Source organism: Methylorubrum thiocyanatum (assembly GCA_014138645.1).
Classification (GTDB): Bacteria; Pseudomonadota; Alphaproteobacteria; order Rhizobiales; family Beijerinckiaceae; genus Methylobacterium; species Methylobacterium thiocyanatum.
Window position 1 is genome coordinate 729,577 of record JACJIB010000002.1, and the last position, 57,671, is coordinate 787,247.

Below are 57,671 nucleotides of genomic sequence, written 5' to 3' on the forward strand. Positions count from 1 at the left end.
GCTTGGCCGGAAAGTCGTGCTCGGCCCCGACCTTGTGCACCACGGTCCGGATCCATGGCCCGTTCCGGTGCCAGATCAGCAGGCTCGCCGTCCGTTCCTGCGGCTGACCGTACTTGGCCGTGATCGAGGCCGCAGCCTGTCGTGCGGGCTCGGGCCAGTCCGGCACGATCGGTTCGGCGGCCCCGGCCCCGCCGGCTGCCAGGACGAGCGCGAACGCGAGAGCGAGGCGGCTGCGCGCGGACATGGAACCTCCCTGATTACGCTCAGCCGGATCGGGATCCCGGGCAGCAAACGGATGCTTGCCGTCATGCGGGCGCGTTGCTCCGGCTCTGCGCCGGGTATAGGCCGAGCATACGAGAATAGTTCCAGGGAGACGCACGATGGCGCAGCAGATGTCGCTGGACGTGAACGGGAACGCGACGCGCGTGACCGTGGATGATCCCGAAACGCCGCTTCTTTACGTGCTCCGCGATGATCTCGGCCTGCACGGCCCGCGCTTCGGCTGCGGCCTCGGCCAGTGCGGCTCCTGCACAGTGCATATTGATGGGCAAGCGGTGCGCTCCTGCATCACCCCGGTCTCCGGCCTGAAGCCGGGCGCGAAGATCGTGACTCTCGAAGGCCTCGGCGGACCGGACAAGCTCCACCCCGTGCAAGCGGCCTTCATCGAGGAGCAGGCGGCGCAGTGCGGCTACTGCATCAACGGCATGATCATGCAGTCGGCGGCCCTCCTGAACGAGACACCCAAGCCCGACGAGGCGGCGATCCGGCAGGCGCTGGCACAGAACCTCTGCCGCTGCGGCACCCACCTGCGGATCGTGCGCGCCGTCCGGCGCGCCGCCGGCACACTCTGAGGGAGTCTTCAGCGATGAACGCGCCCACCCTTTCCCGCCGCAGCCTGCTCCTCCAGGGCGGTGCTCTGGTCGTCGGTTTCTCGCTCACGGGTCGCGACGCCCTCGCGCAGCAGGTCTTTGCACCGGTTGCCACCAACGGCTTCTCGAAGCCGGTCGCGCCGGATCAGGTGGACAGCTTCCTGGCGCTGGGCGCCGATGGTCGCGCCACCATTTTCTCCGGCAAGGTCGATCTCGGCACCGGTATCAAGACCGCCTTGGCGCAGATGGCCGCCGAGGAACTCGACCTGCCGCTCGATCGCGTCAGCGTCGTGCAGGGCGATACCGCGCTCACTCCCGACCAGGGACCGACCTACGGCAGCCTCTCGATCCAGAAAGGCGGCGTCGAGATCCGACAGGCGGCCGCGACGGCGCGGGCCCACCTCGTTCGGCTCGCAGGCGAACAGCTCGGTCTGCCCGCCGAGGCACTGGTGAGCGAGAACGGCACCGTGCGGCCGAAGGCCGGCGGACCGGGCCTTACCTATGGCGAACTCGTCAAGGCGGGGCGCTTCGACTTGAAGGTCGATCCCACCGTTACCACCAAGGACCCGGCGACCTTCGCTCTCGTCGGCAAGTCGGTGGCGCGGATCGACATCCCGGAGAAGATCACCGGCCGCTTCACCTACATGCAGGACTATCGCGTGCCCGGCATGGTGCATGCCCGCGTGGTCCGCCCGCCGGCCATCGGCGCGGAACTGCAGAGCGTGGACGAGGCCTCGGTCGCGGACATCCCGGGTCTGATCCGCGTGGTGCGCCAGGGCAACTTCCTCGCGGTCGTTGCCGAGAAGGAGTGGGCGGCCGTCAAGGCGGCCGGGCAGATCAAGGCGACGTGGTCGCGTTGGGAAGGCCTGCCGGAGCAGGACAAGCTCTGGCAGCACGTACGCGCCACCCGGGTGACGAAGGACGACGTCACGAGTAGCACGGGGGACGCCGAGACGGCGCTCGGCCAAGCCGCGCGCGTCCTGGAGGCGAGCTACGACTTCGCCATTCACACCCACGGGTCGATCGGGCCCTCCTGCGCCATCGCGGAGTTCGAGGACGGGCTCCTCACCTGCTGGACCGCCTCGCAGATGACGCACGCGCTGCGCAAGCAACTCGCGGCGATGACCGGCCTGAGGCCGGAGGCGGTGCGCTGCATCTACATCGAGGGGTCGGGCTGTTACGGCCGCAACGGCCACGAGGACGCGGCGGGTGACGCGGCGCTCCTGGCCCGCGCGGTTGGCCGGCCGGTGCGGGTGCAATGGTCGCGCGCGGACGAGCACGGATGGGACCCGAAGGGACCGCCGACGCTGATCGACCTGAAGGCCGGCCTCGACGGCGACGGCAACGTCGCCGCTTGGTCCTCGCAGTTCCACGTGCCCGAGGGCGCGGCTGGGAACGTGCCGCTGGTGGCGGCCGATCTCGCCGGGCTGCCGCACGAGACCACGATGTCGCCGGGCAACATCATCCAGAACTCGGCCCTGCCCTACGCCTTCCCGAACGTGCGCACGGTCTGCCACCGCTTGGCCACGACGCCGTTCCGGCCCTCGTGGATCCGGACGCCGGGCCGGATGCAGAACACCTACGCCAACGAGGCCTTCCTCGACGAATGCGCAGCGGCCGCGGGCGCCGATCCGCTGGAATACCGCCTGCGCGCCCTCAAGGATCCGCGCGGCATCGAGGTGCTGAAGAGGGTGGCGGACATCGCCAAGTGGCAGGTCCGGCCCTCGCCCAAGAACGACGCCTCCGGCGACGTCCTGCGCGGGCGCGGCTTGTCCTACGTGAAGTACGAGTTGAACCGGACCTATGTGGCGGGCGTGGCCGAAGTGGAGGTCGACCGCCGGTCCGGGCAGGTGCGCGTGCCGCGCTTCTTCGTGGTTCAGGATTGCGGCCAGATCATCAACCCGGACGGCGTGCGCAATCAGCTCGACGGCAACGTCATCCAGACCGTGAGCCGCGTCCTGCTGGAAGAGGTCACGTTCGACCGCGGTGCGGTGACGAGTCTCGATTGGGTGAGCTACCCGATCCTGACCTTCCCCGACGTGCCCGAGGTCGTGATCGATCTGATCGATCGACCGACCGAGAAGCCGTGGGGCGCGGGTGAGCCTTCGGCCGCCATCGTACCGGCCGCGATCTCGAACGGGATCTTCGACGCGACCGGCGCGCGTCTGCGCTCGGTGCCGTTCACGCCCGCCAAGGTGAAAGCGGCCCTTCAAGCGACCTGACGCGCCCGCGGCAGCCACGCGCGACCGGACGGCCCGCTGCTCCTCAGGGGCCGCGGGCCGTCGGCTCCCCGCGAATTCCGGCTGTCAGCGGCGCCGATTTTGCGCCTGTCACGACCGCGCTTCCCATCAGTTCGGCGAGACCGCGAAAGTCGAGGAGAGCGCGCAACTAGACAATCCGGCTCAGGCTCCAGATCACGGCTCCGACCCGGTATGGCGCCCCGGACCGGATGCGATCTGGCTCGCCGGATGTCCCGGTTGTCACGATCGGCCTCTCTGTCCTTTGCACCCCTTCGTTCAAACCGCTGAACGCTGTTCAACGGGTGGCTGCGCCCCGGGGCGCGGGGTCCGGGGCTCCCCGCCAAGCACCGGACAGGCTGAAATGCGGGGTCTCGCCATCGGGTTCGACCGCCACCGTGGCGGTGCGGCCCGCGACCAGCCGCGTCTGGTCCGGAACGCCGTCGAGCTTGATCCGCACCGGGATGCGCTGGGCGAGCCGGACCCAGGCGAAGGTCGGGTTGACGCTCGCGAGCAGGTTCGAACCCGCGGTCCGCTCCCGGTCCTCGATGCCGCCCGCGAAGCTCTCAACGTGACCGGACAGCGTCTCCTTCTCGCCCATCAAGCGGATGCTGGCCCTGTCGCCCACATGGATGCGCGGCAGCTTGGTTTCTTCGAAGTAGCCCTCCACCCGCAGGGTGTCGCTGTCGATGAGCGCCATGACGCCGTGGCCGGTCGAGACGTAGGTGCCGGGCCGCAGCCCCATATTGGTGATGCGACCGTTGACCGAGGCCTTCACGGCGGAGCGGTCGAGATTGAGCTTGGCGAGATCGCGGTCGGCCATCGCTTGGCCGTAGGCCGCCTTGGCCTCGAGGTCGGCCGCCTGCGCCGCCTCGACCCGTTGCTGGGACGCCGCGGCGTCGCTGAGCTTCAGGTAACGGGCGTAGTCCGCCGCGGCCTGCACGGCGCTCGCCTTCTTGCCCTCGACCACCGCCTCGGCCTGCCGCAGGGCCAGCGCGAAGCGGTCGGGGTCGATGCGGAACAGGACATCGCCTTGCTTGACCACTTGGTTGTCCGTGATCAGCACTTCGGTGACGAGGCCGGAGACGTCGGGGGCCACCTGAACCACGTCGGCCCGCACCCGCCCGTCCCGGGTCCAGGGGGCCTCCATGTAGTAATCCCACAGGGCCAGCCCGACGACGATGGCGGCGGCGACCATCCCAAGGGTGACGAGGAGGCGGAACGAGAGGGCGAGAAGCCGAGACATGGGTCAATCCGGAAGGTCTGGGGCGTGGCCGGGCGTGCCCGTCGATCAGGAGGTCAACGGCACCGCGACCGAGACGACGGCGCCCAGCAGCACGACGTAGAGGGCAAGATCGAACAGGGGACGATGCCAGACGAGGCGGTAGAACCCGGCCCAGGCCAGCACCCGCCGCAGCGGCAGGCTGATGGCGAAGGCGAGCAGCATCCAGGCCGCCAGACTCGGCACGAAGACGCCGTAGAGGTCGAGTTCACCCGTCATGGTTCACCCGTCATGGTTCACCCGTCATGCCGCGAGTTCCGGATGCGTGGTCGAAGGCAGGTTCGGACGGTAGGGCGGCGCATCGGGGAAGAGGCCGCGCCGGATGCCGACGAGCCCCATCAGCGCCGCACGCCGGAAGCCTGCCGCGCATCGAGGGACACGGCGCCGAGCGCATCGTCGATGGTATCGAGCAGTGCGCGGGCAGGCGTCGCCGCCTCGGCCCCGAAGTGCCGCGACAGGGCGGCGAGAAGCGTCTCGACGGCCTCCCGGGCAGGCTTCGAGAGGTGTCGACGGTCGCGCCGCAACTCCACGACGTTGATGCCGATGCGCACTTCGGCCAACAGGTCCGCGGTCCACTCCGCGTCCTCGCGCGGCAGAGCGGCCAGCCGTGGCGCGATCAGACCGACCCGGTCGAGCATCAGGGCCGCGAGTTCGAGGCCGTTCTGCGCAACCTGGCGCTCGGCCGCGCGGGCGAGGCTGCGGCGGTTGATGGCCCGCAGGCGCCGGGCCGACCAGCCGGCGCCGACCGAGCGGACGAGGCGCGTGACGATGGCGGCCACCCACATCCCGACGATGACCGCGACGGATGAGTTGGCGAAAGCGGCGAAGTCGCCCGTGTAGCTGCCCTGGAGAGCGATCATGGCCGAGCCGTTGACCGCCGCTCCCATCGCCAGGGGCGCCGTCTTCGGCTGCGCCATGAAGACGCCGCAGACTAGGAGGGCCGGGGCCAGCGCGAGAACCAGCATCTCGAAGGTGGTCGCCAGCGGCAGGACTGCGAACAGGTAGGTGCCCGCCCCGAGGGCGCCGAGAATGGCCGAGTTGGCGAAGCTGACGATGAACGGCGCGGGATCGTCCTGCGCGGCAAAGAAGCTGCAGCCGACCGCCGCCATCATCGGGGCGGCCGAGCCGTGGGGCCATCCGGTCGCGATCCAGATCGCGCAGGTGACGAGGATGGTCAGGAACACGCCCACGGCCGAAAGCAGCGCCATGCCATGGTCACGGTGGCGTATCGTGCGCGCCGCGGCGGTGTAGCGGAAGGTCATGGCCTCGGTGACCGGCGTCCCGTCGGCAATGTGCCGCTGCAGGATGCGGGCGTCCTGGCGTAGATCGATGAAGTCGCGCAGGCGTGCCAGCAGGCTCGCCAGCACCAGGGCATCCCAGGATGCACGCTCGCCGAGGGCGGGCTCGAGCGCGTCGGCGGCGGCTTTCAAGCGGTCGGCCTGCGCCTGGTCGGTGGTTCCGGATGCAAGCCATCCGGCCATGTCGTCGAGGAGAGAGCGCAGACGCTGCGGCAGGGGGCCCATCCGCTCCAGCGTGTCGATCCGGTCCGAGACGGCGGAGGCGATGGGCAGGAACATCAGCATGTGCTGGCGCAACGTCGCCATCGCCTCGGCCGAGCGTTCCGCCCCGGTCATGTCGTAGCGCAAGGGCGTCGCCAACGCGTCGAACGCGACGGCGTCCGACGCCAGCTTCAGCCGTGTCGCCTGCGTATCCTTACCCGTGCGGGCGCGGCCGAGAACGTTGATGACCCAGCCCCGGGCGTCGCGCAGCCAGAGGTCGAGCCGGGCGGTGATCACGGGCGCCACCGATTGCGGCAGCACGATCGTGTTCACGAGGCTGGCGCAGAGGATGCCGAGGGTGATTTCCTCGGCCCGGGCCACGGCGGTGTCGAACATCGTTCCGGGGTCGCCGACGGCGGGGAAGCCGATCAGGGCCGCCGTGTAGCCGCCGAGCATCATCAGGTAGCTGCGGGGCGTGCGATCGAGCAGCGAGAAGTACAGGCACGCCGCCACCCAGAGCGCGATGGCCAGGGTGAGAAGTTCCGGAGCGTTCACGAGGTTCGGCACGAGGGCCACCGTCACCACGGCGCCGAGCAGGGTGCCGAGCACCCGGTAGAGCGCCTTCGAGCGCGTGGCACCGGCGAGCACCTGGCTGGTGATGTAGACCGTGCCGAGCGCCCAGTAGGGGTTCGGCAGGTCGATCCAGAACGCCAGGAACAGGGCCAGCATCGCCGCCGCGAAGGTCTTGAGCGCGAACGCCCAGTCACGCCAGCCCGGCAGGCTCATTCCGCGGCCTCGCCGTGCGCGATCCTATCCCCGGAAAGACCGGTCTCGGACGGGCCGCCCACTCGGTCCTGGATGGCCCGGAACACCCGAAGGCTCGCCTCCAGGTCGGACGCGCTCACCTTCGAGAACACCGCCTTTCGCAATCGGTCGAGGTCGGCTTCGATCCGCGCGACCTGGGAGCGTCCGGTGTCGGTGAGGCTCAGGACCTTGGCACGGCGATCGGTCGGGTCCTCCTTGCGCGTGACGAGGCCGGCCGCTTCGAGCTGGTCGAGGAGGCGCACGAGCGACGGACCCTCGATCCCGACCGCTTCCGCCAACGCGTTCTGGCGCGGTTCACCGCCCAGGCGACCGATCAGCACCAGGGGCAACGCTTTCGCCTCGGAGACACCGTGCGCATCCGTGGTGGCGTTGGCGAGCCGCCTCCATTGGCGGCCCGAGAGCAGGAGCGCGTGGGTGTAGGTCAGCCAAAGCTGGCTCGAGCCCTCCGCTGCCATCCGACTGCTTCCCTCTGGGCCGGGCTGAGGCAAATGCCTCGTACCGAATAGATTGATAGCAGACTATCGATTGGTTTGCATCCATTCAAGCCGGACAGGATCCTTGGACGGCCGGACGCGACTGCGCCGACCGAGCGGCACCCGTCCTGGCGTCGAGCGGCGTTCATCGGTGAGCGAGCGCCATCACGGCGGCCGCGGCGTCCGCTGTGAAGAGATAGACCTCGCGCACCGGGTCCATCGCCATTGGCTCGGGGCGCGTCGCCGGTGCTTCTAGGGCGGTGCGCGTCGCGTCGGCAGGGCCGAGCCGGCAATGCTCAGGTTCGGCACCTGATCAGCGCCAGAACCCCTGTGCAGAGACGCCTAGGCGCGTCGGCGCAGGAGGCTTCGCAGTATCCCACCGTAGGCCACCAGTGCCGCTCCGAGCCCGAGTCCGAACAGGAGGGCGACAGGCAGCACGACCTTCGGCGACGGCGGCCAGGACCGGCCGAGCGGCGGGGTCGCAGCGGAGATGATACGCATGTTGGTGGTGTCGAGCCGCTCCTGCTCGCCGGTCTCCCGCGAGCGCTTGAGGAAGGACTCATAGATCGTGCGCTGGGTCTCGACGTTGCGTTCGAGGTCACGAAGCACGATCAGATCGCGGTTGTTGCGCTCGGTCTCCCGCTTCAGGCCGTCGATGTCGCGACGGATGGTTTTCTCGTAGGTCGAGGCCCGGTCGTATTCCTTGATCGTCGACTCGATGATCCGTCCCTTCTCGTGCGCGATTGCGGCCTCGAGTTCACGCACCTGCGCGCCCTGCTCGGTCACGGCGGGGTGCCGCGGGCCGAACTTCTTGCCGATCTCGGACTGCGCGCGCAGCAGATCGACCAGTTGCTGGCGCAGCGCCCGCATCTCCGGTGATTGGAGCATTTCCGGCAATGCGGTGCCGATGCGGCCGCGCATGTCGCGCGCCTGTTCGGCCTGCTTCGCAAGCGCTGCGGTGCGCAGGGCTGCGGCGGATAACTGGGCGTTCAATTCGCTGAGGCGCTGGTCGCCGAGCAGCAGGCCCTGCGCCTTGACGAGGTTATGCTTCTCCCGAAAAGCGGCGGCTTTCTTCTCGGCTTCCAGAAGTGTGCCGCGAAGGGTGGCGAGCCGGGCTGCCAGCGCATCCGAGGCGCGACCGGCGGCCTTGGCGCGGGCGGCCGTCTCCTCGGTGAAGAAGGTATCAGCAATCGTGTTGGCGATCAGGGCGGACTTCTGACCGCTCTTGGATTTCACGACGACCTCGATCACGAAGGTCCGCTCCGGCCGCCGAACCGTCATCTTGCGCCGGAGCGCCTCGATCGCCTGCAGTTCCGGATTGGCGGGTCCTTCACTGGGCGCGAGGCCCAGCGCGCGCTTGACCGTTTCGCTCAGACTGCCCGGTTGCGGCGGAGCCGGCGCAAATTCGGGGTCGTCCTGCAGATTGAGACGGCTGACGACGCGGCTCAGCACGCTGTCGGAGGCAATGACCTTGACTTGGCTCTCGACGATCGAGACGCCGCTGTCGGCGAGCTGATTGCTCGGGTTGACGCCGTTCTCGATCACTTTGAGATCGACCGGATCGACGAGGATCTCGGTTTGCGAGGTGTAGATCGGCGGGATGAGCCCGAGCGCGAGGATGGCCGCGACCAGCGCCGCAATCCCCGATGCGATCACCCAGACGAGCCCCGAGCGGATCCGGTCGACAGCCTGTCCCAGATCCCCGAAGCCCGTTCCTCCGACGTCCAGCGGTGCCTCGATCCGGGTCTCAGCCCGCGGTTGATGTGCGAAACTGTACATTACGCCACATCCACTTCCATTCCGGTATTCCGTGCCGACTCGTCCGACCTTGGCACGACCCGGTCCCGGATCGGGACAAAGAGATCTCCTGCCCGTCCGGCCGACGGCTTCGGGGCAACCAGGATGCCAAGCCGTTCCGGACGGCGGACAGGGTGAGTTGCGAGCCTCAAACCCGGAGCCCGATCTGAGAGGATGAGCGGCGGGACGGGACGGCATCGGCCAGGATGCGGCTCGCGATGCGCGCGTCGGGACGGACCCGTCGGCGGAGCAATCCGAACCAGAAGCAGACGGCGTAGAGATTCCAGGCCGACACGGCGTAGGCCGCGTACCGGATCGAACGCCATTTCAGTCCCATCGCCACGAACGGGAAGGCGACGAGCGTCGCCAAAGCGACCGGCAACAGCCAGCCATGAATGAGAAACGGAGTGGCGAGGATCGTCAGCCACCACAGGTGCACGATCAGGCACAGGGTGAAGCCGTTGTTGTTACGGAACATTAAGGGAAAATGCGCCCGTCCGACCGATGCTCGGAAGACTTCGCCGGCCGCGAAGGCGGTCTTGTTCCTGAAGCGACGAAGGAGCAGGCGGAAATCACCGCCGGAATGGCCGTAATGATCGATCGCCGGTCGGTCGATCCGCGTCAGCGACCAGCCCGCCGCATGCAGCCGGGCTCCGAGATCGAGTTCCTCGCCCCCATGCAGGTTGCGATCGGTGAAGTAGCCCACGGCCTCGATCGCCTCGCGCCGATAGAGGCCGCCGCAATCGAGACGGCTCACCGAACCGGCCCGACGGTCCGGTTCGTCTCGGGCCTGCCGCGCCTCGAACTCGACGTTGCTGGTATCCTGTTCGAGGATCAGGCCGCCGACGCCGGCGACGCGCGGTTCGCGGGCCATGACCGCGAGCGCCGCTTCGAGGAAACCGCGGTGCAGGCGCATGTCCCCGTCGATGATGCAGACGAAATCACCCCGGCTGTGCTGATAGCCGAGCTGCGCACCGATGCCGCAGGATCGTTCGGATGGCTGCTCCAGGGTGACGACGCGGATCGGATAGCGGCACGCGATCTCCACGGTTCGGTCGGTGGATGCGCTGTCGGCCAGGATCACTTCGCCGTCGTAACCTTCGAGGGCCGCCAGCGCGCTCTCGATGGCGCCGGCGATGTTGCGCTCTTCGTTGAGCGCCTTGATGATGATGCTGAGGGCGAGCGGTTCGGACACGATCGGATCACCTGTCGTCGCAACGGGACTGCGCCGGAATGAGGCACGGCGCCGCGGATCGAGGGGTCAGTGCACCCCCGGCGCCACACCGTTAGTCCCGTTTTGAGACGCGCTGAGCCAAGCGCATGCCCGAGCGAACGGCATCGCGCAGCCACGGCACAGTCTTCGCCCGTCCGCGAAGGTGCCAATAGGCCATAAACATCCGGCCGCGGAGCGAGTGCGGCGCGATCACCTCATGCAGGGGCAGGCTATGGTCCGACCAGTCTGTCTTGTAGCCCTCGTCGCCCACGGTCAAATCGAAGATTGCGACATCGTCACGCGCGATACACATCTCGACCGCACTCTCCATCAAGAGCCGCGCGACGGAGAACTTGGCCCAATCTTGGTGATAGGCGGCGACGATGACGGCGAAGCGTCCGCGGAACACTGTTCCCCAGATGCCGGCGACGAGTTCCGACCCGACCCACAATCCGACGGGGACGACTCCTCCCTCCTCGAACGGCAGGCCCGCCAGGGTCGTGTAGAAGGCAAGCCGCTCCGGTGCCGCGAACGTGTCCATCTGGCCGGTGTCGCGCTGCCATTGCGACTTCTGCTCGATCACGAAGCGCGTCAGGGCGACCCGCTCCGCCGGATCCTGCGCGACGGCGAACCGGACCGCGCCCTCCTTGGCCAGCCGACGGCGACGCTGGCTGTTCTTGTTGAAGAAGCTCGGGCTTCGGGTCGTGAAGTCCTTGAAGGTCGGGGGCAAGTTCGCGCCGTAGGCATCGATGACGTGCCGCGAACCCGCCAGTCCGGCGAACGGATTGGCGATCCCGTCGAAGACGAGAGGCATTCGCCGCAGGCGGACGAAATCGACCGGCGGCAACACGTCGAGGATCGCCGCCCAGAGCCGCTCGGCATCCCGGGGGCCGGGCGAGAACCCCGCGCCAAGGATCGGCATGTTGTAGTCGGTGAGATCTCCGCCCAGGAACTCGAGACTGCGTCCGTAGGCGTTCCGGCGTATCGCCAGCGGAAGCAGCATCAGCGTCTGTCCGGCCTCGCTCGAGACATGGACGATCTGATCGCTGAGCGGCTCCGACGTACCGGCCGTCCTGCGCCACGTGGCCAGCCACTCGAAGCATTGAAACACGGTGCAGGCGCCCGTTGCGGCGGTCTCGCGCCAGACGCTCTCGGCGGCGTCGACGCTCGGAAACACCGTCACCGTGGCGCCCGCCAGGGCCGGGTCGGACCAGGCGCCGGGGGCGCGCGCAAGTTGGACCGCCGGAAACGCGCTCCGGCAGCCGTTCTTCAAATCACGGTCATCCGCATCCGGGATTAGCGCGGCGCCCGATTTCGCTGTATGTCCAGAAATCTGCATGAATGAAGGATTTTGCTCGCCGGGCGGACGTTGTAACAATCACGAGGTCGAATTTAGGCGTATCACTCCCGCGTTAATCCTTCTTTTCGGCATGCGACCCGATTCATGTCGATATCGTAATCATTCGGACAGCGATCTGTGCATGACGACCCCGCCCGCTCCGATGGCCCAGCCCGTCCTGGCGTTCCGGGTGGACGACGGAAACCGAACGGGTCGATGCGGGCTGCGGTGAAGGCCGGCCTGACGCTCGCGGTCCACCGCAGCGGCCTCGCCTCGGCTCTGTCGCGGCGCTACGGCGGTGCGGGCACGATCTTCATGCTCCACAGCGTGGTGGAGAACGGGGCGTTCTATCCAGACCGCGGATTGCGCTGCCCGACAGCGCAGCTCGACGCCATCCTGACGATGCTTCGCCGTCGCGGCATCGCGCTGGTGAGCCTCGACGAGGCCGTATCGCGACTGCGCGACCCCAGGCCCGGACGCTTCGCCTCTTTCACCTTCGACGACGGCTTCGACGACAACCTTTCCCGCGCCCTTCCGGTCATGGAGCGCCACGGCGCGCCCTTCACGGTCTATGTCGCGACCGGCATGATCACGGGCGATCTGGACGCATGGTGGCTCGGCCTCGCGGCTTTGATCCGCTCTCGGGACGTGATCGCGCTGCCGGACGGCACGACCTTCGCCTGCAACGACGCGCCCTCCAAAGTCGCAGCCTTCGATGCGATCGAACGCGCGATCCATCGGCGCTACGAACTGCTTCCCGCAATCCGGGACATGATCGCCGCAGCCGGCCTCGACCTGCCGGGTCTGGTGCGGACCGAAGGGCTCACCCTCGAACGCTTGCGCCGCCTCGCCGAGCATCCCCTCGCGACGATCGGCGCCCATGGCACGACCCATATCAATCTCGCCCGGGCACCCGAGGATGTGGCGCGGGAAGAAATGGCGGCGAACCGCGCCTTCCTCGAAGCGGCGATCGGCCGACCGGTGCGCCACTTCGCCTATCCGTTCGGAAATGCCCGCGCCTGCGGATCCCGCGAGGAGCGTCTCGCTGAAGCCGTCGGCTTCGAGACAGCGGTAACCACGCGCCACGGTGCGGTGTTTCCAGACCACCTCCACCACCTGTATGCCCTGCCGCGGGAATCGCTGTCCGTTCACGACACGCCGCACACGGTCGCGTGCAAGCTCAGCGGCTTCTATCGTGCTGTGTACAGCAGGCTTGGAGCTCCGGTCTCACATATGGGCAGCGACGCGGCGGGAGATCGGCCCTGATGCTTCGAATGGGACCGTCGCGCCGGTCCGCCGCGCGGCTGCTCATGGCTGCGCTGTGTCTGCCGCTGGCAACGCCGACCGTCGTCGCGACGGTCGCTGCCGCAGGGACGGTCCCGTTCCGACGCGGCATCGGCATCACGCACACGCTGGCCTGGGCCAATGTCGAGGGCGGACCTGAGTCCCGCTTCCGCTTTCCGCCTTTCTCCGGCCCGGATCGAGCGATGACGGCCGCCGAGATGCGCAATCTGCGGGAGGCCGGTTTGGATTTCGTGCGTCTCGGCGTCGATCCGGGTCCGTTCCTGCAATTCACCGGGCGCCAGCGCGACTGGATGGACCGGACGCTGAGCGACAGCGTGAAGCGCTTCCTCGATGCCGATCTCGGCGTCATCGTCGACATCCATCCCAGCGACCTTGCTCCCGACTACGTCGCCGACCGGCTGACCGAGGGGGTACGGGCGCCCCGCTTCCGCGCCTATCTGGAACTGGTCGCGCAGATGGCCGAACGGCTCGCGGCCCTGAGGTCGGATCGGGTCGCCCTCGAACTGTTCAACGAGCCGAGCCAAGCACCGGAGGTGTGGCAGCCGATGCTGGAAGCGGCCTACGCGGCGGCCCGGAAGCGAGCCCCGCGGCTGCCGCTCGTTCTCGGCGGCGGCGGGCAGAACGGCCTCGAAGGCCTGCTCAAGATGGATCTGCGGCCGTTCCTGCACGATCCCGCCGTGATCTACACCTTTCACGACTACGAGCCCTATCAATACACCCATCAGGGCGCTGCCGAGCATGCCGCAGCCGATCTCGTCGACGTCCCGTATCCCGCCTCGGCCCGCCCGCTGAGCGATACGCTCGCAGCGAGCCGCCGGGCCATCGCCGCCTCCGATCGCACGCCCGCGCAGAGAGCGGAGGCCGAGGCGGAAGCGACGCGGCATATCGATCACTACGCCCGCTTCGGTTTCGACCGGGCGGCCCTTAGCCGAAGCTTCGACGACATCGCGGATTGGGCACGCCGACACGGAATTGCACCGGGACGGATCCTGCTCGGCGAGTTCGGCGCACGGTTGACGCCCTTCAGTGGCGGAGCGGTGCAGCGGGCGGAGCGTCGGCGATACCTGCGCGACATGCGCGAGGTCGCCGAAGCGCACGGCTTCGCGTGGTCCGTCTTCGCCTACCGCGGATTGGGCGGGTTCGCCCTGGCGCGAAACGAGACGGGACCGGACCTCGATCCCCTCGTGACGGACGCGCTCGGCCTGCGGATGCCGGGCGAACAACGGAAGACCCGGTGATGCTGACGGTGTCCGAGGCTGCCACCCGGGAATCCGTGACAGCGGAAGTCGTCCCGTTCGAGCAGGCAGCGCCGCACGCCGATGCATGGCGCGATCTGGCCGGCCGCGCGCTGGAACCCAACGTCTTCTACGGCCCGGAGATGACCCTTGCCGGCCTGCGCCACCTTCCGGAGGGCCGGGGCGGACGGGTCGTCATGGCGTGGCGGGGCGCGGGCGCCACGCGACGGCTCGTCGGGATCCTGCCGGTCGTCGGGGTCGGGCGCCGCCACGGCGTGCCGCTGCCGGTCCGGCAGGCGGCGGGCTTCTACGGGACCGTCAGCACGCCTTTGATCGACGGCCAGGAGGCGGAGGAGACGCTGGCGGCAATGCTGGCCGCGCTCGGACGAGCCGGCATCTGCGGGCTGCTCCTTCCCTACCTCTACACCGACGGGCCGGTCGCCGCAGCCCTGAACCGTCTTGCCGGCGGGATCGGCCTGGAGCAGCGCCGCCTCTCCGGCTTCGAGCGCGCCTTCCTGCGCAGCCCCCTCGACGGGGCCACCTATCTCCGCGGCGCCCTCGAGACCCGGCGACGCAAGGAGGCGGAGCGGCAGCGTCGGCGGCTGGCCGAGACCGGCGCCCTCGCCTTCCGGGTCGCCCGTGGACCGGAGGCGGCTGCCGCCCTCGAGGCCTTCCTCGCCCTCGAAGCGGCCGGCTGGAAGGGCCGTGAGGGGACCGATCTGCGCAGCGCGCCGGGCGCGGCCCTCTTCGTGCGCGAGGCGACCGCGGCCCTCGCCCGGGCCGATGCGATCCGCGTCGCGCTGCTGACCCTCGACGAGCGGGTCATCGCCGCCGGCCTCGTGGCCGTCGCGGGCGACCGGGCCTTCTACATGAAGACGTGCTACGACGAGAGCCTGGGGCGGTTCTCGCCGGGTCTTCTGCTGACCCTCGACCTGACGGCGCACCTGCTCGACGACCCGGCCATCGAAGGCGCCGACTCGATTGCCATCGCGGATCATCCGATGATCGATCGGGTGTGGACGGCGCGCGTCGCCGTCTCCAATCTGCTGCTCCAGACAACGCGAGACCGGGCCCTCTCCTTCCGCTTGCTGCGCGGTGCGGAGGATTTGCGCGAGCTTCTACGCGTCCGCAGCCGCCCTTTGCGGGATCGGTTCGAGGCCTGGCGGGCCGCGCGTAAGGTTAAGGCCAAATAAGCAGTCTTCCGGCGCTGGATCGATCGCCTTCGCGGGCTACGATCCACTATTGTTGCGAACCACACGAGGCTGAGGAGGTCGGTGAAGTCATGGCCAGTCTGATCAGCGTTTCCGCGCAGGACCGCGAAACGTTTCCGTCGGTCCCGTTCGGGATCAAGCACGCGCTGGCCGACGATCCGCTGCTGTCGCTCGACCGCCTCATCGACCTCGCGGCGCGCTTGCCGCGCCACAGCATCGAGTTCAACGGCGGCAACGTCGCGATCGATCAGAATCCCGATACGGTGCCGCTGGTCGAGATGGAGCCCACGGAGATCGTCCGGCGCATCCGCGAAGCGAATGCCTGGATGGTGCTCAAGCGCGTCGAACAGGTCCCGGCTTACGCCGACCTGCTGAAGGGCATCCTCGACGGCGTTGCGCGTGATATCGGCCATGCCGACGCGGCGGATGCCGGCTTCACCAACATCGAGGGCTTCATCTTCGTGTCGTCGCCCAACGCCACGACGCCGTTCCACGTCGATCCGGAAGACAACTTCTTCGTCCAGATCCATGGCGAGAAGTACTTCCACATCATCGACAACCGCGATGGCAGCATCGTCCCCGATGCGGTGATGGAATTCCGCCCCGGGGCTCACCGCAACCTGACCTACAAGCCGGAATTCGAGGATCGGGCCCGGGTGTTCACGATGAATGCCGGGGACGGATGTTTCGTGCCCTATCACTGGCCGCATTGGGTCCGGACCGGTTCGAGCTACTCCATCTCGATGGCGGTCACGTGGAAATCCACCGCGGTGAAGCGCTCCAACCGCCTGCTCGCCGTGAATGCCATGCTGCGGCGCTATGGCCTGCCGCAACCGGCGCCCGGCCGCCGTCCCACCTTCGATGCGGTCAAGATCGCGGCGATCACCGCCCTGCGTGCCCCGGTGGAGGAACTGCGCCGGCTGCGCAGCCGCGGGCTCTCAGCGGCCGAGTAAGCGGGCACGAACGCATCGCCCCTCCGCTTCGCTGGCGGGGCGGGACCTGTGCCGGGGACGCTGCGGAATGCTCCACACACCGTTTACGGTCCGCGCGCATTGCTCGAGAGCGGCCGCGGCGGCGGCCTTGCGCTGCGCGTGCAATCGGGTCCGGGTGATGGAATGACGACAGTGCCTGCCGAGACCGCCCCGGCGAAAGAGGCCATGGCGGCGGCCGTCGACCGGCCGGACCTGCGTACGGGGGGCGTCATCGCCCGCCTGCTCGGCGGGGCCGGGATCGGCACCTACCTGCGCGTCGTCCTGTTCGGGTCTGGCGCCCGGATGTTCGGACTCGCCTCGCAGTTCGTTGTCCTGATCATGCTCGGCCGTGTGCTGTCGAAGACCGGTTTCGGCGAGATGATGATCGCCTTCGGCATCTATCGGCTCATCGGCACCGCGCTCGGCGTCGGCGGCTCGCTCGTTCTGCTCTATCACGTCTCGCGCCGCCCCGATGATCGGGCGGCGGAGGTGCGCCTGCATCGCTCCACCGCCCTCCTCGCGGGTACGATATCCGCCCTCATCGCGCTCGTCGGCGCGCTGGCCTCGGGATGGATCGCCGAGCTGCTCGACAAGCCCGGCCTCGCGCACTGGCTGGTGCTTCTCGCACCGTTCGCCGTGTTCAGCACGCTCCTCGTGGTGGCGACGGGCGCGCTGGAGGGGCGTTCCCGCGTCTCGGAATCGATCTTGATCGGTGAGGTCGCGCCATCGGCGGCACGGATCGTCCTGCTTCCAGCTGTAGCCCTCCTGGCGCTGCCCGAGAGTGCGGTGGCCCATGTCCTGACCGTGTCCGTGCTCGTGCCCTGGCTCTGGGCGTCGCGTCGGATCTGGTCGGGCGATGTCGCGGGACAGCGCCGCTGGACCCGCTGGGACGTCCAGTACGCCGCCAAGTTCGTCGGAGCGACGCTGTTCGCCAACCAGCTCGGGGCCATCGACCTCGTGGTGGCCGGTGCGCTTTTCCCGTCGAACGTGGTTGCCGACTATGCCGTCGCCTCGCGGATCGCTGCCCTCTACAGCTTCTTCCAGATCGTGCTGCTGAAGCGCTTCGCACCGCGTGCCGGCCAGCTTCTCGAGACCGGGGACGTGGCGGCCCTGCGCCGTGATACGGATCTGTGTCGCTCACTCACGATCGGGTTCACCGCGCTGACCATCGCCGGGATTCTCGTCGGTGCCCCGTTCGTCCTGCCCCTGTTCGGCGGCTTCGGAGGTGCGATGGGCTTTCTCGTCTGGCTCGCCCTGCCCTCCTTCGTCAGCGCGTTCTACGCGACGTCCGACCGCCTGCTGATCATCGCCGGAAAGGCCAACGTGCTTCTGGCGCTCACGGTGTCGTCGTTCCTCGTGCTGGCGACCACGCCTTTCGCCACCGCGTCCTGGCTCGGCCCGGTCGCGATCCCGGCCGCGATGATCCTGTCGGCGCTGGCCCTCAATCCCATCATCGCCGTGCGCGTGCGCGCCCTGTTCGGCATCGCGACGATCCGGTTCAGGGATGTGGGTGCCTTCGGCCTGGCCGGGCTCGCGGCCGGCTATCATGCCTATGCCGGCTCACTCGTCTCGACGCTCGCCGTCTGCGCGACCTTCGCCGGCCTGGGGGCGGCCTATATCGCGGGGGTCGGCCGTCGCGGTCTGCGGGAGATCGCCGCCGGAGGCTGAGCCGGGACGGAGCTCGGGCTGTCGAGCCGTCCTCAGACGGAGCGGGGGCTGTGCACGGTGCGATAGACCTGGAGCGTCCGCCGGGCGATCGCGCGCCAGTCGTGGCGCTCGGCGACCCGGGCGCGGTCCGCGGCCGTGACCGTTTCCGTCTCGTGGCCCGGCGCGATCGCGGCAACGCGCGCGGACAATCCCGCCACATCGCCGGGCGTGACGAAGATCGTACCCGGGGGCGCGATCTCGTGATGGGCGGGGATATCGCTCAGGATCAGCGGACACCCGTAGCTCATCGCTTCGAGGACGGCGATCGGTTGCGCCTCGTGGCTCGACACCATGGCGAAGGCACCGGCGTGGCTGAACAGTTCCGCGAGGGCGTCGCCGCTCTGGTAGCCGAGCATCACGACCTCCGCCGAGGCCGCCGCCGCTTCCGCCACGGCGCGGGCATACTCCGTTCCGTGATCGGCTCCGCCGACGAGGGCGAGGCGCCACGGCTCGCCGCCCGCCGGCTCGAACCCGTCATCGCCTCCGCCCTCGGCCGACACCAGGACCGGGGCCGCCGGTTGCGCTTGCCGCGTCAGAGCCGCGATCAGATCGAGCTGGCGCTTGACCGGATCGATCCTTGCCACGGACAGCACGTAGCGGCCCGGACTCAACCCGTAGGCCGTCAGCGTGCCGGTGCTCGACAAGATGCGCGGCGTCGCGATGCCGTTGGGAATGACCTCGATCGCAACGCCGTAGCGTCGGCGCATCGCCTCGGCGAGGAAGGTCGAGACGGTGATGCGTCCGTGCGCCCATCTCATGGCGACCTGTTCGCCGAGGCGCAACAGAATGCGGGCGCCAGCGCCCCACTTCTCGTGCTCGTAATTCGGGCTGTGATGCGTGACGACGACCCGGAGGCCGAGCAGCCGCGCGAGCGGGGTGAACAGGGCGGGGCCGATCCCGTGAATGTGCAGGATGTCGGGACGGCTCACGCCGGCGCGGAGCACGCCGAGCAGCGAATGGAGAAACGTCTCGATGCCGCTGCGGCGCGGCGACCAGAGGCGTGTGAGACGGATCCCGCGCCACATCCGGGGCGAAGCCGCGTCGACATAGGCGGAGCGGACGATGACCTCGACCTCGCAGCCGAGTTCGGCGAGGCGCAGTGCGAGGTTCTCCACATGGCTCTCGACACCGCCCTGCACGTTCGGCACGCCGCGAAGGCCGAGCATCGTCACCCGGAGCGGCGCCGAGGCTCCCTCGCCGCCTCCCTGAATTGCGGGATCGGCGCTCATTGGAGGCGACCGCCCGTCAGCGTCCGGTAGAGGTCGAGCAGGCGACCGCGGTAGGTCGCGGCGGTGAAGTCACGCTCGACCCAGGCGCGCCCGGCCGCTCCCATCGCCGCAAGCCGGGCATCCGGCAGAGCCGCGAAACGCCCGAGCGCCTCGGCCAGAGCCTCGACGTCGCCGGAGGGAAAGAGGGCACCGGTCTCGTCCTCGCGCACGAGTTCCGGGATGCCGGCGATGGCGGCACCGATCACCGGCCGCCCGGCTGCATAAGCCTCCAGCACGGCGAGCGGGGCGTTCTCGTTGCACTCGGAGGGCGCCACCACGGCGCGCGCGCCTTGAAGCACCGCCGGCAGGTCGGCCTTGTCGACATGGCCGAGGAAGCGGACATCGGCTCCGACCGCGTCGGCGACCGCGCGCAGGCGCGCTTCGTCGGGGCCGCGTCCGGCCAATGTCAGCGGCTGCCGGGCAAGAGCGGCCGCGCGCACCAGGGACTCGACCCCCTTCAGATTGTCGAGCCGACCGCAATAGACGAAGCGCGACCCGATCGGGTCGTCGGGCGAGAAGCGCTTCTCATCGACGAAGTTGGGGACGTGCACGAAGCGGTCGCGCGGCCAGCCCCACTCGACAAGGGTCTCGAGCACGAAGCGACTCGGCACGGCAAAGCGCGTCACGGTGTCGGCATAGAGCCCGAGCCAGCGGTGCACGTAGCTCTCGACCATGATGAGGCCCGACAATGGCAGCGAGCCCTTGATGCAGCGATGCACCGCGACGTTGTACAGCCGTCCCCCCTTGCAGCTGTCGCAGGGGCGGCCATCCCGCATCATCGTGTAGGCCGGGCAACCGAGCTTGAGATCGTGAACCGTCAGCACCGTCGGAATGCCGCGCTCGCTCAGCAGCGACAGGACCGAGGGCGACAGGTGGTGGTAGAGGTTGTGCGCGTGGGCGACCGTGGGCGGCTTCGCGTCGATGAGGCGGCCGAGCTTCGCGCGGGATTGACGCGAGTAGATGACCCGCTGTGCGCTCAGGATTTTCCGTCCGAGCCCGTAATCATTGCCGAACTCGATCTCGTCGGGGAAGTATTCGTCGTAGGCTGTGGGCAGGTTGTTCGGGTGCTTCATCGCGAAGGGCACCACATCCCAGCCGACTGCTTCGAACAGACGATTCTGCTCGAGAAACAAAACTTCAGCCCCGCCGCGGGCGTAGAAGTAGTTGTTGATCGACAGGAGGCGGTTCTGTGTCGCAGCGGTCATCGCTTCAGTCTCGACAGGGTCTGTAGACGCAGGCCGAAGATCGCCACGGTCATCATGAACCACTGTGTCCGGCCCACGGCGAACAGCAGGGATTCGAACGATGAGAGGCAGAGACCGAAAAACCAGACCCGCATGAAGAACAGCTGAAGATCGGCATCCACGTCGCGGGCGCGGACGAGATCCGAGAGGGGCTGGAGGACGACCCAGCAGAGGGTCGCGAACAGGCCGACCCAGCCGGTCATCACGCTGACATTGAGGAAGCCGTTATGGGCGTCCGAGGCACGCATGGCCCAGGTTTCGATCGAACTCCAGTTGTAGACCAGCGCGCTCGTCCCCCAGAAGGCCTGGAAGCCATGTCCGAAGAGTGGCCGTGCAACGGTGTTCTCGAGCGCGAAGCTCCAGATGCCGTCGCGTCCGGTGAAGGTCGGGTCGGAAAGGATCGAGGAGACGACGGACCGGATCGCGGGGACGGTCACCGATCCGATGGTGATGACGCACAGGAAGACAGGCAGGGCCAGGAGCACGCCCGACCGCATCCAGACACTGCGGAACCGGAGGGCCAGGACCGGGATCAGCAAGAATGCGGGGAGCAGATTGGTCGGCGACTTTGAGTGGCTGAAAAACAGGAACACGGCGGACAGCAGCACGAGCGACCAACCCGCGACGGGGTTCCAGAGCCGCGCCGCGAACAGGCCGATGAAGATGAAGATCGCCATGTCGCCGCCGGCATCGTTCTTGTGGCGGAACGTGCCGCGCCAGTCGCCGGCGAGGCCGGGCTCGGCGAAGTCGGTCGCTTGGTGGATGGACAGGTGCGGCAGGAAGAGGACGCCGAAGTAGCAGAACGCCACGACGATGAGAGCGCCGATGGTCAGGAGCCGCGCGAAATGGCGCAGGTCGCGCGGCAGCATCAGGAAGGCGCAGGCCTGGAACAGGGTGATGACCGCAAGGACGAGGCGGCGGATGGCCAGATCGGCGTTGTCCGAAAGAACCGCGGAGATCGCGAACCAGACCAGCGTCACGATCAGAGCCGGACTCGCGGCTCCACGGAGGGCTTGAAGGCTGCCGGTCTGGACTAGGAACATCGCGAGCGCGGCAGTCAGTCCGAGGCTCGCGACCATGGTGGCCAGGGAGCCGCCCGTGTTCACGTCGAGCACATCACTGCGACCGAGATCCACGAACGGCGTGACCGTCAGCCACAACAGAAGGAAGGTGACGAGAAACAGCGTGTCACGCAGCGAGCCGCTGTCCCATCGACCGGCGCTTGCCGCTGCGACCGGCGGGTTGGCGACGTGCGAACCGATGGTCGTGGGGCGCAGGACACGGCTCCCGTCCCTGCCCTCGCCTTCATGGTTAATCATGCGCACTCAGACACGGACCCGTCAGAACCCATTATTCCGCTACATGCCTTTTCGCCCACTGCTATGTATAACTCGGCAAGCACATTGTCGAGCGGTCACCTGCGAATTGATTGTTTTAGTTAATATTAATCATTGGCCATCTCAATCTATGACAATGATTGTTTGATATATTCCATAGTTGTTCGGCGCCATCTGATCAGCAATCGGGCGCCGACCTCAGTCTCCAGCCACCTCGCCGCTGGCCAGAACTGACCGCGGTCCCGTTCAGGGCCGTCGACCGGTTGTCAGAGTCGCAAGGCTGACGTCATCTTGGCGGCGATGCGCAGCCCCATTCCCCTTCCCGCCGTCAGGACCTTCGAAGCGGCGGCTCGCCGGCGCTCGTTCAAGGACGCGGCAAGCGAACTCAACCTCACGGCAAGCGCCGTCAGCCACGCGATTCGCAAGCTCGAAGCCGCCCTCGGCGTCATCCTGTTCACGCGCGATGGCAGCGGCATCAGTTTGACGGCGGCCGGCGAGGCGCTGCTCGATCATGTCAGCCGCGCCTTCGAGGAGATGAACCGCGGTTTCGATCTCGTGGCGACGCGCACGCCGCATCTCCTGCGCCTGCACTGCGCACCGAGCTTCGCCGCGCAGTGGTTGGTGCCGCGGCTGGCTCGCTTCCTGGCGGATCATCCGGACTTCGAGGTGCGGCTCGCCGCCGGAATGGACTACGCCCGCTTCATCACCGACGAGTTCGACGCCGACATCATCTACGGACCGCCGCGCGGGCAAGGTCTCATTGTCGTCCCGCTCAGGTCGGAGACGGTGACGCCGCTCTGCGCGCCGAGCCTCGCCGCCGACATCCGCGAACCCGCCGACCTGCTGAGCCGGATGCTCATCCAGAGCGACAACAAGCTCGTGCGCTGGCCGCACTGGTTCGAGCGCAACGGCTTGCACGCTCCCGCGCCCGCCCGGCTGCGCTTCGACCGCAGTTTCCTGGCGATCGCCGCTGCGGTCGATGGGCTCGGCATCGCCCTGGAATCGACGTTGCTGGCCGAGCGGGAGCTGGCCGAGGGGCGCTTGGTCGCGCCGCTCGTCGGGCGGGCGGTCGATGTCACCTACACCGGCCACCAACTCGTCCTGCCGGCCTCGACGCGCCGCCGTCTCCCGCTGGTGATCTTCGCACGCTGGCTGGCGAAGGAACTCGATATCGGCCTGCCCCCGGAGATCGCGTGATCCCGAACCGACATCAGGCACCGCCGATCCCGGTCAGAGCGGACGGCAGATGAATGAAATTCATCGGAGGCTGAAAAGTACGCGTTTGCTGCATTTTCCCTCGTAAACTACCGTCGCTCCCAAGAGATGAGAGGAAACAAACTGCAGCTCGATTGGCAACGCAGCCACTCGACTGATCTTCGCCACCAGGCGCCGTAGTTCGGCGAGCCGGCGGAGGGTGGATCTCCCATCTCGGAACGGGCCGGGTGCCAGGACGGCGGTCCGCACCGGCGCGCAGGGAGACAATCATGCTTTTGAAAGACAGAGTCTGCGTGATCACGGGGGCGGCCTCAGCCCGCGGCATCGGCCGGGCTACCGCACACGCCTTCGCCGCGCAGGGCGGCCGGGTGGTCGTCCTCGACCTTGATGCCGGCCAAGCTGAGGCTGCGGCGCGCGACATCGGTCCTGCTCATTTCGGGTTCGCTTGCGACGTCACGGACAAGGCCGCCTGTCGGGCCGCCGCCGAGGAGGTGGTCGGGCAAGCCGGTCGGATCGACGTCCTCGTCAACAATGCCGGGATCACCCAGCCCCTGAAGCTGATGGAGATCGACGCGGCCCATTACGAGGCCGTCACCGACGTGAACCTGCGCGGCACCCTCTACATGAGTCAGGCGGTGGTCCCGACGATGCGGGCGCAGCGCGCCGGCTCGATCGTGTGCCTGTCATCCGTCTCGGCGCAGCGCGGCGGCGGCATCTTCGGCGGTCCGCATTACAGTGCCGCCAAGGCCGGCGTACTCGGCCTCGCCAAGGCGATGGCGCGCGAACTCGGCTCGGACGGCATCCGCGTGAACTCGGTCACGCCCGGCCTGATCCAGACCGACATCACCGGCGGGAAGCTGACCGAGGAACTCCGCGCTGAGATCATCAAGGGCATTCCCCTGGGCCGCCTGGGCGTCGCGGACGACGTCGCCAATGCGTGCCTGTTCCTGGCGAGCGACCTGTCGGCCTACCTCACCGGCACGGTCATCGACGTCAACGGCGGCATGCTGATCCACTGAGAGCAAGGAGCACAGCCATGGACACCGTCCTCGACGGGCAGCCCCGCGAGCGCTCGAACGTCTCGCTCGCCGACCGCGCTCACAACATCCGCCGCCACGCCCTGCTGATGGGCGAGGTCCAGGGACAGGGCTACATCGCGCAGGCGCTCGGTATCGCCGACGTGCTGGCGGTCAGCTACTTCCACGCCTTGACCTTCCGTCCGGACGATCCGGAATGGGAGGGGCGCGACCGCTTCCTTCTCTCGATCGGCCATTACGCCATCGCCCTCTACGCCGCCCTGATCGAGGCCGGCGTCATCCCCGAGGACGAGCTGACGAGCTACGGCTCCGACGACAGCCGCCTGCCGATGTCCGGCATGGCCGCCTACACACCGGGCATGGAGATCACCGGAGGCTCGCTCGGCCACGGGCTCGGCATCGCCGTCGGCATGGCGCTCGGCCTGAAGCGGAAGTCTTCGAGCAGCTTCGTCTACAACATGTTCTCCGACGGTGAGCTCGACGAGGGCTCGACCTGGGAAGCGGCGATGTCGGCCGCCTCCTTCGGTCTCGACAACCTGATCGGCATCGTCGACGTCAACGGCATGCAGGCCGACGGGCCTTCTCGCGGTGTCCTGAACTTCGAGCCGCTGGCGCCGAAGTTCGAGGCCTTCGGCTGGTTCGTCCAGCGCGTGGACGGCAACGACCTCGACGCGCTGGTTGGGGCCTTCGATGCGGCCCGCACCCATGCGTGCGCCTGCCCGCGCATCGTGATCTGCGACACGAAGATGGCCAAGGGTGTGCCGTTCCTCGAGGCGCGGGAGCGAAACCACTTCCTGCGGGTCGAGGCGGACGAATGGCGCAGAGCCCTGGCGGTTCTGGACGAAGGGAGGCTCCAGTGAGACGTTCGAAGTACGAGAAGCCGGCCCCGCGCGCGTCCGGGGGAGCCAAGACCTCGGCGATGATCGCCTCGCTGGCCGCGCCCGGCCAGCGCACGAAGCCGGCACCCTTCGGCAACGCCCTTCTCGAACTCGCCAAGACGCGCCCCGACGTCGTCGGTCTATCGGCGGACCTCGCCAAGTACACCGACCTGCACATCTTCGCGCAGGCTCATCCCGACCGGTTCTACCAGATGGGAATGGCCGAGCAGCTTCTGATGAGCGCGGCGGCGGGGCTCGCCCGCGAAGGCTTCACGCCCATCGCTACGACTTACGCGGTGTTCGCGGCGCGGCGCGCCTACGACTTCATCTGCCTCGCGATCGCCGAGGAGAACCTCAACGTCAAGATCGCCTGCGCCCTGCCGGGTCTGACGACGGGCTACGGCCCGAGCCATCAAGCCACCGAGGATCTCGCGATCTTCCGGGGCATGCCGAACCTGACGATCCTCGACCCCTGCGATGCGCATGAATTGGAGCAGATCGTGCCGGCCATGGTCGAGCACCAGGGTCCGGTCTACCTGAGGCTGCTGCGCGGCAACGTGCCTCTCGTGTTGGACGAGTACGGCTACACCTTCGAGTGGGGCAAGGCCAAGACGATCCATGACGGGGGCGACGTTCTGATCGTCTCGACCGGACTGATGACCATGCGGGCCCTCGAGGTCGCCCAGGAACTCCGCGACGACCGGATCGACGTGGCGGTGCTGCACGTGCCGACCATCAAGCCGCTCGATGAGGAGACCATCCTGCGCGAGGTCGGCCGCGGCGGCCGGCTCGTCGTGGTGGCCGAGAACCACTCCGTGGTCGGCGGCCTCGGCGAGGCGGTGGCGGGCCTCCTCCTGCGCACCGGCACGGTGCCGCCGGGCTACCGTCAGATCGGCCTGCCCGACGAATTCCTCGACGCGGGCGCCCTGCCGACCCTGCACGAGCGCTACGGCATCTCCACCCAGGCGATGGCCCGCAGCATCCGCGGCTGGCTCTGAAACCGGCGCCTTCCCCCGGGGTAAGCCCCGGGCATCCTCCGACAATTCGGGAGCCGGTCGCGGCTCCCCGTACCCGGCGAGACCGGACGACGATCCCGAGAGACCGGTGAACGGCGGGGATCCGACGGTCGACGCCGGACACCAGGGAGTGACACGTGCCAGAGGCTTCTCTCAGCCGCCGCCGCCTGCTGGCGGGCGCGGCCGCCCTTCCCCTGTTCGGCATCCTGACCCGGCGTGCCTCGGCCGCCGAATTCGTCTACAAGCTGGCCACGGGCCAGGACCCGAACCATCCCGTCAACATCCGCGCCCAGCAGGCGATCGAGCGCATCCGCGAGGCGAGCGGCGGGCGCCTCGAGATCCGCCTGTTCCCGGCCAACCAGCTCGGGGCCGACACGGACCTGCTCGCCCAGGTGCGCAGCGGCGCCGTCGAGTTCCTGAACCTGTCCTCGTCGGTGCTGGCGACCTTCCTGCCCGTGGCAAGCCTTCCGAATGTCGGCTTTGTCTTCAAGGATTACGACAGCGTCTGGGCCGCCATGGACGGCCCCCTCGGCACCTACGTCCGCGCCGAGATCGGCCGGACGCCGATCATCACGGTGTCGAAGGCCTGGGACAACGGCTTCCGCCACGTCACCTCCTCGACCCGTGAGATCCGCAGCTACGACGACATCCGCGGCTTCAAGATCCGCGTGCCGCAAGCGCCGATGCAGACCTCGCTGTTCCGGGCGCTCGACGCGGGCGCCACACCGATCAATTTCAACGAACTCTACTCGGCCCTGCAGACCAGAGTGGTCGAGGGCCAGGAGAACCCGCTGCCGATCTTGGCGACGACGCGGCTCTACGAGGTCCAGAAGACCTGCAGCCTGACCGGTCATATCTGGGATGCCTACTGGATCCTCGGCAACAAGCGCGCTTGGGCCCGCCTGCCGGAGGATCTGCGCGCGATCGTCTCGCGCGAACTCGACCGCTCCGCGGAGGACGAGCGGGCCGACATCGTGGCCCTCAACGCGAACCTGCGCACGACGCTCGCGGGCAAGGGCCTGCGTTTCATCGATCCCGACCGCGACTCGTTCCGCGAGGCGCTGGCTCGGGCCTCGTTCTACCGCGACTGGAAGGCGAAGCTCGGCGATGCGGCCTGGAGCCGCCTCGAAGAGTTCGCCGGACAGCTCGCCTGAGGAGGCCGACATGCAACTCGATCTGCCCGTGCACGCGGCGGCCCTGCCGGCCCCTGGCGACCGTACTCAGTTCCAGACCTTCGAGCGGGTCTTCGACCGAATGGTCGACATCCCGGCGGCGATCCTCGTCGTGTTGGAGATCCTCGTCCTCCTGAGCGGCGTCGTCAGCCGCTACGTCCTGCACCAGCCCCTGGTCTGGTCGGATGAACTCGCCACGATCCTGTTCCTGTGGCTGGCCATGCTGGGGACGGTCATCGCCTTCCGCCGTGGCGAGCACATGCGCATGACCGCGTTCGTCGGCATGGCCTCGCCCCGCGGCCGGGCCTTCATGGACACGCTGGCCATCGTGGCCGGCCTCGTCTTCGTCGGCCTGCTCCTCGAGCCCGCGTTCGAGTTCGCGAGCGAGGAATCCTGGGTGCATACCCCGGCCCTCAACCTCGCCAACACCTGGCGCGCGGCTGCCCTGCCGGTCGGGTTCGCGCTGATGCTGGTGACCGCCGTGCTGCGGCTCATGCGCGAGAGCGACTGGCGCATGACCGGCGCCGCTCTGGCGCTCGGCGCGGCTGTCGCGGCTGTCCTCGCCCTCCTGTCGCCGGTGCTGACGGCGATGGGCAACTTCAATCTCTTGGTGTTCTTTCTCCTCGGCGTCGGCTCGCTGGTTTTCGCGGGCGTGCCGATCGCCTTCGCCTTCGGCCTCTCGACCTACGCCTACCTGATGACCACCACGCACGCCCCCGCCATGGTCGTGGTCGGGCGCATGGACGAGGGCATGGGCCACCTCATCCTGCTCGCCGTGCCGCTGTTCATCTTCCTCGGCCTCCTGATCGAGATGACCGGCATGGCCCGCGCCATGGTCGGCTTCCTTGCAAGCCTGCTCGGGCATGTGCGCGGCGGACTGCATTACGTCCTGATCGGCGCGATGTATCTCGTCTCTGGCATCTCGGGTTCGAAGGCGGCCGACATGGCCGCGGTCGCACCCGTGCTGTTTCCCGAAATGAAGGCGCGTGGCGCCAAGGAGGGCGATCTCGTCGCGTTGCTCTCCGCGACGGGCGCGCAGACGGAGACGATCCCGCCCTCGATCGTGCTCATCACCATCGGCTCGGTCACGGGGGTCTCGATCACCGCCCTGTTCACCGGCGGCCTGCTGCCGGGCTTCGTCCTCGGCGCGACGCTCTGCGCCCTGGTCTGGTGGCGCTACCGCGGAGAGGATCTTGCCCATGTCGCATGGCCGGGCCGAAAGGCGATCCTGCGCGCGCTCCTGGTGGCGGTCCCCGCCCTCGCCCTACCCTTCGTCATTCGTGTTGCAGTGGTCGAAGGTGTGGCGACGGCCACCGAAGTCTCGACGATCGGAATCGTCTACGCGGTGCTGGCGGGACTCCTCGTCTACCGGCAGTTCGACTGGCGCCGCCTCCTACCCATGCTGGTGACGACAGCGACGCTGTCGGGTGCGATCCTCCTGATCATCGGCGCGGCGACTGCCATGGCCTGGGCGCTCACGCAATCCGGCTTCTCGCAAGCGCTCGCCGCGGCGATGAAGGACCTGCCCGGCGGCGCGCTCGGTTTCCTCGTCGTCTCCGCCCTCGCCTTCATCGTGCTGGGCTCGGTGCTGGAGGGCATCCCCGCAATCGTTCTGTTCGGGCCGTTGCTGTTCCCGATCGCCCGGGCGGTGGGCGTGCACGAGGTCCACTATGCGATGGTCGTGATCCTCGCCATGGGCATCGGCCTGTTCGCGCCGCCCTTCGGCGTCGGCTACTACGCCGCCTGCGCCATCAGCCGGATCAATCCCGATGTCGGCATGCGGCCCATCGTCGGTTACATGGCGGCCCTGATGATCGGCCTTGCCGCGATCATCCTGGTGCCCTGGTTCTCGATCGGCTTCCTCTAAAGGAAGAAGGCGCGTCCCGGTCCCAGCGGGACCGGGGCGGCGCGCCTCAGAACGCCCCGGCCCGAGCCGTCCGCTCGATCAGATCGCGCTGCTGGGTGTAGCGCATCTCGCCTGCGCGCCGCAGCGCCGCGACGATCCGCTCCGCCAGCCCTGCACGCGCAGCTTCCTCTCGTGAGGTTCGATGATGCTTGCTCAAACCGGTGACGGCCATGGCACCCGATCTCCTGTGAGCCTCCGCCGGCCCGCCTTTGTTGCACCGCAATATGCGCCCGGATCGCGAGCCTTTCGAGTGTGAAGGCTCAAGGGCAGACATGCAGTCAACTCATGCAGCTCGACTAATCTTCATTAAGACAGGCCTTCGCGCGGCATCTTCCGCCCAATGCATGGCTGCCCCATTCGGCAACGGCAGCACAGGAAAGATAAGTCAACAGAAATCACCCATATAAATTGTCAGTATAGACGTTCGTCGAGATAATCCCGCCGATCAGAGATCAATACAGATAAATTCGCCGCCCCGAATTTCGATTGGTGTCAGCCCCACGGCACCATTGTTTCCTAGGAAAGGGACGCGCAGCGCGTCCCCTCTCCACTGCTCTGCTTCGTTGACGTCCATCATTGAGGGGGACAGCAATGGTACGCATCAAGGATCTGCTGCTCGGCTCAGCAGCCGGTTTGGCCATGATCGGCGCGGCCCAGGCCGCCGACCTGCCCGCCGGCAAGGCCGTGCCGATCGAGTACGTGCGCGTCTGCACGGCCTACGGCGCTGGCTTCTTCACCATCCCCGGCACCGACACCTGCATCCGCCTCTCCGGCCGCGCCCGCTTCGAGGCGGGCTATTTCGGCAGCGACAGCCGCACCATACCCGGCGGCGGCGACATCTCCGGCTTCATCGGCCTGCTGCGCGTCAACATGGATGCCCGGACCCAGACCGGCTACGGCACCCTGCGCGCCTTCCTGCGCCTCGACGCCGGAAGCCGCACCGGCAACAACCGGATCGTCTCGGGCACCGGCAACCGCAGCGCGGCCAGCTTCCCGGGGCTGGGCCAGGACCAGCTCGGCCGCATGCAAAACCTGATCGCCGTCGATAAGGCCTTCGTGCAGTTCGCCGGCATGACCGCCGGTCGCGCCTCCTCGTTCTTCGACTTCTACGCCCACGACTACGAGATCATCGCCGCCTCGCTCGGTTCGAACGTCCCCTCGACCAACCTGCTGGCCTACACCCACACCTTCGGCACCGGCTTCTCCACCACCCTCTCGATGGAGGACCCGAACTTCCGCAAGAACCCGCTCTACTCCGATGCGGTCAACGCGACCGGTCTGGTTCCCGGTCAGGCCGGTCTGAACAACGTCTTCACGACCGCCCCGACGCCGATCATCCTCGGCACCAACGCCGCCGGCAACGCCACCGCGATCGCCTTCATCGATGCCGTCCAGCGCTCGCGCCTGCCCGACTTCGTCGGTTCGCTGCGCTACGACGCGCCCTGGGGCTCGGTACAGCTCTCCGCCGCGGTCAAGGACATTAACACGGGCGGGTTCATCGCCGGCTCGGCGGTCTCCAGCCTGCTGCCGACGCCGGTCGCACCCGAGGCCGCCGCCGCCCTGCTCGCCGCCCGCGGCATCGAGGCGGGGGCGCAGACGGCCTATGGTTGGGCGGTGCAGGGCGGGCTCAAGGTCAACCTGCCCTGGATCGCACCGGGCGACGGCCTTTACTTGCAGGGCGCCTACGGCGAGGGCGCCAACATGTACACCGGCATCAACCGCTTCACCGGCAGTTACATCAGCAACGGCAACGTCTATGCCGGCAACCCCTTCAATCAGTTCCTGCCCGATGCCGTCGTCGATCCACTCAGCGGCCGGCTGCAGCGCGCCACCAGCTTCACGGTGGTGGCCTCCTACCTGCACTACTGGTCGCCGGAATGGCGCTCGGCCTTCTACGGCAGCTACGGCGAGATCGGCTTCGGGAAGGGGGTTCGCTACAACACGGGCCTCGCCAACGCGCTTGTCGGTGCCGGCCCGACGGTCGCGCCACCCTCGCCGCTGACCAACCCGCTCGGCTACGCCCTGAGCCCTGCCCTGCGAGACAGCGGCCAGATCGTGGCGGGCGCGAGCCTGATCTGGTCGCCGGTCAAGGACCTCGATATCGGCATTGAGGGCCAGTACACGCGCACCGCCGTCGCGAGCGGGCGCGTCGCCGACAGCGACAAGGGCGTGTTCGTGGCCGGCGTGCCGACCCGGACCGTGTCGTCCGAGGAGCTCTATCAGGCCCGCTTCCGCGTTCAGCGCGATTTCTGAGTCTGGCCTTCGAGGCAGCCGCCCGGTCATGCGCCGCGGCTGCGTCCATCACGCGATCCGGTTCGCTGCCAGGGCGTGTCTCAGGCGGAGGCCGCAGGGCGGCGGGCGGACGGTGCGCCGGTCGAGGCGGCCATCTCCTGGCCCTGCCCGTGACGTCCGAGGCTGTACACTCCACCGCACTCTTCAGCCTGCTTGTGAAGGCGTCCTCCGGCGCGCCGCAGGCTGAGAGTCGATTCGTGACGGGGAAACTCGTGCCCCGCATCGCCTGCCGGAAGCCGACGGAGGGTGGAAGGTGCTGTCCGCATGCACAATCATACGTGGCGCGCGAATGCGTTCGAACAACTTTCCGTCGTTTCGCGCGTTGCGGTTCGGGGGGCCCTGAATGGAGACAGGGCATGAATGGTCACGCCGACACCCGTATCACCGAGCGCAACCGAGCCCGCGGGGCGCGCATGAAGGCGGCGATCTTCGTCCAGTCGGGGCGCATCGTCTTGGATGAGAAGCCGGTCCCTGAGATCGGGCCGCTCGATGCCCTCATCCGCATCACCACGACGACGATCTGCGGCACCGACATCCACATCCTCAAGGGCGAATACCCGGTGGCGCGCGGCCTGACCATCGGTCACGAGCCGGTCGGGATTATCGAGCGGCTCGGCAGCGCGGTCCGAGGGTTCCAAGAGGGCCAGCGGGTGGTGGCCGGCGCGATCACGCCCTCCGGGCACAGCAATGCCTGTCTCTGCGGATGCCTCTCGCAGGACGGCCCGGACACGAAGTACGGCTTCAAGCCCATGGGCGGCTGGCGCTTCGGCAACACCATCGACGGCTCACAGGCCGAATACCTGCTCGTACCCGATGCCATGACGAACCTCGCCCCTGTTCCGGACGACCTGAGCGACGAGCAGGTCCTCATGTGTCCTGACATCATGTCGACCGGCTTCTCCAGTGCCGAGAGCGGGGGCGTGCGGATCGGCGACACGGTCGCCGTCTTCGCCCAAGGACCGATCGGCCTCTGCGCCACGGCAGGCGCGCGGCTGATGGGGGCCACGCGGATTATCGCCGTCGAATGCGTACCTGAGCGCCAGCAGGTCGCCCGCAGCATGGGTGCGGACGAGATCGTGGATTTCTCGAAGGAAGATCCGGTCGCTGCGATCCTGCGGATCACGGACGGCCGAGGCGTCGACGTGGCGATTGAGGCGCTGGGGCGTCAATCGACCTTCGAAGCGGCCCTGCGGGTGCTGCGCCCGGGCGGAGCGCTCGCCTCACTCGGCGTCTATTCGGAGGATCTGCGGATCCCGCTCGGCCCCTTCGTAGCGGGTCTCGGCAACCACACCATCGTCACCACGCTCTGCCCCGGCGGCAAGGAGCGCATGCGGCGCCTGATGTCGGTCGTCGCCTCCGGCCGCATCGATGCCCGCGTGCTGGTCACACACCGCTTCAGGCTGGAGGCGATCGAGGAAGCCTACGATCTCTTCGCCCACCAACGCGATGGCGTCTTGAAGGTCGCGGTCATGCCCTGATCCGCCGCTTAGGGTGGCCGAGATGGCCGGGGGTCAATGCCAGTCACGCCCCGCTGCCGCATCCCTGCCCTCCCTCGCGTGCCGTCTGGCAATCGACACGGGCGAAGGCTGGGCCTTGGCTTGGCAACGCGCGTGACTCACGTATGGAGCTCTCACCGGTGTTGCGGGAGCGGTTCCCCGCTACCCCCTCGGACGCGGCCAATTCGGTGTGTGCGGATCGGGTGCATGGTCGGAGCAGGCTAGGGCTGCGCCGCAGAGCGACAGCATGGCGCGCAGATCCTCGACGCAGGCATCCGCCTCCGCCAGCGTGAGCAGCCCGCCGCGCCAGTACGCGGTCCCGGACGTTGCCACGGCGACAACCGCAAACCGACCGTCCGGGCAGTCGACGATTCTGTATGTCACCGGACGCGTCATCACCTCGACCATGCAATCGTTCAGGACGCTCCCAAACGCCGCCGCGGAATGGATCGATCCTTCGAGTCGACGAGTTACATGTTCACTGTACGGCGAGGCGGTCTGTTTTCAGGCACGCCTGTGCCGCTCGCTCTGACAGAGGACGTGGGTTGATCGACATGTTGATTGCAGGCGGACTCGGTCCGGTTCGCTCGGATCGGAACAGAGAGGCAGGCGCTGCCAAACTGCCCTTGGCCGTGCAGAAGCATCTCGGAGCGCAGTTGCAGACGACCTATTTCGAGATCGGTGCGTGGAATGCCCCGCAGCATCTGCTCGATCTCACCCGGGCTCTCGAGGGAACGCTCGCGGTCCTGGCCGGGGAGCGCGACACGGCTTTCCGCAAGGGACTGACGGCGGCACTCCCCAGCCTGCATGTCTACGCGCAGTCGCTTGCGGGAAGCCCGGCCCGGGCCGATGACCTCGTGCAGGAGACGGTGCTGAAAGCCTGGGCCAATCAGGGTCGCTTCGTCCCTGGCACCAATCTGAAGGCGTGGCTGTTCACCATCCTCCGCAACCACTTCTACACCGAGTTGCGCAAGCACAGGCGTGAAGTCGAGGACGTGGACGGCGTCATGGCGGGCCGCCAGGTCGCCCTGGCGGCACAGGAGCACGGATCGGACCTTCAGGTCGTCATGTCCCACATTGCGCAACTGCCCGCGCCCCAACGCGAGGCGCTGCTTCTCGTCGGTGCGCAGGGCATGACTTACGAAGCGGCTGCGGAGGTCATGGGCTGTCAAATCGGGACGGTGAAGAGCCGCGTGAGCCGTGCCCGCTCCTACTTGATCGAGCGGCTGGGGACACCGTCCACCAACGTGCCGATCTGAACCTCTTTCTTCATCGAATTCGATCGAGTGAAGTGCGGCAGCGATGCAGCTCTGCCGCGAGCACCGGATGAAGTCGTCCGCACGCCGAGGTGGTGCCCGATATAGGCTGCATCAATGCTGCCCAAGCCGGTGATCGACCGGCCGGATACAGTGAAGTTCATAGCTTGAACTGCATGAAGCGGCGACGCATGACAGGGGCGGACCTTCCGTCCTTAGCCCCGCTCCCCCTTCGTGCTCATGCCTCGCCACGCGTCGTATCGGATCATCGAACGCCCTGATGGCCGGTTCGACATCGCCGTCACATTGGCCGGGGGCGGCACGCATGTCCGAGAAGGATTGGCGAGTCCCGCCGATGTGGAAACCGCTCTGGCAACGCTCCGCGACGTGCTGACGGCCTGCGGCGCCGTCCTCGTCGAGGCGGAGGCGCTCAGCCTCGCTGCGGAATAGAGACCGCCAGCCGACATCCTGCGCCGCCGACGGCTGGATCTTGGCCTCTGAGCGTGCCCGGTCAGTCGCCGAACAGAATCTCGAAGGTCAGCGGATCGTAGAAGCGCATCAGGCTTTTTACGAAATCTTTCGCATCGACCCCGAGGGCCTCGGCCCAGATCCGGTACCGGTCCGGAGGGACACGGCCCCGCCCGGTCTCCAGTTGCGAGATGAAAGTGTAGTATTCCGCCCCGACCTCAGCAGCCAACTGCCTCTGCGAGAGGCCGCGCTTCTCTCGAAGCTCCTTCAGAAAACGGCCGCCTTCGCGGCGCAATTCCTGCACCTCCTCGGAGCCGAGACGTTGCTGGTGGACATACAAATGGAAGGCTCCCGCCAGCGCTCGAACGCGTCAGCGCCGAATGGTACAGTAATCCCTATATGTCGCTCCACGGGCCGACGTCCAGTTCTCGGCGCGCCTGATTTTCGGCGGCCTCGGCGCCGCTTCTTGGAATACAATAAGCCTGCGCTAAGATTTATGGGTCGGCACGCGATGACGCGGGCCGGGGAAGCAGGCGGCATGCGGCGGCACCGGTTCGATTTTCCTGACGGCGGGCCTCAGGCAGCGGATTCGGTCCTTCCGAAGCCGTTCCGGCAATGGGCGGAATGTGGCCGGCATCCGCAGGTGGGGTGCCCGGACGCAGGATCCGGCTCAGGCGTGCTGGCGCGCCGGGTGGTGCCATGAGCGACCCTCTCGCCGGGTCCGTCCTGAAGGATGGGCTGCGTTCGATCCGTCCCGTCCTGGTGACGGTGTTCGTCTTCGCCTTCTTCACGAACCTGCTCCTGTTCGCCGGCCCGCTCTACATGCTGCAGGTCTACGACCGCGTTCTTCTGAGTCGGAACGAAGCGACGCTGTTCGGGGTCACCGCGATCGCGGCCTTCGCGCTGGCGGTCTATGCCGCTCTCGAGATGCTGCGTTCGCGCCTGCTGGTGCGGGGCGGGATGATCTTCGATCGGAAGGTGGCCGGACCGGTCTTCGAGATCGTTCACAGGGCCGCTCTGCTCAAGCCGCGGGCCGGGCACGAAGCAGCCCTGCGCGACGTCGATGTCCTGCGCGAATTCCTGACGGGCGGGGCCATTCTGGCGTTCTGCGACCTGCCCTGGGCCTCGCTGTTCCTGATCGCGTGCTTCATCCTCCATCCGTGGTTCGGCTGGATGGCCTTGCTCGGGGGCGGCACACTCCTGGGGCTGACGCTCCTCACCGATCTCACGACGCGGCGGCCTCTCGACGTGGCGAGCCAAGCCGCACGAGAGGCGGGCGAGCAGGCCCGCGCGACCGTCCGCGGGGGCGAGGTCCTGCGAGCCATGGGCATGCTGGGCGCCTTGCGGTCCCGTTGGCGCCGGCATCACGACGAGGCGATCCTGCTGCAAGCCCGGGCGAGCGACCGCGCCGGCCTCATTGCCGCGGCGACGAAGTTCACGCGCATGGTCCTGCAGACGATGGTCCTCGGTGTCGGCGCCTACCTCGCCATCCATGGCGAGATCTCGGCCGGCTCGATGATCGCGGCCTCGATCATCATGGGGCGGACGCTGGCGCCCATCGAGGCGGTCGTCGGACACTGGAAGAGCTTCACGGCGGCGCGGAGCAGCCACGCCCGGCTGACGGACATCGTCGCGCGCATCGGACTCGAGCCGGAGCGCGTGATGCTGCCGCGCCCGCGCGGCCTGATCGAGACCGAGAATCTGGTCGTCGCAGCGCCGGGCTCGTCGCGAACGATCCTCCACGACGTCAGCGTGCGGCTGGAGCCCGGCAGCGTCGTCGGGATCATCGGTCCGAGTGCGGCCGGGAAATCGACGCTGGTCCGCGCGATCACGGGTGTCTGGCCGATCGTTTCCGGCGCAGTGCGCATCGACGGAGCCGACCTCCGGCACTGGGATCCTCAGGCGCTCGGACGGCATCTCGGATATCTGCCGCAGGATGTCGAATTGTTCGATGGCACGGTGGCGCAGAACATCGCGCGCTTCGACGTTCAGGACGACGCCGCCATCGTCTCGGTTGCGCAACGCGCGGGCTGCCACGACCTGATCCAGGCCCTGCCCGACGGCTACAATACCCGGATCGGCACGGGCGGGCACGGTCTCTCCGGCGGCCAGCGTCAGCGCATCGCCCTGGCGCGCGCGATGTACGGGGATCCGAGCCTGGTCGTCCTCGACGAGCCGAATGCCAGTCTCGACCAAGCCGGCGAAGCCGCGCTGATGCGGGCGGTGGCGGACCTTCGAGAGCGTGGGACGACCGTCGTCATCGTCACGCACAAGGTGAGCCTGCTGGCGGGCGCCGACCTGATCCTGATGCTGGATGGCGGAACGCTGCGGGCCTCGGGCCCGGCGGACCAGATCCTCGCCCACCTCTCCGGTCCCCGTCCGGTCCCGGCGCTGGTCGCGACCGCCGGCCGGACCGTGCCCGAGACCGAGAGGGTGTCCGAAATCCAGCGCAGCGCGGGCTGAGCCATGAGCACGCCGTCTGCCCCGCTTCCGATCCCGTCGCCCGCCGCTCCCCCGACGTCACGGGCTCGGGGCAGCGAGGATAGCGCCGTCGCTCCGATCGCGTGGCAGCGCTACGCGATCGCCGGCTACGCCCTCATCGTGGCCGCCTTCGGTGTCGCTGGTGCATGGGCAGCCACCGTACGCCTGGATCGCGCCGTCATCAGCACCGGCGTCATCGTCGCGGAAAGCAGCCGCAAAGTCGTCCAGCACTTCGAGGGCGGCATGGTCCAGGCGGTGCTGGTGCGGGATGGACAGACGGTCCGCGCGGGCGACGTCCTCCTGCGGATCGATCCCGTCCAGTCCCAGGCGAGCGCGGACCTGTTCCGCAATCAACTCGACGCCGCTCTCGTTCTGGAGGCGCGGCTGCGCGCGGAGCAGGCGCAGTCCGACGACCTGCAATTGCCCGCCGACCTCGCCGCGCGGCGCGACGAGCCCGCCCTCGCGCGCATGATCAGCGATCAGGCCGGGCAGTTGGTGGAACGGCGGACGACGCTCAAGGGTCAACTCGCCCTCATCGAGGCCAAGGTCACCCAGCTGCGGACGGAGATCTCCGGCCTCGCCGTCGAGAAATCCTCGGTCGAGCAGCAGGTCGGCTTCATCCGGCAGGAACTGGAGGGCCTGCGCAGCCTGCACGAGCGGAATCTGATCCCCCTGTCACGCCTTCTCGTGATGGAGCGGGAGCGCACCCGGCTGGAGGGCGTGATCGGACGCTCGGTGGCCGAAAGAGCCAAGGCCGAGAACGCCATCAGCGAGGCCGGGCTGCAGATCACCCAATTGAAGCAGAAGCTTCAGGAGACGGTCACCGGCCAGCTTCTCGAGACGCGGCAGAGAATCGGCGAACTGCGCGAAAAGCTCGTCGTCGCGCAGGACGTGTTCCGACGCCACGAGATCCGCGCCTCTCACGACGGCGTCATCCAGGCGCTCAAGGTCGTCGCGATCGGGCAGGTCGTCCGCTCGGGCGAGCCGCTGATGGAGATCGTTCCGACCGCGGACCGGCTGGTGGTCAACGTACAATTCTCGCCCAACGACCTCGAAGCCGTCCATGCCGGCATGCGGGCGGAGATCAAGTTTCCGACCTTCCAGGCGCGCCGGACGCCCGCCGTCTTCGGAACGCTCACGGTCGTGTCGCGGGACCGTCTCGTGGACGAGGGCACGAAGCAGGCCTACTTCGCCGGTACCGTCGAGATCGACGAGCACCATCTTCCGGCCGACGTCAGGCACCGCCTTCTCGCCGGATTGCCGGCCGAGGTGGTGGTCTCGGCCGGGGAGCGCACGGCCCTCGAATATCTGTTCGCTCCCTTCTTCGACGCGATGGGACGCGCCTTCCATGAACGCTAGCGCCGCGCCCGGACGCTCCGCCATGCGAGGCGACGTCATCGGTCGAAGGACGCCACGCGCCGACAGGGTGAGATGACGATGAGCACGGTCATTCCCTTCTTCCGTCCGGCGTCGGCGCGACAGGGCAACTGGTCGCAGCAGGAACTGGCCGAGTTCTACCGCGTCGAGGCGGCCCTCCTCCGGGCCGGCTTCAGCATCGCGAGCGAGCAAGGCCTCAGCGACGAGGGGGAGCCGTGGTTCGTCTTCTGCCGGGCGGACGGCGACGCGATCATCCATTTCGCCAAGATCGACGGCAGCTACCTCATCGCCTCGGAGGCCCTCGACCGACCGGTGCGCGGGACGGATTTCCGTACTCTGATCGATCAGATCGCTCGCTTGCATCCGCATCTGCTCCCGATCCCGGCGGCTGGCACGGCGACGACGCTGGTCGTTCATCCGGCCGCGCTGCTGGCAGCTCTGGTGGCCGCGATCGCCTTGAGCCTGTCGTCCGAGGATGCCCATGCCGGGCCGCTCGTGGCCGGCGGCGAAGGCCTATCCGCGCCCTCCGCGTCCCAGGAAGGCGGCCCCGCTCAGGGCCAGCCGCAATCGAAGGCCGGCGGCGGATCCGGTGATCGGGAGACCGATCGCAAGCAGATGGAAGCCATCATCCTCTCCGCGATGATCTTCGCAGCCGAGGCCATGGCCGTCGATCACCGCGCCGTGGGCGCGGAGCTTAATCTCGATTTGGCGGACGGGGCGGGCAACGCCCTGAGCCCCGTCGCGCAGGGGGATGCGGCCCAGGCGTCGGGCACCGCGTCCGGCTCCGGCCGTGGCGGCGTGTCGGCTCAGCCGGCCGTTCTGACGGCGCAGGGCAGCGGCACGAATCCCGATGCTCGTCCCCAGCCGGCTTCCGAGACGTTTCCAACAGCGAGCCGGGTCGATCCGACCGCTGTGGCGCGGACCGAATTCGGGAGTGAGGCGCCGAAGTCTCCGGCCTCACAGAACCAGCCGCTGGCGCCGGGCTTTGGCAGCGATGTCCTGCTGACCGGCGCATCGGTCGAGGCGTCCGCCGTTAAATCCAGCGCCCAACCGACGTCGACATCGGGACGCAGCGAGAGCGCTGCGCCCGCAGCGGATGTGCCGGGGCCGGACTCGGGTGATCAGCACGCCGGTTCCGCAGCGATCGCCGAGCCCCCCTCCCCCGCCCGTCCTGGACAGGCCCTATCCTCCGACGCCGGAAGCGGGTCTGCGCGTCCGGCCTGGGTCCAAGACATGGTGCAGGCCGTGACGAGCCGGGTCCCGTCCCCCGAAGCCTCGTCGCGCGATGCCGAGGATCGGGGCGATGGCCGACCGGCCGAGGCTGCGCCCGGAAACGGCCTCAAGGTGGATGCGGCGGGTCCCGGCAACGGTCGCGTCGATGGCGCGGGCCGGGATCGAGAATCCTCCGTCGAGACGGCCGCCGAGACCCATCAGCCAGGTGATCAAATTGCCCCCGATCACGGCCAGGCCGGCGGCGCTCAAGGACGAGGGGTTCCAGCCGAGACGGCGACCGCGAACACTCCGCCGGCCGAGCAGGCCCGGCCCGGTCAGGGTTCCGTCGATCGCGCCGATCAGGACCGCGGCGCGCCAGCGATGACGGCCGTCGAACCGAGCCCGAACGCCGAGCAGGTTGCCCCCCATCCGAGTCAATCCAGCGCCCGAGGTTCGGATCAGGCCGCGTCGGGTGAGGCCTCCCATGACACGCAGGCCGAGCAAACCGGTCCCATCGACGGCCAAGTGAACAGTGTTGCTCCGGACCAAGCTTCATCGCCCGAGGCGGCGAGCGGGTACAGTCCGCAGACCGCACCAGCCGGCGGTGGCGAGGGCCGCCCCAGCGGCGTTGATCGGGACGAAGCCGCGCCGACACAGGCCGAAGCTGCGCATGGCCCATCGGTCGAACCGGGCCACCATGCCAGCGGTAACGCCGGTACCGTTGCTCCGGAGCGGGGCCCGCAGGCCGAAGCTGCGACCGGAAGCAAGCCACCGATCGAGCCGACCGGCGGTGGCAACGACAACGCCAGCGTTGTCGCTCGGCAAGAAGCCGCGGCTGCTCAGACCGAAAATGGCAATCCCTCACCCGCCGAGCAAACCGGTAACGACAGCAGGCCCGCCGCTGTCGTCGCTCGGGAGCAGCCGCCACAGGCTCAGGATGCGGTGGGAAACAATCCGCGCTCCGTGCAGTCCGGTCCGAGTGAAAGCCGTGCCGATGGTTCTGGTCCGGGAAGCGCGCGGGCCGAAGCCGTGAATGGCGAGCGGCCCGAGGCTCAACAGGCTGGTGGCGCCAGCAATCAAGAGAATGCTGACGATCAAGGTTCGCTGCCGCAGACCGGGGCGGTGCCCGGAAACGATCCGCAGATCGAGCCGACAGGCGCCGAGAACGGCCAGAGCCAGGGCAGTCACGCGCAGCCAGAGACTGTCGCGCTGCGCGAGCCGAGCTCAGGCGGACCCGCCATCGGCCGCGATCGGTCTTCGAGCGATGCCAACGCGCGGGGAACAACGGTTCAGGCCGAGGCCGCTCGTCCCGAGACGGGGCCGTCGACCGATCACGGCGATGGGCACAGCCCGGCCTCTGCCGAGCGGAACGACCAACGGGTGCCCGAAGCGCACGGTCCCGGCGCGACCGACACTGTCTCAAGTCGCGGGAGGCCAGACACTCCCGGCGAAGCACGATCCGACGCGGCATCGACCACGAAGGCCGATCCGGCACTGGATCCTGATTCCGCCCCCCACGGATCGAACAAGCTCAGCGTGACCGAGCTCCCTGGTGGCGGGCGCGAACCGACCGACCGGGCGGCCCCGGAGCATGCCGCGGCGTCCGAACAGACACCGGTGGCAGCCGATGGGCGCGCTCAGAATCCGACTTCGTCGCCCTCCGAACATGGACGCGGCAATGCGATCGGGCAGAGCGCCGATCACGCCTCGAACGCGGCAGCCTCGGAGCCGTCCAACGGGGACGTGTCCGGCACGAAGGACCACGGATCTGTGCCGAGCGACGCCGCCGTGGCGTCGTCATCGAACGATCATGTCGAGGGCACCGGGCCACAGGCGTCGCATGCTCAAGACGAGTTAGCGTCGCATGGGCCCAATCCCGCTGCGGAGGCTGCCATTCCTGCGTCCGTTGCCCATGACCCGATCTTGCAGGATCGGGGAAGCGATCGGGCAGTGGCGGAGAACCCCGTCGGACACGGCGCTTCACCGGGGTCGGACGCTTTGACTACGTCTGCGAAGGGTGAGCACACCCAAGCCGAGCCTGACGGACCACATGACAGCGCGGGACCTGTCGTCGATCACCCGATCCCGGCGGCGGTTCACGGCGTGGACAAGAATGGCCAGTCCGTTCCGTCGGCAGATCCAAATCCGACGTCGCCCTCCGCACCGGTTTCGCAGGACGAGATCGCAACGGCTCATCCCGATCGAGCCCCCGTCGATGACGGACCTTCGGTCAGCGGCCGCGCCGATCGGGAGGCGCCCGGACATGCGGCCCAGCCGGTCAGGGCTGACCCGCCGACCGAGCCCGCTTTGCATCTCGAAGCCGATCGAGCGGACGGGCCTTCACCGATCAGCCCCTCCAGCTCCGCGGCGTCCCATGGGACGTCCGGTCAAGCGAAGCCGGGCCGGCCGAGCCCCCCGCCCGCGGCGATCGACGCGGAGGGCAATCTCGTGTTCCACACGGACGCCCATCAGGATCCGGTGCCACCGGCCCTTCCGCAAGGGCCGGATGAGGCAACGCCCCATCACGCGGTCGGTCTGATCGGGGTCTCGGATCAGGCGCATCCGGTGCACGACCTCTACCATCACACCTAGAACCGTATCCGGCCTGCTCGCCGCAGGCCGGCGTCTCCAGCCTCTCGTTCCGACGCGGGGTCGTGCGGACGCACCGGCGGCCACTCCGTCGGAAGACGTGCGAGAGCATCTGCCGACGCGGTCGGCCCGCGACCCCGCTCAGCCGAGTCCGAGGCTTCGCCGGAGCAGGCCGCCGACGGCCGGTGCAAACCGGGCGGCGCGGGCGATGGTATCCCGCGGGGTCGAGTAGAGCGCGACGACCAGAGCCCGGTACTGTTCCGGTGACGGATCGAGCGAAAGGCCGGCGGAGTCCGAGACCGCGTCGATCGCGCCGATGCCCGGAAGGTGCAGGACGAGCGGCACGCCCGGTGCGGAGCCCGGCTCGCCGTCTCCGGCCAGCGTCGCCCGGCCGGGCGAGAGGGTTGCGATCCGGCAGGCGCGGGTAATGCCGCCGGCTTCGATCCGTGCGTCGGCGTCGTAACGGAACGCGAGATCGGCGCGCGGATGCTCGAAGCAGACGAGGAAGCAGATGAAGGTCAGCACCATCGCCACCCCGGCCCAGACGAGGTTGAAGTAGTCGATATCCGAGATCTCAGCCGGTGCGGTCGGAGCGATGAAGGCCCAGACGATGCTGAAGGCCGAGAGCAGGGAGAGGCCTCCGAAGGCCGACGCCATGCGCCAGCGAACCCGCATCTGGGAGCGGTCACCGCCCTTCTCCGTGACCTTGAACGGTCGGCCGAAGGGGCGGACTGCCGCCTGGATCAGCGTCATGGTGACGGCGAGCGCGCTGATCGCGTGGGTCACCTCCATGAAGATCGGCAGCGTGCGCGAGCGCGAGACCCAGCCGCTATAGGCCCACAGGGCGAAGAGCGGCGGTGCGCCGTAGCGCAGGAAGGACAGCACGTCGGCCTCGAAGGCCGGCAGGCCGGCGATCCAGTACACCGCCGGGGCCAGCAGCATCAGCACGATGTAGGGCTTGCAGGCCCAGTTCAGCACGCCGTGCAGGAAATGGATCCGCTGGATCAGGGTATAGCCCGGCCCGCGCAGCGGTCCGTCGGCGAGCAGCGCGATCTGGATCGTCCCGAGGCACCAGCGCGTGCGTTGCGTGATGTATTCCGGGAGTCCCTCGGCCGAGAGGCCCATGCTCAACCGCTCGTTCAGCCAATGGGTCTCGTAGCCGCGGCGCGACATGCCGAGCGACAGGTTGAGGTCCTCGCAGATCGCCGCGTCAGGAAAGCCGCCGATCTCGCCGAGCCGGTCGCGGCGCACGATGAACGAGGTGCCGACACAGAACGCTGCTTTCCAGGCGTCCTTTGCCGGCTGGAACACGTCGAAGAAGATGCGCTGGTCGTCGACCCAGCTGTCGGATGCCGCGAGATTGTGCTGGATCGGATCGGCGTTGAAGAAGAATTGCGGCGATTGCACCACGCCCGCCTTCGGATCATCGAACAGCCCGACCATGCGCTTGAGGATGTCCGGCTGCGGCGCGAAATCCGCATCGAGCACGAGGATCAGCGGCGCGTCGGTCCGCTCGGCGGTGTGGCGCAGTGCGTTGTTGAGGTTGCCGGCCTTGGCCCCCTTGTTGTCCGGGCGCGTGATGTAGCGGGCGCCCACCTCCTCGCAATAGTCGCGCAGCCACGCGCGGCGGGTGTCGTCGCAGACCCAGACGGTCTTGGGGCCGTAATCGATGGCGAGCGAGGGCAGGATCGACTTCTCCACGACATCGCGCGGCTCGTTGTAGGTGCAGATGAAGATATCGACAGCCGGCCAGTCGCCGCTCGCCTCGCGGCGCGCCTGGGCTGCGTCGGCCTCCCCGGAGCGGTCCTTGAACCGCAACAGGATCACCACCGAGAGCAGGGTATAGACCACCGCCACCATCTCGGAGGCGAAGAACAGGTAGGACCAGAGGGCTCCGGCCTCGGGGGTCAGCGGCGGCAGCGTGTCGCTCCAGCGCCAGCGTGCATAGGTGGCGATGAGCGCGGCCGTCAGCGCGCCGAACAGAAGGCGATCGAAGGCGCGCTCCGGACGCAGCAGGCCGGCAAGGGCGAAAAGCCCGAGCGCGATGCCGAAGGAGAGGGCGAGCACGGAGCTCGCGTCGCCCGGAGAGGGAAACATCATCGGACGCGGCCTCCTGTGAACGGGTTGTGGCCAAGCGCGGCCAGCGCGGCCCATGCCGTCGCGCCGAGATGCGGACGGCGGAAGTAGAAGAAGTCGTCCTGCGTACTCGTCGGACCGATCCGCAGACCGGTGGTCAGCCGGGCCTCGCGGCTCGCGTAGAGCCAGCCCGAGGGCGCGCGCTGGCCCGCGAGGGTCTGCAGCAGAGCCTCCGCTGCGGCCTCGTCCCGGACGGAGCGGTAGGTCAGCGCCGCCTGCGCGGTCCCCTCGACCCAGAGACCATCGCGGTCGTCGTTGAAGTCGAACCCGCCCGGCACGCCCAGCCGCGCAGTCGCGCAGCTGAGGGCGCGCCGCCATGCATCCGGAGGGTCGGCGACCCCGAGCAGCGGCCAGAGCTGCGTATCGAGAGCGATCGCCTCGACGCCGCGCATGCGGCCCTCGGCATCGGTTCCCATCCGGAAGCAGCCGGCCCCCTCGTCGAAAGCGGCGTCGAGGAACGCTCGCGCCGAACCGGCCATGGCGCGGTCATCCGCCTTGCCGAGCCGCATCCCGAGCGCGACGATGTCGAGATTGTGCTCCGTCGAGGCCCAGCCCAGCGGAGCCTGATCCGGATCGTAGCCGTCGAGCCCGCCGGTGAAGCCGGGCGCGTCGTGGCGGGCCGTCCGCGTCCGAATCCAGGCCGCGAGCCGGGAGGCTGCCTCCTCGAAACGCGGGTCCTGCGTCGCGTCGCGCAGATTGAGCAGCGCCAGCCCGACCCATGCGACGTTGCCCGTCGCCGTGCCGTCCTGATAGCGGTCCTCGGACCAGCGGTTGTTCGCAGTATCCCACCAGCCCGGAAGCAGGACGGGGCGCTCGCGCACGGGACCGGCGCGGTATGCGTTCCGGATTCGCCCGTCCTCGAAGGTGCGGTCGCTCTCGATCGCCGCGAGGAAGGCCTCGCCGATCTGACGCGCCCGCCGCAGGTCGCCACAGCCCGCGAGCGCCGTGGCCGCGAGAGCGTTGTCGTAGGAGAAGGCGGTGCTGCGCAGCGGCAGGGGAACCGACTTCTCGTTCGGCCCGGGCTCGTAGCTCGCGAGGAACACGGGGTCCCCGTCGGGCGCCGTCCTCTCGACGGCGCCGGACAGGGCGCGGCACAGCTCTCGGCCGAGATCATCCGCCCGGGCAGGGGCCGATAATCCCACCATCAGAGCGAGCGCGGCGGCGACCGCCCTCAGCTGCGTGCCTCCTGGGCCGTGCGACCGGTCTGCTTCGGAGCCTCGCTCTGGAACAAGCGCGGCCGAGCTGGTGGGAGTGGCGGCATCGAGATGCGGCGCTCGGGCGTGACATCGGCGGGCTGCGGCCCCATGCGCAAGGGCGGAACCGGGGCCATGCGATCGGTCGCGGGTGTCTCACTGGACACCACGGGCGCATCGGCCGTCCCCTCCGGGGAGAGAGCGGGCGCAACGGCCGCCGATTGGGTCGCGGACCGCTCCCCGCCGACGGCTGCGCTGGCCGGGGGCTTTCCCGTCTCCGGTCGCACCGGGACGTCGTGACCGGCCTTCGAAGGGCCAACGACATCCGCCCCGGCGGCAACGACCTGTTTCAGAACATCGCTCGCCGAGGAGACCATGGACCGGGTGTGATCGGCCACGGTTTGCGCGAGATCGGGTGCGGCGGCCGCGACCTTCGTCACGAGGCCGCCCGCGCCGTCGCCGAGATCGCGCCAGACGACGGAGGTCGACGGCACCCAACCGGATTCCCGCGTGACCGTCACCCAGCGCCCGACGCCGCACGCCGCCTCGACGGGGCTGTCGGATGCCGCGGCGCCAGCCGGGAACGGCTCGGGCTTGACCAGGACGTAGAGCTCGCGCCGCTCGGTCTGCGGGAATGGCACCGCGTAGGTTGCGTCGACCGTGTCGCTGGTCTTGGGCAGGATCTCGGTCACGATGCCTCGGCGAGGCCCGACGGATCCACCGGAGATGGTCACCGCGCTTCCCACCTGCAGGTTCTGGCCCTGGCGGTAGGAGAAGATGGCGACGACGAAGCTGCGCTCGCAATCCACGACGGAGGCGAGACTGTCGCCGGCGCCGACATGCCGCCCGGTCGTCGCGTTGACGTTGTAGACGACACCCTTGGCCGACGCCTTGATCTCGGAGGTCGTCAACCGGTCGAGGCGCTGGTTCTCCCGCGTCAGCAAAGCCTGCTGATCGACCATCGCGGCCTTCAGCTCCTTCTCCTCGATGGCGAGGCGCTGCGTGTCATAGGTGATCGAGAGCTGCTTCTGCGACAGGTCGGCGAGGCTGCGCAGTTCGTCGCCCAGGAACAGGCCGCGCGCCAGTCCATCGAGCTGGACCGTCTTCTGATTGAGCTTGGCTTCCGCTGCCTTCTTCTCCTGAATCGCGGCGTTGAAGGCTTGCGTCGTCGACTTCACCATGTCGGGGCTCGCCACGTCGCGGGCGACCATGCCGACCTGACGCTCCATGAGCACCCGCTTCTCCTCGCCCGACGCGTTGGCCGAGGCGATCTTGGCTCTGAGCTCCTCCACCTGCGCGCGGAGAACCTGGGTCATCTGTGCGGACTGATCCCGGATCGCTCGTTCGAGAGCCGCGAGATAGGCCTCGTTCGAGGTTCGCTTGTTCTCGGCGGCCAGCGCGCGCTCCCGCAATTCGGAAACCCGCCCGGCAAGCTGGATCGCCGTGGCGCGGTCCAGGCGGTCGTTGGTGATCTGGGCCACCAGCGAACCGCGATCGACGCTGTCCCCGGCCGCGACCGGGATCGCCCCGATATCGCCCGCGATCGGAGCCGTGAGCAGGGTGACCGGGGCGTTGACCACCGCGCGATCGGATTGGTCCGCCACCAGGGGCGGAAGAACTGAGGTACCGATCAGGATCGCCAGAACCGAGGCAAGACCGACGCTCGACAAGCGGACGAGCCGGCCATGGCGGTGCTCGGGCGCAGACGTGAGGGTAGGCTGTGACAAGAGGCCGACTCCAGGCGCGTGGAATGGGTCGCTCTGCGGGCGGCAAGCGTTCGGATCACCGGCCGTGCGACGCCCCAGGAATTGCTGCGGCGCCAAAAGGGTTGCGAAAATTTTTCGTTAAATTCGAATTGAACGCAGCCATGCAAGAATATATTCTGGATATAGACAGCTCTTACTCATCGTAAACGTGTATCCAATTCACGGTTGCGGTGCACACGACTGACGGAAATGTGGCAGAAATGTAGTCACATTCGCTCAGCTTCTTGTCATCCGGGCGCTGGGTGCGAAGATTGTTTGCCTGTTGAGACCCTGCGGCGCTTTGCGCGCAGTGAAGTCGGTGCCATCGCGAGGTCCGTAGCCGCCCAGACGGCAGCAAGCGTACCGAGTGCCGCCAGTCCGTCACGCGCTCCGGCGTCGGCTGGGTCGACCGCGTGAACTTGAGCGTCGGCGTCGGCACTGCGGTCCGGCGCTCGGTCACGCTGCACAGCCTACCGCCGGCCATGCCGAACCTGGCGTCGGCCTATCGGAGAGACCGCTACAACCTGCTGCGCGACGACATCGTCACGATCGAATCGGATACCTGCGCGATCGCGGACGTGATCCGGGGCTGAGCCGAGCCGGAGCGGTGGGCGGACCTGAACGGTCCGGACCGCGGAGCAGCGGCGTGGTCATTGGGAGGAGACTCGCGGTCGTCCGTGACGCCATCTTCCGCCCGGTCGGGGCGTTGCATAACCGACGCCCCCTCGACCGGGCGCGCGGCAACGGGGGGATCGAGTGCTAGGCCGGGGGGCAAAGTAAGCGGCGATCAAGGCGGAGGCCGCCGGTCGGGATGCCGTTATGCGCCAAGCTCGGTTCGAGCCCACGCCCTCGGGCAATCCGTTTCCCCCCGCGAATGGGGAGGAGCATCGAAATGCCGAGCCCGCTGGCAAGGTTCCGCGCGAGAGCGGCTAGACCGGCGGCGGCACAGCCGTACTGGTCTCAGGCAGGTTCGCGTTCGCGGACGCGATCGGTCGGGTGGAAGGCGACGCGGCACCCCACCTCGCGATCGGCGCAATCGACGCTGACGCCCGTCGGCTTACAAGGCCGGGGAAAGCTTCTTCAAGGTCAATCTTCGGATCCAGACATCGCGGACAAAACGTTCTTCGAATGCCGAGCGTTCCGTTCGAGCAAGTACGTTGCTCAAAGGGTTCGGATGCGCCTCTTTTTCATTGCTCGTACATACCATCTCCTGCGCTGACAGACGCCGCGGAACGGTTTGTGTCGTCAGAACGTCTCTCGTGACCTGTCCTCGCGCCACGCGGCGCACGGGTTCGAGAGCATGCTCGCCACCACTCACCTCGCCCTCATCAACGTCTTCACCGGCGACATCCAGGGAGGCCTCGGTCCGTTCCTGGGCACCTGGCTCGCTCAGACCGGAGGCTGGTCGCCCGCGCGTGTCGGGTTCGTCACGACCCTGGTGGGGGTCGGCGCCCTGCTCCTGAGCGGGCCTGCCGGAGCCGTTGTCGATCGGATCGGGCGACCCCGCTTGCTCATCGCCGCCGCCTGCGCCGCCATTCTCGCGGGCACGTTGCTCATCCTGCCCGCCAAGTCCTTCCCGGCCGTGTTCGCCGCACAAATGGTCGCCGCCGCCGGCGGCGTGCTGCTGTTGCCGGCTATCACCGAACTCACTCTCGGCATCGTCGGCAAGGACCGCTTTCCCAAGCAACAGGGCCGTAATCAGGCCTACAACCATCTTGGCATCCTGATCGCGGCCGGCCTGATCAGTTTCGGGACCGCTTATTTCGGGGCGGCCGTCGCCTTCTGGGTGCTCGGGGCGATGGCGGTGCTGGCGATCATTGCCACGCTGACGACGCCGGGCCACTGCTACAACGGGCGCCGCGCCGTCGGCTGGAAGGAAGACGACCCGGACGACAGGCCGGAGCGCGCGACGACCCGCAGCGTGCTCTCGAACCGTAAGCTGATGGTGCTGGCGGTGGCGCTCGCCCTGTTCAACCTCGGCAACGGCGGGATGTTGACCCTGCTCGGCCAGAAGCTCGTCGCCGCCGGGAGCGACGCAACGGCCTGGACCGCCCGCTACGTCATGGTGGCGCAATTGGTGATGATTCCGGTGGCGCTGTTCGCGGGCTCGCTCGCCGACAAGCGCGGTCGTCGCAAGCTCCTCTTGGTCGCACTGGCGGTGCTGCCCGTGCGCGCAGCCCTGTCCGCCTTCATCGACGACCCAGTGTGGCTGATCTCGGCCGAGATCCTCGATGGAGTGGCCTCCGGCATCGTCGGCGTGGCCGTACCGGTGGTGGTGGCCGATCTCACCTGGGGCTCAGGCCGAACCCAGACGGCGCTTGGCACTGTCAACGCGGTTCAGGGCATCGGCGGCGCGCTCTCAGCTTGGTACGGCGGCCTCGCCCAGTCCGTTCTCGGCTGGAATGGCTCGTTTCTGGCGCTCGGGGCACCGGCCCTGATCGCGCTCGCCCTCGTCATCTGGCTTGATGCAACCTCGGAGCCCGGCCGTCGAACCCAGCGGCGCGAGCGCCTCGCCGCCAGCTTGAAGCCCGCCTGACGGGTCGTGTGAATGTCGGTCCATCATCGAACGCCAGCCTCGGCATTCTAGGTCGCGTGGACAGTTACCGGAGCCATAGGACCGTGGCGGCGATGGTGACGACGGCACTGTGGCCGATATGCGCGCACGGCTGGCGGAGGCGTCGGACTTCGACCTCGTGTTCGTCGTGGCCGGCGTCGCCACGCAGGCTGGCACGCCCGCGGCCCTGCTGCCGCGGGACCTCGTCGGCGCGGTGTTCCAGACCAATGCGGTGAGTCCGGTTCGATTCGCCGAGGCCTTTCATCGCCGCGTGGCGCCGGGCGGGCTGATCGTGCTGATGAGCTCGAAGCTTGGCTCAGTGTCGCTGAACCGGGGCGGCGGATGGAGCAGCTACCGGGCGAGCAAGGCGAAGCTCAACACCCTCGCGCGCTCCTTCGCCGGCCAGCACAAGGGAGCGGATTGGGGTGTCGTGCTCATGCATCCCGGCTGGGTGCGCACCGATCTCGGCGGGCGACGCGCCACCCTCGATGTCGAGACGAGCGCGCGCGGCATGGTCGGCGTGCTGGAAGCCCGACTCGGGCAGCGCGGCTGCGTCTTCCTCGACCATGCCGGAGAGACGGTGCCGTGGTGAGGCGGCCGGAATGCGGGTGCGGGATCGGCTGCGGCATCGGCGACCGCGAACCCACAAGGCGCCCGTCCCGTTGACGGCGCATGAGCGAATCCGACCCGACTGCCGCCTCCCCCGACACCGCCGAGGTGATCGCCGCCCGCCGCCGCGAGATGGCGGTGGAGCACCTTCTGTTCGGGGCCCTGCGCCACCTTGCCGGCCGCCATCCCGGCATGCTCGACGAACTCGAGGACAGCCTTCCGCATCTCTGGGATCGCTCGGAGGGCACGGCGCGCGACGACGAGGCGGTGCGCGAGATCGCCCGGCGCTTCATCAAGAGCCTGCGGGCCGAGTCCTGACGCGCTGGCGTCAGGCGCGGGTCCAGGCCGCGTGGACCGACCCGCGGGCGGTGTCGGGCTTGGATGCGCCGATGAAGATCACGACCGGGCCGTGGGCGTCGCGCCGGGGATCGTAGAAGTCGAGCAGGTCCGGCGCGATGGCTTGGAAGAAGCGGGGGCGCAGGCCGTCCCGCCGAAGCAGGTGGTCGATCACAACCTGGTCGCCGTGGACCGCATTGGGCACCGGGCCGCAGGAGCCGGGGGTCATCCAGCGCGCGGGCTCGGCGGCGAAGCCCGCATAGAGCCCGGCGAGCGCATCGCCGTCCCAGCGCAGCAGCGCGCTGGAGACGCGGCCCCTGTGGAAGTAGTCCTCCATCGCTGCAAGGCCCGGTTCGGCCAGAGCGTCGGCGGGGCCGTTGAAGACGGTGTCGAGGTCGCACAACAGCGCAGTGCCCTCGTACAAGCCGGGGCGGAACGCCTCCATCTTCGCCCACCAGGCCGGCCAATCGTGGCGCAGGGGGACGGCCTCGACGCCCTCCACGGCGAGCGGCAGGTCGGTCAGGCAGAGGATGCGCTCGAAGGCCGGGGCATGGCGGCGCGCGCCTCGAGCCAGCCTCTCGACCCAGGTCGCGTCGTAGCGGCCGCCGCCCTTCAGCACCGTGATCAGTGTAGGCATGGGCGTGGGTCACTTGCTCAGGGGATGGAGATTTAGGCGCTCCGCCGCTTCTTGGTCCGCGAACCACGCGCGCTCGGCGGCCCAGGGATGGCCGGGCCAGCCGTCGAAGCCGAAGCCGTAGGCTTGGACCGGCGCCGCGCCCTGCCCGCGGGCGAGCAGGAGCGCCAGCGTCACGAGAAAGCCGGTGCTCGGGTTCGGGCGCCCCGGCGTGCGGGGCGCCAGGAGGCGGCGCGCCCGCTCGTGCAGCGCCTCCGGAAGGATGTGGACCGGACGGCCCGACGGGCGCAGCAGGGCCAAAACCTCGCGGGTCCAGCAGATGGTCTCTGGGCGGTTGTGCTCCGCGGGCAGCATCGGGAAGGGCAGGATGAAGGCTCTCGCCGCCCGTACCGCCGGGCGTTCCAGGAAGTGCCGGTCTTCCAGCCATTCGCGCATCTGGCCGCCGCGGTTGACCAGGGCGAGGTGAGTGACGCGCGAGCCGGTGGCGGCACGAAAGCCCGCGGCGTTGTTGAAGCGCACGACGCAGTCCGCCGCATCAATCGCCGCCGCATCGATCGCCGCCGCCGCGCCGGTCTCCGGCGCATTGCCGACGATCGCGAGGGAGGCGCCCGGCGAGACATCCAACGGTTCGGATCGAAAGAGGGGGGTGTCAGCGTGCACGGAGGTCGGGGCTCGGCGGAATCGTGCGGGGAACCGCCAAGGTCGGGCGCTGGTTCGGTGCATCCGGATGCGCTTGGCGCCGCAGGGGATACAATTCCACGTGACGACCCTCCGCCGGTGCTTCGTCTGCGCCGCCGACATGCTGAACCCGAGCGAGCGGCACCTCACCTTTCCGGATGGGGGGCGGCGCGCCTTTGCGCTCGCCTGCGGCTCCTGCGGCGTCCTGCTCGATAGGCATGCGGACGCTTCCCGCTGCCGCGCGCACCTGACCGAGGCCTTGGCCGGGGCGGTCTTCGTCCCCGACGGGCAGGCGCCCTACGGGCTCGACCTCTATACGCTGCGCATCGCCGCGACCCGGCTCGGACGCGGCCTCCGCCCGCTCGACGCCGGGGGGCGCGGGGCCCTGCTCCATCCGCACGCGGAGCACGCCGCGCGGGCCGAGCTCTACGATCTGGATCGTGCGGAGACGCGCCCTGTCTCCCTCGGCCTGCTCTGCCGGCCGTCCGAATGTGACGGGGTGCTGGCGAGCCTGTCGGCCCAGGCGGGCTGGACCGACGACGTCGCGATCCTGCTCGATGGGGAGACGGCTCCACCGCGGGCGGTGGCGGTGCCGGGTTTCGCGCTTGGCGCCGTGCGGGTGGCGGCCCGGCCGCTCTCCGACGACTTCGCCGCGCAACGCAATGCGCTTCAGCGGCTCGCCCGAAACCCGTGGATGCTGCAACTCGACGCCGACGAGAGCCTCGCCTTCGCCACCGGAGGGCTGCTGCCGGCGCTGGCGGGGATGGCCGAGGCCGGCGCCGTTCGTTCGATCGGGCTGGCGCGGAGGAACCGCGTCGACGGCGTCCTCGCGGACGTCTTCCCGGACGTGCAGTACCGGCTCAATCGCCGCGACGTGGCCTATGCCGGCCGAGTGCACGAGCGGCCGCTGCTGGCGGGCGGCTGGCCCGAGAGCTTCATCACCCTCCACGGGGCGATCGAACACCACTTGAGCCGCTCCCATGTCGAGGCGCGCTCCCGCCGCTACGAGTCGATGGATCCCGGCCGAGGCCGCCTCGAAGAAGCGCAGGCCCTGCTGAGCCCCTACCGCGACTGAATCGGATCCCGACGGCTGAGACCACTGGTGGGCCGAGGGCAAAGACCGGGTCGGCTCGGCAAAGCCGATCAGGCCCGCCGCACCGCCTCGTACAGCGCCAGGGTCTCCCGCCCGAGGCTCGCCCGGTCGAACCGCCCGGCTGCCGACAAGGCGCGGGCGCGATAGGCGCGGCGCAGGGCGGGATCGACGAGGAGCGGGCGCAGGGCATCCGCCAGGGCCGGGCCGGTGGCGGCTTCTGCGAGCGGTCCCGCCCCCGGTTCGCCGACGAAGGCGCGGGCGCTCGCATCCTCGGCGCAGGCGACCACCGGCCGGCCGTAGGCCATGGCCTCCTGATAGACGAGGCCGAAGCTCTCGTAGCGCGAGGGCGCCAGCACCGCGTGGGCTTCCGCATAGGCCTGCGCCAACGCCGCCGCGTCGATCCGGCCGCGGGCGTTGATCTGCCGGTGCGCGGCCGGCTCCAAGTCCGGCCCGAGGCCCGGCGGCAGGTCGCCCGGCGGCACGCCGACGAGGTCGAGGTGGAACGGCGGCAGGTCGCCCCGCTCCTGCTCCCCGGCGAGGATCGCGACCGCGGCCAGCAGGACGTCGAAGCCTTTTCGCGCCTCCGCCCGCCCGACGAAGAGCAGGCGCACCGGGGAATCCTCTTCCGGGTAAGGGGCGCTGCGGGCGCTGGCGAGAAGCTCCGGCGGCAGGCTGAGGCCGATGACGGCCGAGGGCTGCCGCCCGGACAGGCGATAGACTTGCGCGATCACCGCGCCATGCGCTTCGGTGTTGGCGATAAGCCCGGCGCTCCCGCGCGCCTGCCGCCGCTCCAGCGCGTCGGCGGCACGGCCGTCAAGGCGGTCGCGGAGGCCGCGCTCACCCTCGCGGGTGAAGGCCGCCGGGGTCGAGCTGCGGGTCACCAGCGGCAGGTCGCGCCGGCCGGCGAGCAGCGCCGCGGGCGCGTACCAGTTCGTCGCCTCGATTACGTCGAAGGGTGCCCGCGCGTGCACGGCCAGCACCGCCCGCCGAAAGGCAAGAGGGGCTGCCAGATGCCCGAGCGAGCCCCACAGGCGCAGGCGCGCCAGCCCGCCGCCCGGCGGCAGCGCGAGGCCTTCGATCGTGACGCCGCCGACCCGCGCCCGGCCGATGCGGTCGACGGTGAACACGGTGACGTCCGCACCCGCTTCGGCAAGGCTTTCGGCGATCTCGCGGGCCGCGGTCGAGAGCCCGCTCGGGGCCGGCGGGTAGTCCCAGGTCAGCAGCGCGACGCGCATCAGGCGGCGCGCAGGCGCTGATAGATCGCGAGGTAGTCGCGGGCCATGCGCTCGGCGGTGAAGCGCGCCTCGAAGCGGCGGCGCACCTGCCGACGATCCAGCCGGTCGATCCGGGCGAGCGCCGCGACGGCCTCCTCCTCCGAGGCGACGACGAAGCCCGTCACGCCGTCCTCGACGATCTCGGGGACCGAGCCGTTGTTCCGGGCGATCACCGGCGTGCCGTGCGCCATCGCCTCGATCATCACGAGGCCGAAGGGCTCGGGCCAGTCGATCGGGAACAGGAGCGCGCGGGCCCCGGCGAGCAGGTCGCTCTTCGCCGCGTCGTCCACGGGCCCGAGATAGGCGGCATCATTCCCGAGCAGCGGGCGCACCCTCCGCTCGAAGTAATCCGGGTTGCCGACATCGATCGTGCCGCCGAGGCGGATCGGGAGGCCGGCGGCGCGCGCGACGCGGATCGCGACGTCCGGCCGCTTCTGGTCGGTCATCCGGCCGACGAAGGCCACGTGCTCGGCGGGCGCGAGGGACAGCGGGTAGCGGTCCGCGGCGAGGCCGTGATGGACCACACCCGCCCGGTTGGCCGGCGGGATGCCGGCTTCTTGCGCCGCCGAGATCGCCGCCACGGGCAGGTCGGGAAAGCCTGCGAAGAACAGCGCGCGGTCGAGTTCGTCCACGCGCCAATGCACCGTGGTGAGGCTGTGGCGGCGACGGGGGCCGAGCAGAGCCGCATGGGCGAATTCGCCGTGGCCATGCACGATGTCGAAATCGTCGAGCCGCAGGCGCAGAGCCTCCAGCTGCAAGGCGTCGAGGGCTGCCGGCACGCCCGGCGCGACCCGGCCGAACCGCTGCTCCAGGGCCGCCAGACTCGGATGGTCACCGATGCGGGGAAGATCGGTCACGCTGTCGGATGAGGCGAACAGCGTCACATCGACGCCGAGACCTCTCAAAGCCGCGGAGAGGTCGTGCACGATCCGCTCGGTGCCGCCATGGTGCAGGGGTGGAACGGGAAAGATATTCGGGGCGATCTGAGCGACGCGAAGCAAGCGTTCCACCTACATATGATGTGACTCGTGTAGGACGATCCGGTCCATAGACCATCCAATGTTCGTTTTACACGTCGCCCTCCAGGGCTGCCTGCGCGGCAGCGACGTCGTCTACGGACTGACAGCCGATACCGGCGGCCATATCCGCTACCTGCTCGATCTGGTCGGGGCCTCGGCCCGGGATGAGGCCGTCACGCGGATCGTGATGGCCACGCGGCTGTTCCACGGCGCGCCGGGCCCGGATTACGCCGTGCCCGAAGAGCGCATCGCCGACAAGGTCGGGCTGGTGCGGCTCGCCAGCGCGTCGCCGGGCTATCGCTCGAAGGAGGAGATGCACGGCGAGGTCGAGAGCTACGCTGAGAACCTCGTGGCCTGGATCGGACGTCAACCGCACCCGCCGGACATCGTCCACGCGCATTACGCCGAGGCCGCTGCGGTGGCGGCGATCGTGGAAGAGCGGCTCGGCATCCCCTTCGTCTTCACGGCCCACTCCCTCGGGCGGGTGAAGGCGGCGATGCTCGGCGAGGCGGCGATCCGCCCCGAGCTGACGCGGCGCATCGCCACCGAGGAGGCGGCGCTCGCCCGCGCGAGCCTCGTCGTCGCCTCGTCGCGCGACGAAGCCGAGGTGCAGTACGGCAGCTACGCTTCCTACGATCCGGGCCGGGTGCGCGTCCTGCCGCCGGGCAGCGACCTCGCCCGCTTCTCGGCGAGCCGCCCGCATCCGCGTGTGGATGCCACGATCAACCGGTTCCTGCGTGAGCCGGACAAGCCGCCGCTGCTGGCGCTCGCCCGGCCGGTGGCGCGCAAGAACCTCGCGGCTTTGGTGCGGGCCTACGGCGAGAGCCCGGAACTTCAGGAACACGCCAACCTCGTCATCGTGGCGGGCACCCGCGACGACATCGACGCCCTCGATGGCGACATGGCCGCCACCCTGCGCGATCTCCTCGTCCTGATCGACCGCTACGACCTTTACGGGCGTGTGGCCTACCCGAAGACGCACCGCCCCGACGACGTGCCGGCGATCTACGCCTATGCCCGCGAGCGCGGCGGCCTGTTCGTCAACCCGGCGCTGAACGAGCCGTTCGGCCTGACCTTGCTGGAAGCCTCCGCCGCCGGCCTGCCGCTGGTCGCCACCGACAGCGGCGGCCCCAACGACATCGTCGAGACCTGCGGCAACGGCTTGCTGGTCGATCCGCGGGCGCCCGCCTCCATCGCGGCGGCCTGCCTGCACATCCTCACGGACGACGCCTTCCGCGCGGCCTGCGTCGTGGGTGGGGCGCGGGCGGCCGCGGCCTACGACTGGGACCGGCACGCCGCGCGCTACCATGCCCTGCTCGCCGCGTTGCTCGCCCGCACCCCGCCCCTGCGCAGCCCGCGCCAGCTCCTGATCTGCGATATCGACAACACCCTGGTCGGCTGCGAATCGGCGCTCGCGACCTTCCGGCGCTGGCGCAGCCGCCAGACGGGCCTCGCCTTCGGAGTCGCCACCGGTCGCTCGTTCCACAGCGCCATGGCGGTGCTGGAGCAGCAGGAGAGCCCGCGTCCGCAGGTGATGATCACCTCGGTCGGATCGGAGATCTACCATCTCGACGCCAATGGCGTGACCTACACGGCGGATGCCGCGTGGCGCGCGGCGGTCTCGGACGGTTGGGACCGGGAGGGGATCGACACGGCGCTCGGCCGCCTCGATGGGCTCGTCCCGCAGGGACCGCTGGAGCAGCGCGGGCACAAGCTCAGCTTCTTCGGCGACGGTGAGACCGCACAGCGGGTGCGCGAGCGACTCTCGCAGGCCGGGCTCACCGCCAACGTGATCCACAGCCACGGCCGCTACCTCGACGTCCTCCCCGCGACCGCCTCGAAGGGCTCGGCGGTCGATCACGTCCGCGGGCTCTACGGCCTCCCTGAACGGGCGGTGTTCGTGGCGGGCGATTCCGGCAACGACGTCGAGATGCTGCGCGACCGGGCGCAGGCGATCATCGTGGCGAACTATTCCGATGGGCTGGCCAGCCACGCGGCTCTCGCCCATTCCTACGTCGCCCGCGCCTCGCATGCCCGCGGCATCATCGAGGGCGTCCTGCATTTCCGCCGGGCGGTGGCCTATGCCGCCTCGGCCACCACCGCATGACCGACACGCCCGTGCCTCCCGCTCCGGCGAGCGTGCTCACTCTGGTCCGCGGCCGGTCCGACCGCCTGCGCCGCCTGATGGGCGGC

The 57,671-nt window shown here is 68.8% G+C and carries 45 protein-coding genes and 1 pseudogene (2 of these 46 only partly in view); 26 read left to right on the top strand and 20 right to left on the bottom strand.

Annotated features, from left to right (window positions below; genetic code table 11):
- Positions 1–244, bottom strand: the 5' portion of a protein-coding gene (locus HNR51_RS07230; protein ID WP_182554465.1) for a hypothetical protein. 347 nt of this gene lie to the left of the window's left edge; 244 of the gene's 591 nt are visible here — the first part of the coding sequence; the start codon lies at positions 242–244; its stop codon lies beyond the left edge, outside the window.
- Between the two features lie 136 nt (positions 245–380).
- Here HNR51_RS07230 and HNR51_RS07235 point away from each other — a divergent pair, with 136 nt between their 5' ends.
- Entirely contained in the window at positions 381–851 is a 471-nt protein-coding gene (locus HNR51_RS07235) for a (2Fe-2S)-binding protein (protein ID WP_182554466.1), read from the top strand.
- Positions 852–865: 14 nt separating this feature from the next.
- The gene (locus tag HNR51_RS07240) at positions 866–3,091 is read left to right on the top strand and encodes a xanthine dehydrogenase family protein molybdopterin-binding subunit (RefSeq protein WP_182554467.1); all 2,226 of its coding nucleotides are present in this window, start codon (positions 866–868) and stop codon (positions 3,089–3,091) included.
- A gap of 313 nt (positions 3,092–3,404) precedes the next feature.
- Here HNR51_RS07240 and HNR51_RS07245 read toward each other — a convergent pair whose 3' ends face one another.
- The 7 genes and pseudogenes from HNR51_RS07245 to HNR51_RS07275 all read right to left on the bottom strand — a co-directional run bounded on the left by HNR51_RS07245 (position 3,405) and on the right by HNR51_RS07275 (position 11,573).
- Positions 3,405–4,352 (bottom strand): efflux RND transporter periplasmic adaptor subunit, encoded by a 948-nt coding sequence (locus HNR51_RS07245; RefSeq protein WP_182554468.1) that lies wholly within the window; start codon positions 4,350–4,352, stop codon positions 3,405–3,407.
- A gap of 45 nt (positions 4,353–4,397) precedes the next feature.
- Positions 4,398–4,607 (bottom strand): DUF1656 domain-containing protein, encoded by a 210-nt coding sequence (locus HNR51_RS07250; RefSeq protein ID WP_182554469.1) that lies wholly within the window; start codon positions 4,605–4,607, stop codon positions 4,398–4,400.
- Positions 4,608–4,631: 24 nt separating this feature from the next.
- Positions 4,632–6,673: pseudogene (locus tag HNR51_RS07255) on the bottom strand (FUSC family protein).
- Positions 6,670–7,167 (bottom strand): MarR family winged helix-turn-helix transcriptional regulator, encoded by a 498-nt coding sequence (locus HNR51_RS07260; protein ID WP_182554470.1) that lies wholly within the window; start codon positions 7,165–7,167, stop codon positions 6,670–6,672. Before HNR51_RS07260 ends, HNR51_RS07255 begins: the two are co-directional and overlap by 4 nt.
- A gap of 360 nt (positions 7,168–7,527) precedes the next feature.
- Positions 7,528–9,180 carry a GumC family protein gene (locus tag HNR51_RS07265; protein ID WP_182554471.1) on the bottom strand — a complete coding sequence of 551 codons (1,653 nt, stop codon included), beginning with the start codon at positions 9,178–9,180 and terminating at the stop codon, positions 7,528–7,530.
- Positions 9,131–10,177: a glycosyltransferase family 2 protein gene (locus HNR51_RS07270; protein WP_182554472.1), complete on the bottom strand. Its 1,047-nt coding sequence runs from the start codon at positions 10,175–10,177 to the stop codon at positions 9,131–9,133. Before HNR51_RS07270 ends, HNR51_RS07265 begins: the two co-directional genes overlap by 50 nt.
- 91 nt (positions 10,178–10,268) lie before the next feature.
- Positions 10,269–11,573: a GNAT family N-acetyltransferase gene (locus tag HNR51_RS07275; RefSeq protein WP_182554473.1), complete on the bottom strand. Its 1,305-nt coding sequence runs from the start codon at positions 11,571–11,573 to the stop codon at positions 10,269–10,271.
- 177 nt (positions 11,574–11,750) lie between these two features.
- Here HNR51_RS07275 and HNR51_RS07280 point away from each other — a divergent pair, with 177 nt between their 5' ends.
- The 5 genes from HNR51_RS07280 to HNR51_RS07300 all read left to right on the top strand — a co-directional run bounded on the left by HNR51_RS07280 (position 11,751) and on the right by HNR51_RS07300 (position 17,924).
- A complete protein-coding gene (locus HNR51_RS07280; protein ID WP_182554474.1) occupies positions 11,751–12,800 on the top strand; it encodes a polysaccharide deacetylase family protein in 1,050 nt (349 codons plus the stop codon).
- A complete protein-coding gene (locus tag HNR51_RS07285) occupies positions 12,800–14,077 on the top strand; it encodes a glycoside hydrolase family 5 protein (RefSeq protein WP_182554475.1) in 1,278 nt (425 codons plus the stop codon). Before HNR51_RS07280 ends, HNR51_RS07285 begins: the two co-directional genes overlap by 1 nt.
- On the top strand, positions 14,077–15,267 hold the full coding sequence (locus HNR51_RS07290) for a GNAT family N-acetyltransferase (RefSeq protein ID WP_182554476.1): 1,191 nt from the start codon (positions 14,077–14,079) through the stop codon (positions 15,265–15,267). The genes HNR51_RS07285 and HNR51_RS07290 overlap by 1 nt, the downstream gene beginning before the upstream one ends.
- Positions 15,268–15,356: 89 nt before the next feature.
- Positions 15,357–16,238: a cupin-like domain-containing protein gene (locus HNR51_RS07295; protein WP_152279073.1), complete on the top strand. Its 882-nt coding sequence runs from the start codon at positions 15,357–15,359 to the stop codon at positions 16,236–16,238.
- Between the two features lie 162 nt (positions 16,239–16,400).
- The gene (locus HNR51_RS07300; protein ID WP_182554477.1) at positions 16,401–17,924 is read left to right on the top strand and encodes a lipopolysaccharide biosynthesis protein; all 1,524 of its coding nucleotides are present in this window, start codon (positions 16,401–16,403) and stop codon (positions 17,922–17,924) included.
- Positions 17,925–17,956: 32 nt separating this feature from the next.
- On the opposite strand, the gene HNR51_RS07305 is transcribed toward HNR51_RS07300, so the two are convergent.
- From HNR51_RS07305 to HNR51_RS07315, 3 genes are read right to left on the bottom strand one after another with little or no spacing between them, the layout of a single operon-like run.
- Positions 17,957–19,192: a glycosyltransferase family 4 protein gene (locus HNR51_RS07305; RefSeq protein WP_182554478.1), complete on the bottom strand. Its 1,236-nt coding sequence runs from the start codon at positions 19,190–19,192 to the stop codon at positions 17,957–17,959.
- Positions 19,189–20,436 carry a glycosyltransferase family 4 protein gene (locus HNR51_RS07310; RefSeq protein WP_141949986.1) on the bottom strand — a complete coding sequence of 416 codons (1,248 nt, stop codon included), beginning with the start codon at positions 20,434–20,436 and terminating at the stop codon, positions 19,189–19,191. Before HNR51_RS07310 ends, HNR51_RS07305 begins: the two co-directional genes overlap by 4 nt.
- Positions 20,433–21,794 carry an O-antigen ligase family protein gene (locus tag HNR51_RS07315; protein ID WP_182554479.1) on the bottom strand — a complete coding sequence of 454 codons (1,362 nt, stop codon included), beginning with the start codon at positions 21,792–21,794 and terminating at the stop codon, positions 20,433–20,435. Before HNR51_RS07315 ends, HNR51_RS07310 begins: the two co-directional genes overlap by 4 nt.
- Positions 21,795–22,112: 318 nt before the next feature.
- Between HNR51_RS07315 and HNR51_RS07320 the strand changes: the two genes are divergently transcribed.
- The 6 genes from HNR51_RS07320 to HNR51_RS07345 all read left to right on the top strand — a co-directional run bounded on the left by HNR51_RS07320 (position 22,113) and on the right by HNR51_RS07345 (position 28,997).
- A complete protein-coding gene (locus tag HNR51_RS07320; protein ID WP_012452206.1) occupies positions 22,113–23,009 on the top strand; it encodes a LysR substrate-binding domain-containing protein in 897 nt (298 codons plus the stop codon).
- A 287-nt stretch (positions 23,010–23,296) separates the two neighbouring features.
- Positions 23,297–24,046 (top strand): SDR family NAD(P)-dependent oxidoreductase, encoded by a 750-nt coding sequence (locus HNR51_RS07325; protein WP_012452207.1) that lies wholly within the window; start codon positions 23,297–23,299, stop codon positions 24,044–24,046.
- 17 nt (positions 24,047–24,063) lie between these two features.
- Positions 24,064–24,924, top strand: a complete 861-nt coding sequence (locus tag HNR51_RS07330; protein WP_182554480.1) for a transketolase — start codon at positions 24,064–24,066, stop codon at positions 24,922–24,924.
- The gene (locus HNR51_RS07335) at positions 24,921–25,940 is read left to right on the top strand and encodes a transketolase family protein (RefSeq protein WP_182554481.1); all 1,020 of its coding nucleotides are present in this window, start codon (positions 24,921–24,923) and stop codon (positions 25,938–25,940) included. Before HNR51_RS07330 ends, HNR51_RS07335 begins: the two co-directional genes overlap by 4 nt.
- Positions 25,941–26,095: 155 nt before the next feature.
- Positions 26,096–27,112, top strand: a complete 1,017-nt coding sequence (locus HNR51_RS07340; protein ID WP_182554482.1) for a TRAP transporter substrate-binding protein — start codon at positions 26,096–26,098, stop codon at positions 27,110–27,112.
- A 10-nt stretch (positions 27,113–27,122) separates the two neighbouring features.
- Positions 27,123–28,997 carry a TRAP transporter large permease gene (locus tag HNR51_RS07345; RefSeq protein ID WP_182554483.1) on the top strand — a complete coding sequence of 625 codons (1,875 nt, stop codon included), beginning with the start codon at positions 27,123–27,125 and terminating at the stop codon, positions 28,995–28,997.
- A gap of 46 nt (positions 28,998–29,043) precedes the next feature.
- On the opposite strand, the gene HNR51_RS07350 is transcribed toward HNR51_RS07345, so the two are convergent.
- Positions 29,044–29,208 carry a hypothetical protein gene (locus HNR51_RS07350; RefSeq protein ID WP_182554484.1) on the bottom strand — a complete coding sequence of 55 codons (165 nt, stop codon included), beginning with the start codon at positions 29,206–29,208 and terminating at the stop codon, positions 29,044–29,046.
- 419 nt (positions 29,209–29,627) lie between these two features.
- Here HNR51_RS07350 and HNR51_RS07355 point away from each other — a divergent pair, with 419 nt between their 5' ends.
- The 3 genes from HNR51_RS07355 (at position 29,628) to HNR51_RS07365 (ending at position 34,083) form a co-directional block, all read left to right on the top strand.
- Positions 29,628–31,289: a porin gene (locus tag HNR51_RS07355; protein WP_182554485.1), complete on the top strand. Its 1,662-nt coding sequence runs from the start codon at positions 29,628–29,630 to the stop codon at positions 31,287–31,289.
- A gap of 395 nt (positions 31,290–31,684) precedes the next feature.
- Complete coding sequence (locus tag HNR51_RS07360; protein ID WP_182554486.1) at positions 31,685–32,806, top strand: NAD(P)-dependent alcohol dehydrogenase; 1,122 nt, start codon at positions 31,685–31,687, stop codon at positions 32,804–32,806.
- Between the two features lie 572 nt (positions 32,807–33,378).
- Positions 33,379–34,083 carry a sigma-70 family RNA polymerase sigma factor gene (locus tag HNR51_RS07365; RefSeq protein ID WP_182554538.1) on the top strand — a complete coding sequence of 235 codons (705 nt, stop codon included), beginning with the start codon at positions 33,379–33,381 and terminating at the stop codon, positions 34,081–34,083.
- Between the two features lie 508 nt (positions 34,084–34,591).
- Here the strand turns inward: HNR51_RS07365 and HNR51_RS07375 are convergent.
- The gene (locus tag HNR51_RS07375; protein WP_012452216.1) at positions 34,592–34,888 is read right to left on the bottom strand and encodes a helix-turn-helix domain-containing protein; all 297 of its coding nucleotides are present in this window, start codon (positions 34,886–34,888) and stop codon (positions 34,592–34,594) included.
- A 359-nt stretch (positions 34,889–35,247) separates the two neighbouring features.
- Here HNR51_RS07375 and HNR51_RS07380 point away from each other — a divergent pair, with 359 nt between their 5' ends.
- The 3 genes from HNR51_RS07380 to HNR51_RS07390 all read left to right on the top strand — a co-directional run bounded on the left by HNR51_RS07380 (position 35,248) and on the right by HNR51_RS07390 (position 42,210).
- Complete coding sequence (locus tag HNR51_RS07380) at positions 35,248–37,011, top strand: type I secretion system permease/ATPase (RefSeq protein ID WP_182554487.1); 1,764 nt, start codon at positions 35,248–35,250, stop codon at positions 37,009–37,011.
- Between the two features lie 3 nt (positions 37,012–37,014).
- The gene (locus tag HNR51_RS07385; protein ID WP_182554488.1) at positions 37,015–38,388 is read left to right on the top strand and encodes an HlyD family type I secretion periplasmic adaptor subunit; all 1,374 of its coding nucleotides are present in this window, start codon (positions 37,015–37,017) and stop codon (positions 38,386–38,388) included.
- Between the two features lie 78 nt (positions 38,389–38,466).
- The gene (locus HNR51_RS07390; RefSeq protein WP_182554489.1) at positions 38,467–42,210 is read left to right on the top strand and encodes a hypothetical protein; all 3,744 of its coding nucleotides are present in this window, start codon (positions 38,467–38,469) and stop codon (positions 42,208–42,210) included.
- 138 nt (positions 42,211–42,348) lie between these two features.
- Here HNR51_RS07390 and HNR51_RS07395 read toward each other — a convergent pair whose 3' ends face one another.
- The 3 genes from HNR51_RS07395 to HNR51_RS07405 are packed head-to-tail and all read right to left on the bottom strand — an operon-like array spanning position 42,349 to position 47,263.
- A complete protein-coding gene (locus HNR51_RS07395; RefSeq protein ID WP_182554490.1) occupies positions 42,349–44,307 on the bottom strand; it encodes a glycosyltransferase family 2 protein in 1,959 nt (652 codons plus the stop codon).
- Positions 44,304–45,488 (bottom strand): hypothetical protein, encoded by a 1,185-nt coding sequence (locus tag HNR51_RS07400; protein WP_182554491.1) that lies wholly within the window; start codon positions 45,486–45,488, stop codon positions 44,304–44,306. Before HNR51_RS07400 ends, HNR51_RS07395 begins: the two co-directional genes overlap by 4 nt.
- A gap of 26 nt (positions 45,489–45,514) precedes the next feature.
- Positions 45,515–47,263 carry an HlyD family secretion protein gene (locus tag HNR51_RS07405; protein WP_182554492.1) on the bottom strand — a complete coding sequence of 583 codons (1,749 nt, stop codon included), beginning with the start codon at positions 47,261–47,263 and terminating at the stop codon, positions 45,515–45,517.
- Positions 47,264–47,694: 431 nt separating this feature from the next.
- Between HNR51_RS07405 and HNR51_RS07410 the strand changes: the two genes are divergently transcribed.
- From HNR51_RS07410 to HNR51_RS07425, 4 genes are all read left to right on the top strand, one after another.
- Positions 47,695–47,874 carry a hypothetical protein gene (locus tag HNR51_RS07410; protein ID WP_182554493.1) on the top strand — a complete coding sequence of 60 codons (180 nt, stop codon included), beginning with the start codon at positions 47,695–47,697 and terminating at the stop codon, positions 47,872–47,874.
- Between the two features lie 707 nt (positions 47,875–48,581).
- Entirely contained in the window at positions 48,582–49,817 is a 1,236-nt protein-coding gene (locus tag HNR51_RS07415) for an MFS transporter (protein ID WP_182554494.1), read from the top strand.
- Positions 49,818–49,926: 109 nt separating this feature from the next.
- The gene (locus HNR51_RS07420; protein ID WP_182554495.1) at positions 49,927–50,427 is read left to right on the top strand and encodes an SDR family oxidoreductase; all 501 of its coding nucleotides are present in this window, start codon (positions 49,927–49,929) and stop codon (positions 50,425–50,427) included.
- Positions 50,428–50,507: 80 nt separating this feature from the next.
- A complete protein-coding gene (locus HNR51_RS07425; protein WP_182554496.1) occupies positions 50,508–50,762 on the top strand; it encodes a hypothetical protein in 255 nt (84 codons plus the stop codon).
- A 10-nt stretch (positions 50,763–50,772) separates the two neighbouring features.
- On the opposite strand, the gene HNR51_RS07430 is transcribed toward HNR51_RS07425, so the two are convergent.
- Together HNR51_RS07430 and HNR51_RS07435 are read right to left on the bottom strand one after the other, a co-directional pair.
- Positions 50,773–51,417: a hypothetical protein gene (locus HNR51_RS07430; RefSeq protein WP_182554497.1), complete on the bottom strand. Its 645-nt coding sequence runs from the start codon at positions 51,415–51,417 to the stop codon at positions 50,773–50,775.
- Positions 51,418–51,426: 9 nt separating this feature from the next.
- The gene (locus HNR51_RS07435; RefSeq protein WP_210279862.1) at positions 51,427–52,038 is read right to left on the bottom strand and encodes a glycosyltransferase family 29 protein; all 612 of its coding nucleotides are present in this window, start codon (positions 52,036–52,038) and stop codon (positions 51,427–51,429) included.
- 103 nt (positions 52,039–52,141) lie between these two features.
- Here HNR51_RS07435 and HNR51_RS07440 point away from each other — a divergent pair, with 103 nt between their 5' ends.
- Positions 52,142–53,167 (top strand): glycosyltransferase family protein, encoded by a 1,026-nt coding sequence (locus HNR51_RS07440; RefSeq protein WP_182554499.1) that lies wholly within the window; start codon positions 52,142–52,144, stop codon positions 53,165–53,167.
- A 68-nt stretch (positions 53,168–53,235) separates the two neighbouring features.
- Here HNR51_RS07440 and HNR51_RS07445 read toward each other — a convergent pair whose 3' ends face one another.
- On the bottom strand, positions 53,236–54,420 hold the full coding sequence (locus HNR51_RS07445) for a glycosyltransferase family 4 protein (RefSeq protein WP_182554500.1): 1,185 nt from the start codon (positions 54,418–54,420) through the stop codon (positions 53,236–53,238).
- A complete protein-coding gene (locus tag HNR51_RS07450; protein WP_182554501.1) occupies positions 54,420–55,460 on the bottom strand; it encodes a glycosyltransferase family 4 protein in 1,041 nt (346 codons plus the stop codon). Before HNR51_RS07450 ends, HNR51_RS07445 begins: the two co-directional genes overlap by 1 nt.
- 58 nt (positions 55,461–55,518) lie before the next feature.
- On the opposite strand from HNR51_RS07450, the gene HNR51_RS07455 reads away from it, so the two are divergent.
- Together HNR51_RS07455 and HNR51_RS07460 are read left to right on the top strand one after the other, a co-directional pair.
- On the top strand, positions 55,519–57,585 hold the full coding sequence (locus tag HNR51_RS07455; protein WP_182554502.1) for an HAD-IIB family hydrolase: 2,067 nt from the start codon (positions 55,519–55,521) through the stop codon (positions 57,583–57,585).
- On the top strand, positions 57,582–57,671 hold the start of the coding sequence (locus tag HNR51_RS07460; RefSeq protein ID WP_182554503.1) for a glycosyltransferase family 2 protein. Its footprint extends 795 nt past the window's final position; 90 of the gene's 885 nt are visible here — the first part of the coding sequence; its start codon is at positions 57,582–57,584; the stop codon falls past the right edge of the window. The genes HNR51_RS07455 and HNR51_RS07460 overlap by 4 nt, the downstream gene beginning before the upstream one ends.

Excerpts from the sequence above, each read along its gene's own strand:
- HNR51_RS07430 (WP_182554497.1), bottom strand. The coding sequence starts at position 51,417 with ATGCCTACACTGATCACGGTGCTGAAGGGCGGCGGCCGCTACGACGCG.
- HNR51_RS07315 (WP_182554479.1), bottom strand. The coding sequence starts at position 21,794 with ATGATTAACCATGAAGGCGAGGGCAGGGACGGGAGCCGTGTCCTGCGC.
- HNR51_RS07280 (WP_182554474.1), top strand. The coding sequence starts at position 11,751 with ATGCGGGCTGCGGTGAAGGCCGGCCTGACGCTCGCGGTCCACCGCAGC.
- HNR51_RS07350 (WP_182554484.1), bottom strand. The coding sequence starts at position 29,208 with ATGGCCGTCACCGGTTTGAGCAAGCATCATCGAACCTCACGAGAGGAA.
- HNR51_RS07355 (WP_182554485.1), top strand. The coding sequence starts at position 29,628 with ATGGTACGCATCAAGGATCTGCTGCTCGGCTCAGCAGCCGGTTTGGCC.
- HNR51_RS07380 (WP_182554487.1), top strand. The coding sequence starts at position 35,248 with ATGAGCGACCCTCTCGCCGGGTCCGTCCTGAAGGATGGGCTGCGTTCG.
- HNR51_RS07295 (WP_152279073.1), top strand. The coding sequence starts at position 15,357 with ATGGCCAGTCTGATCAGCGTTTCCGCGCAGGACCGCGAAACGTTTCCG.
- HNR51_RS07455 (WP_182554502.1), top strand. The coding sequence starts at position 55,519 with ATGTTCGTTTTACACGTCGCCCTCCAGGGCTGCCTGCGCGGCAGCGAC.
- HNR51_RS07305 (WP_182554478.1), bottom strand. The coding sequence starts at position 19,192 with ATGAGCGCCGATCCCGCAATTCAGGGAGGCGGCGAGGGAGCCTCGGCG.
- HNR51_RS07235 (WP_182554466.1), top strand. The coding sequence starts at position 381 with ATGGCGCAGCAGATGTCGCTGGACGTGAACGGGAACGCGACGCGCGTG.
- HNR51_RS07345 (WP_182554483.1), top strand. The coding sequence starts at position 27,123 with ATGCAACTCGATCTGCCCGTGCACGCGGCGGCCCTGCCGGCCCCTGGC.
- HNR51_RS07325 (WP_012452207.1), top strand. The coding sequence starts at position 23,297 with ATGCTTTTGAAAGACAGAGTCTGCGTGATCACGGGGGCGGCCTCAGCC.
- HNR51_RS07285 (WP_182554475.1), top strand. The coding sequence starts at position 12,800 with ATGCTTCGAATGGGACCGTCGCGCCGGTCCGCCGCGCGGCTGCTCATG.
- HNR51_RS07440 (WP_182554499.1), top strand. The coding sequence starts at position 52,142 with ATGCGCTTGGCGCCGCAGGGGATACAATTCCACGTGACGACCCTCCGC.
- HNR51_RS07300 (WP_182554477.1), top strand. The coding sequence starts at position 16,401 with ATGACGACAGTGCCTGCCGAGACCGCCCCGGCGAAAGAGGCCATGGCG.
- HNR51_RS07445 (WP_182554500.1), bottom strand. The coding sequence starts at position 54,420 with ATGCGCGTCGCGCTGCTGACCTGGGACTACCCGCCGGCCCCGAGCGGG.
- HNR51_RS07250 (WP_182554469.1), bottom strand. The coding sequence starts at position 4,607 with ATGACGGGTGAACTCGACCTCTACGGCGTCTTCGTGCCGAGTCTGGCG.
- HNR51_RS07320 (WP_012452206.1), top strand. The coding sequence starts at position 22,113 with ATGCGCAGCCCCATTCCCCTTCCCGCCGTCAGGACCTTCGAAGCGGCG.
- HNR51_RS07425 (WP_182554496.1), top strand. The coding sequence starts at position 50,508 with ATGAGCGAATCCGACCCGACTGCCGCCTCCCCCGACACCGCCGAGGTG.
- HNR51_RS07390 (WP_182554489.1), top strand. The coding sequence starts at position 38,467 with ATGAGCACGGTCATTCCCTTCTTCCGTCCGGCGTCGGCGCGACAGGGC.
- HNR51_RS07385 (WP_182554488.1), top strand. The coding sequence starts at position 37,015 with ATGAGCACGCCGTCTGCCCCGCTTCCGATCCCGTCGCCCGCCGCTCCC.
- HNR51_RS07395 (WP_182554490.1), bottom strand. The coding sequence starts at position 44,307 with ATGATGTTTCCCTCTCCGGGCGACGCGAGCTCCGTGCTCGCCCTCTCC.
- HNR51_RS07290 (WP_182554476.1), top strand. The coding sequence starts at position 14,077 with ATGCTGACGGTGTCCGAGGCTGCCACCCGGGAATCCGTGACAGCGGAA.
- HNR51_RS07365 (WP_182554538.1), top strand. The coding sequence starts at position 33,379 with ATGTTGATTGCAGGCGGACTCGGTCCGGTTCGCTCGGATCGGAACAGA.
- HNR51_RS07310 (WP_141949986.1), bottom strand. The coding sequence starts at position 20,436 with ATGACCGCTGCGACACAGAACCGCCTCCTGTCGATCAACAACTACTTC.
- HNR51_RS07245 (WP_182554468.1), bottom strand. The coding sequence starts at position 4,352 with ATGTCTCGGCTTCTCGCCCTCTCGTTCCGCCTCCTCGTCACCCTTGGG.
- HNR51_RS07415 (WP_182554494.1), top strand. The coding sequence starts at position 48,582 with ATGCTCGCCACCACTCACCTCGCCCTCATCAACGTCTTCACCGGCGAC.
- HNR51_RS07240 (WP_182554467.1), top strand. The coding sequence starts at position 866 with ATGAACGCGCCCACCCTTTCCCGCCGCAGCCTGCTCCTCCAGGGCGGT.
- HNR51_RS07265 (WP_182554471.1), bottom strand. The coding sequence starts at position 9,180 with ATGCCGTCCCGTCCCGCCGCTCATCCTCTCAGATCGGGCTCCGGGTTT.
- HNR51_RS07360 (WP_182554486.1), top strand. The coding sequence starts at position 31,685 with ATGAATGGTCACGCCGACACCCGTATCACCGAGCGCAACCGAGCCCGC.
- HNR51_RS07330 (WP_182554480.1), top strand. The coding sequence starts at position 24,064 with ATGGACACCGTCCTCGACGGGCAGCCCCGCGAGCGCTCGAACGTCTCG.
- HNR51_RS07400 (WP_182554491.1), bottom strand. The coding sequence starts at position 45,488 with ATGGTGGGATTATCGGCCCCTGCCCGGGCGGATGATCTCGGCCGAGAG.
- HNR51_RS07260 (WP_182554470.1), bottom strand. The coding sequence starts at position 7,167 with ATGGCAGCGGAGGGCTCGAGCCAGCTTTGGCTGACCTACACCCACGCG.